The organism is Anaerotignum lactatifermentans DSM 14214 (assembly GCF_900142265.1).
Lineage (GTDB): Bacteria > Bacillota > Clostridia > Lachnospirales > Anaerotignaceae > Anaerotignum > Anaerotignum lactatifermentans.
On sequence record NZ_FRAH01000025.1, the window covers coordinates 1 to 45865 of the forward strand.

Consider the following 45865-nt stretch of genomic DNA (forward strand, 5'->3'; position numbering starts at 1 on the left):
ATATTACCGCCAAATGCTCAAACAAAAAGGAATCCGGCAAAGTATGAGCCGAAAGGGTAACTGTCTGGACAATGCTGTCATGGAAAATTTCTTTGGATTGCTCAAGAGCGAACTTCTCTATCTTCAACAGTTTCAATCTATGGAACATTTCAAGCAGGAACTGGTGGAATATTTAGATTATTATAATAACCATCGAATCAAAGCAAAGTTAAAGGGCTTGCCACCTGCAATTTACAGACAACAAGCCCTTCTGGCTTCTTAAACAATTTTAATTTGAAAATATTGTCTAACTTTTTGGGTTCAGTTCATGATACAAAGGTTTCCGGCTTATTTTATTTATCTGTATTTCATTAAATTTTTTGAAATGCGTTTCCTATTTCACACTTCATTCGGTACCAATTCCACCATGACCACTTCCGGCGGATTCCAGATACGGGGCAGATTGTTTTTACAAAGTCCCCGACTTACCACCATAGTAGTTTTCTCCAGCTGATACATACCACCAGCATACTCTGGGAACCATCCCTGATTAGGCGCAAACAACCCATTCAAAATGAAGGGTATCCGCACCTGTCCCCCATGGGCATGACCAGCCGCCACTAAATCAAAGCCGCTTTCTGCATACCACTGTACCAATTCCGGGCGATGAGAAAGGAGAATGGTAAAATCATCGTCATTTCTTTCTTCTTTCACCTGTTCCAATTGACTTTCCCATTCAGAAAAATCAGAAAACTTATCCGGGTCATTGACGCCAGCAATCTGGATGACGTTTCCATTCAAATCCAGCTTCGTTGTTTCTCCCTCCAAAACGGTAACGCCATAAGAAGCAATCATTTCCGCGATTTTCTCATATTCTCCAGACCAATGCTCATGATTGCCAGAAACATAGAAACAAGGATATGTATTTCCAATGGCATCCAGCAGCTGCTTTGTACCGTCATGGGGCACTTCGTCATCTGCAATGTCCCCTGACAGCAGTATAGCATCAGGTTCCTGTGCCTCTAATAATGCTACCAGTTTCTCCTGATTCTCACCGTAAATGGTGCTGTGCAGATCTGTAACCACTGCCAGACGGACTGGAGATGTAATTTTCGAAGATTCCAGCTTGTATATCTGGACTTTCAAATGGGTCTGCAATGCAGAAGCCAGTATGCCAATGACAAGCACACCTGCCAGCAGAAAAATCCCTTTCTTTTTCATACGAAACTCCTTTCACCGCCCCCATTTTACCCCTGTTTTTTATTCCGGTGCTGTTTCGTCCGCTTCCACTCGATCTCTCACTTCCTGCACCACGTTTTTCATGACAACGCCTTCTTTCAGGAAGGTTTCCGCATCCAACACCGTTGCGCCGATAAATGCCATATCCTCCATATTGGCTTTCTGTACCGCTTCACTTCTGGAAGAACAGCAATCCTCAATGATTGCCACATTATAGTCCAGAGATAACCCATCATAGCAGGTTGCACGGATACAGTTTGGTGTAGTAGTCCCTGTCAGAATCACCGTATCCACCCGCAGTCTGCGCAGAATCAAATCCAGTTCTGTCTGGAAAAATGCAGAGAATCTAGGCTTGATGATGGTATAATCCCCTGCCTGTGGTGTAAAAGCTTCCGGCACTTCAATGGAGCAGTCCCCGGTGCTGTTCGGTGCCAGACAGCGTCCCCCTGCCAGCCAGTTGTCATAACGGCATGCTTCCACATCGCTGCCGTCTTTCCGGTAAATGCGGTTCACAAAGAAAACGGGAATTTTTCTGTTTCTCGCTTCGGCGATGACCTTTGCCAATGCAGGCACCGTATCTGCCGCCTGTTTGATGTAAAGCGGAGAGTTTTCGTTCAAAAATCCTTCTTCCATATCAATAACAACCAATGCTGGTTTGATTTCCTGTGACATAAAATCCCTTCTTTCATTTTTTCAAAAGTATACCACAGTTTTTTACAGTAGGAAAGGCACCTTTTGTCCCTGCCTCCATAGTATAAACATATAATTTGCAAAGGAGGTCTTCCCATTGCGCCCCATGCTTTCTCTGCATGATGTCACCCTCAGTTATCACAGTCTCAGTGGCGAAACGAAGGCCGTTTCCCATCTGTCTTTTTCCGTGGAGGAAGGGGAATTTGTCACCATTGTTGGTCCCAGCGGCTGCGGTAAATCCTCCATATTATCCATGCTGGCTGGACTGATTCCCCCTTCATCCGGCAGTCTTTCCGTCAACGGCAACATCGGCTACATGCTGCAAAAAGACCATCTGCTGGAATGGCGTACCATCCGCCGCAATGCCCAATTGGGATTGGAACTGCAAGGCAAACTGACGCCGGAAAATATCGCTTTTGTGGATCACATGCTGGATCAATACGGCTTAGGCGATTTCAAAGACCGTTTTCCCTCTGAACTTTCCGGCGGCATGCGCCAACGGGCTGCCCTGATTCGTACCCTTGCTGTCCGCCCAGATATTCTGTTGCTGGATGAGCCTTTTTCCGCACTGGATTATCAGACCAGACTGTCTGTGGCAGACGAAATCGGCACCATCATCCGCAAAGAAGGAAAAACAGCCCTTCTGGTGAGCCACGACATTTCCGAAGCCATCAGCCTTTCCGACCGCGTCATCGTGTTATCTGGTCGTCCCGCGCGGCTGAAAAAAATCCACACCATTTCCCTTTCCGTGGAAAACCGTACCCCCATGAAAGCCCGGGAAGCCCCGGAATTCCGAGAATATTTCAATCAAATCTGGAAGGAGCTGGATGTCCATGTGGCGTGAAATCAAACGACCTCCCGTTTCTGCCCAGCAGACTGCCTTTCTGCGTCGTCTGAAACTGCGGCGTTATACCATCTACACCATACAGATTTTGCTGTTGGTTGGCTTTTTCCTCTTGTGGGAAGTGGCTGCCCGAAAAGGCTGGGTAGATGCCTTTCTGTTCAGCCAGCCCACAGAAATCTGGGCGACCGCTGTGGAAATGGCAGAAAACGGTATGCTTTGGAAACACATCGGCGTTACGTTGGCAGAAACTGTTGCCGGCTTTGTGCTGGGCACCATTCTCGGTACACTGACTGCCATACTGCTCTGGTGGAACCGGATGATTTCCGATGTAGCAGAGCCCTATCTGGTGGTTCTCAACGCTTTGCCCAAAACAGCCCTTGCCCCAATCATCATTGTCTGGCTTGGCAACGGCAAAACTTCCATCATCGTTGTGGCACTGCTCACATCTGTCATTGTTACCATCATGACTGTTCTCAACGGATTTTTACAGACCGACGAGGAAAAAATCAAACTCATCCGCATTTTTGGCGGCGGAAAATGGCAGATTCTGAAAAAAGTCGTATTTCCTGCCAATATTCCCTGTATGGTCAACGCTTTGAAAATCAACGTGGGTCTTTCCTTTGTGGGCGTGATCGTCGGGGAATTTCTGGTGGCACAGGCAGGTCTTGGCTTTCTCATTATCTACGGAAGCCAGGTTTTCAAACTCTCTTGGGTTCTCATGAGTGTTGTCATTCTCTCTATTTTGGCAGCACTTCTTTACGAAGCCATCAATCTGTTGGAAAAACGTATACTGAAAAAACGCCTTTGACAAAAAAAGACCGAACCTATAAAGATTCGGTCTTTTTATTTTTATTCGTCTTCCGCTACAATCCGCATCACAAAGCCTTCTTCATCGTCTTTGTGATCTTCTTCGAAATCTTCTTCAAAATCATCCTCAGACAGTTCCAATACAAACCGCACTGCTGTCAAGCATGCTGTCACCAGAAAAATCAGAGAACTGATGATCATAATGGGTTTTTTCCGTTCTTTTTTTACTGTCAGACCCAGCATCACCCCAAAAGCGCAAACACAGGTTTTGATCAGTGCCATGTCTTTCCAGTCGCATTCCAGCACATAATCATTCAAAAATGTTGCCAACTTTTTCATAACATACCCGCCTTTCTTTATCTTGTCACCGTTTCATATGTAAAATCATTGTCCTGTCCCTCAAAAGTGAACTGATCCGCAATCCCTTCTGTGGCAATGACTTTCCCATCTTCCGTTACAAAAATTGCTTCAAAATCATCACTCTGCCGCCATAATTCCACTGCGCGGTCATAGCCCATAACAAAAAGGGCTGTAGAAAGGGCATCGGCTTTTGTGCCGTTTTCCGAAATGATAGTCACAGAAAGCAGACCGCTGTCGGAAGGATATCCCATAGCAGGGTCGATGATGTGATGGTACCGTTTGCCGTCCTGATCGAAGTACCGCTGGTATCCGCCAGATGTAATGACAGAACAGTCAGATACTTCCACCAAGCCTACATAATCCTCTGTATTTAAGGGGTTTTCCACGGCTATTTTCCAAGGATTTCCGTCGGGTTTATTGCCGATGGCGGAAATATTGCCGCCAAGCCAGATCAAGGCGGATTCCACGCCTTCTTCTTTCATAAGTTTTGTGACTGCATCAGAAGTGTAGCCTTTGGCAATACCGCCCAAATCTACTGCCATACCTTCTTTTGCCAGATACGCCGTCTGGTCTTCTTCAGAAAGTATCACACTGTCGTTATCCACCAGAGGCATCAGTGCATCCAGTTCCGCCTGGGTAGGCACATGATGTTCTTCCTCTGTAAATCCCCACGCCTTCACCACAGGGGAAATGGTCATATCATAACATCCATTTGTCAACTCTTCCATTTCCTTAGCGGTTTTCAGCAGATACATGGTATCCTCAGAAACCGGCACCGCTTGTTTTCCTGCATTGGCATTGAGCTGTGCAATTTCGCTGTCCTCCATGGTCACAGAAAGCAAACGTTCCAGTCTGCGGATTTCCTGTTCCGCGTCTGTCATGATCTGTTCGCCATTCTCATGGTACACCGTAAATGTCATGATGGTATCCATGGCAAAAGTGGTGGCTTCGTGGCGATTTTCCTCTTTCGCCTGAGCAAGCATTTGCTGTGCCTGTTCTCGTTTTTCCGAGCAGCCTCCCAGTATAAATACAGATGCCAGCACAAGGGCTGCTGTTTTTTTCCAATTCATGTATGTTCGTTCTCCTTTTGTATGACTTGTTCTAATTTTATTTTACATAGCAAAAAGCTTCCTGTCAAATAACGAAAAAAAGATAGATGTCCCGAGAATCCCCCGTTTCATCTATCTTTTTTATTTAAATCAAAATATAAAGCATGGCAATGGCAAGACCGATACCAATCATCAGCAGGCTTCGTGCAAAGCCTTCCCGGTAAACGGTTTTGTCTGTTTCCCCATCGGTATAAGCAGAGAAATACTTATCTTCTGGAGGAATGACTCTTGCGTTGTCGCTGTTAAAGATTGCCATACGCAGCAGGGAAATAAACCCATCTGTCAAAGTACCTGCCAATCTTGCGAAGAAACCACCGATAAAAGGCAGTACCCCCAGCAGCAGCGGACGGTATACCTTTTCTTCCAGATTCAGCCATGCAGGCCAACGATCCAGATAAACGGTTTCGCCATCTTCGTTTTCCCGCATCAAAACGGTACGGACAAAAAGGAAGTACACAGCCGCGCCTACAATGAGGGAAATGACTGCGCCTTTCAAGTTCACCCAAGCGAAGTATTCCACTGCGTGATCTGGTGCATGGGCACCCAGGAATGTGACACCAACAGCGGAAATACGATCCTGTGTCAGATGCGGCAGCATGCCGCACACAGGCAGTGCCAATGCGCACAATGCCAAAATCACTTTATTCACAGGGTTCAAATAAGCCCCCTGTTTCTGTACCGGTAAGGGATGGCTGTTTTTCTCTACAAAAACAGCAACAAAAATCTTTGTCATGTACGCCAGTGTCAAACCGCCGGCAAAAAGGAACAGATATTCCACTGTTTTCATATAGAACACAGACTGTCCCGCTTCTTCCAGAATATGAATATACTCCACAATACTTTCATGAAGCAGTGTTTTGCTGACATAGCCATTCCAAAGAGGAATCCCGCCGATACCCAAAAGTGCCATAAGAAATACCACTTTCAGCAGCAGTTTATCCCGTCCAAAACCTTTGATTTTATTCAAATCCAATTCGTGCAGGTTCATAAATACCACGCCTGCGGACAGGAACAGCACCAGTTTCAGCATGGAATGGTTGATAAAGTGCAGCAATGTACCGGAAGCCGCAAGGGCGTTATGTTCGCCCAAAACACCCTGCATGGCAATACCCACCATCATAAAACCAATCTGGGACATGGAAGAACACGCCAATGTCCGTTTCAGGTTGATAGAGAACAGTGCCAGAATTGCACCCATGAGCATGGTAATCATACCAAGAATGAGCATGAAATTTCCCCAAGGGGCATCATGGAAAAAGATCTTCGCAGTAATCATCATGATGCCGAACACACCGGTCTTTGTCAGCAGACAGGACAGCAGTGCGCTGGCAGGAGCAGGCGCCAATGTATAGGCATTGGGCAGCCAGATATGCAGGGGGAATAACCCTGCTTTTGCCGCAAAGCCGAAGAACACCAGAACACCGATGCCATAGAAGGCAGATTTATCTGTCTGCTGCGCCATAAACTGCTGCAGCAGATCCATCTGCAAAGTACCTGTTTTCTGATAGAGCATGAACAGCCCCATAAGTGTCACCAAGCCCCCCAGCACTGCCACAGCCAGATAGGTGTGAGCAGCCCGGATAGCTTCTTTTGTTTCGTCGTGCATAACCATAACAAAAGAAGTAAAGGACATGATTTCGAAGAAAATAAATGTAGTAAAGAAATCGGCAGAGAGGAAAATCCCCATGGTTGCCCCTTCTGTCAGCAGCATAAACAGATAATACCGATTGCGATTTCTGTCCTGCTGGAAATATTCTTTGGAATAAATGGTGGTAATGAGCCAGATAGCCCCAGTCAGTACCGCCAGAATGACTTGCAGTCCGCCGCCGGCAAAGAGCAGCCCCAGACCACAGATACCTGCTTCCTGAAAGACTTCTTCTTTGCCAATAAGCAGCAGTGATGCGCCGAATGTCAGGAGGGTTACCAGCATTGCCCAGTAATCTCTGGCGTTTTTATTCTTTCTGCCAATGATATAGCCGATGATACCGCCCAGCATAGGGAAGAAAACCAAAAATGGCAATATGATTGAATGATTCATTTTTTCTCCCCTCCTTTAGTTCAAGTGCATAACAACACGCTGCAAAGCTTCCATCAAAGGTCCCGGTGTAAATGCCAGCACCAGAGATGCGATGGTCAGTATAATCAAGGGACCTTTCATATACCAGTTCGGGTCTTGGACATGGTCATAATATCCTTCTGGGTACTCCTTATTTCTAGGGAAGTACGCCCGCACCACAATATAAAACACATACAGAGCTGTCAACAATGCGGAAATAATCAGCGCCAAAATTCCCAGATAGGATACAGGATTTCCGCCCTGCACTGCCGCCGTTGCCAATGCCCATTTACTGTGGAATCCTGCAAAAGGCGGAATACCTACCAGCCCAATGCCCGTAATGGTCATGGCTGCAAATGTGACAGGCATCAGTCTGCCAAAGCCTTCCACTTCGTACAGGTATTCCCGATGGGTCTTATACAGCACCGCACCGGCTGTAAAGAACAGTGTAATTTTCAGTACCGCGTGGTAAATCATGTGCATCAATGCCGCCGCCAGTCCCAGAGGCGTCATCAGCGCAATACCGAAAATGATATAAGACAGATTAGATACTGTAGAATACGCAAATCTTCTCTTGATATGGGGCGTCCGCAGAGCAACTGTGGAACCAAATACAATGGTGATAGCTGCTGCTACCAGCATCACATTCTGTGCCACGGTACCCACCAGAAAATCTGTGCCAAAGCTGTAATACGTCAGACGGATGATGGCAAAGATACCGGATTTTACGACAGCTACCGCATGGAGCAGCGCTGTAACAGGTGTCGGTGCCACAGATGCTTTTGGCAGCCAACGATACAGCGGGAAAACTGCCGCTTTGACGCCAAAACCGAAGAATGCCGCAATGAATACCAGCTGCAATGTGGTTTCATGGCCTGCTACCAGAATGGGATTGAGCACCCCACCCGGTACAAAGTCGATGGATGTACCATAGCAGTACACAAATACAAAGCCGATGAACGCCAATGCCGCACCGAACATCATGTAAAGAATATACATCTTTCCGGCGTGTCTTGCCTTGTTGTCCATGGCGTGCATAACCAAAGGTAATGTAACCAGTGTCAAAAATTCATAGAATAAGTACATGGTCAGGAAGTTACCGGAAAAGGCAATCCCCAGTACCACGCCAAAGGTCATGGTGAAGAATGCAAAAAACCGGTCTTCGTGTCCTTCGTGGGTCATGTATTCAAACCCGTAAATGGTGGTCAGAATCCAAAGGATAGATACCATGGTGCCAAATACCTTGGACAGACCATCCATCCGCAGTTCCAAGGACAGCTTATCGCTGAAATGGAACAGTGTAAACGCATCTGCCTTTCCGCTCCAGATGGCGAACAGGGCAAAAATTGCGTTCAAAACCACAATGGTCAAAACCCATTGTTCTCGTTGTTTTCTTTCCTTGAATTTTACCGGCAGCAGACAAATTCCCGCAAGAATCGGAAAGAATACCGGTAAAACCGTAATCAATGCGCCCATATTGTTCCCACCTTTTCTTTAGAAAATGACGCCGCTAATGTTTGTGATCCAGTCTGTCAGGCACTGGGGGAATGCCCCGAATGCCACCGCTGCCAATGCCAAAAGAATCAGCGGAACCGTCATCAGGTAATTGGGCTCTTTCTTTTTCAGACTGCCGTAATCAAAATCTTTTCCCGGGAAAAATGCCGCCGATACGATGGGCAGCAGATACCCCGCCGTCAGCAATGCGCTGACCATAAGCACTGCAACACCAACAAGCCCTAAAGTGCCGAAGTCCGGCTGCAGACCACCCTGTGCCAGATACCATTTGCTGACAAAACCGGCTGTGGGCGGAATCCCGATAAGGGACAGAGAAGCAATGGCAAATGTCCACATAACGATGGGCATTTCCTTTCCCAGTCCTTTCAGTTCATATACGAATGTTTTACCTGTTTTGTAAATGATAGCGCCTGCTCCAAGGAACAGAATATTCTTTGCCACCGCATGGAATACCACCTGCATGAGTGCACCCAAGAATCCCAGTGGATGCAGCAGGAACAGCCCAAAGAGCACATAAGAAACCTGACTGACTGTGGAGTATGCCAGACGGCGTTTCAGCAATTTTTCTTTATATGCCAGCATGGAACCCATAAATACGGTGATGATGGCAAGGGTCAGCAGTGTATTCTGCACCCAAGTACCGCGGATAAAATCAGGTCCTACCAGATAATATGTCACACGGATGATGGCAATGACACCGCCTTTTGTGATGATACCGGAAAGGACGGCAGATGCCGGTGAAGGTGCCACAGGATGAGCTGTAGGCAGCCATGCGTGCAGCGGGAACATACCCGCTTTACAGCCAAAACCGATCATCATCAGGAAGTATACTGCCAGCAATACATTTTCATTGCCTGCCAACAGTTCCAGATTCAATGTACCGCCGGGCATGAATGTGGTGGTATCGCAATAGCTGTTCAGGAAGAAGAAGCCCATAAGCCCCAAACCTGCGCCAAATACGGAATACCCCAGATATTTCATACCAGCCCGTACCGCTTCTGGTGTTCCTGTATGGATAACCAGAGGCAATGTAAGAAGTGTCATGTATTCATAAGATAAATATAATGTCATCATGTTCGCAGAGAAACAAAGGCTCATAAGCGCTCCCAGCGACATGGTATAAAACATAAAGAACCGTGCCGGTTTCTGTTCATGTTTCATGTATTCAAAGGCATAAATCCCTGCCAGCAGCCAAATGATGCAAATCATGCAGGCAAAAAGCTTAGCAAGACCATCTGTGTGGTATGCCAGCGCAAGACGGTCTGTCATCTGCCACAGGGTGAAGGTATATTCCCCCATGGACAAATAGAGCACCGCCCCAAGTTCTATGACCAGTGTTGCAAACACTAGTAAATTCCGCTGTTTTTCCTGTTTCTGAAAGCCGATGACAATGCCGGCAATCACGGGAAACAATAAAGGAAACAGCAGGATTGCATTTCCGTTCATTTTTTATCACCTATCCCCTCATGCTCCCGTTGTTACTGCAGCAAAATGATGCCCCGTTCAATGACTTCGATAAATGGACGATAATATACGCCCAACGCGATATTGATCAGCACAAACAAAATGATACAAACGCCAAAAGCCGGCGAAACAGAAACACGTGTCTGTTCTTCTCCTTCTGTCTTGACAGGTGTCCAGATTGCGATAACGGAAGGCAGGAAATACATTGCGTTCAGGATCATGCTGATCCCCAGGACGATCAAAACCGCTGCCATTTTCCCCGGCGAGTATACAGATGCCGTTGCGAAATACAGCTTAGAGATAAAGCCTACAAACAGCGGCACACCGACCATGGACAATGCCCCGACCGTAAAGCCGATGCCTGCCAGAGGATTTCTTCTTGCAGCACCTCTCAGATAATAAATCTGTTCTTTGCCGCCGCTGTCCTGCACCATCTGACCGCAGCAAAGGAACAGCATGGATTTTGTCACCGCATGGGCAAGGATATGGAAGCAAGCCGCAACCATGGCAATTCTGGTAGACATGCCGATACCCATGTAGATATACCCAATCTGTGCCACGGAAGAATAAGCAAGCATACGTTTCATACGGGTTTCCCGCATGGCGTACACAGACCCCATGACCATACCAGCCAGACCAAATACAAACAGAATGTCAATGATTTTCAGCTGCAGCATAACATCTACGGAAAATACACTATAAATCAGTTTGATGGCAAGGAAGATGTAGCTTTTCAGCACCAGACCGGACAACACCCCACTGGATGTGGGAACTGCTGCCTGATAAGCGCCGGGCAGCATGGAATGGAAAGGGAAAAGCGCGCTTTTGATGGCAAGACCGATGAACACAAACCCTGTTACTACCAACAGGGGGAATGTATACTGTCCTGTTGCCACCAGTTCCACAATGGCTTCTTTCATCTGGGGGAACAGCAGGTGTCCTGTAATGCTGTACAGGATGCTGATCCCCAGCAAAATGGTACCGGAACCCAGCAAACTAATTACCAGATAGTGTGTGGTACCTACCATTGCCTGAGCAGTCCCCTTTGCCATAATCAGGGCACAGGAAGCAATGGTCAGAATTTCGATAAATACATAAGCTGTGAAAATATCGTTTGTATACGCCAATGCCAGCATGGAACCAAACAAGGCATTGAGCATAATGAAATAAAAGCTCTGTTTTTCAGGCACAATATCATGGAAAATAAATTCCTGACCGCCTGTAGTTGTCAGCAGCATAACCACACTGAAAATCAGTGCCATCATGGCTTCCAGCGGGCCTGCACGCAGTTCGTTGCCCCAAGGTGCGGGAAAATGCCCCATCATGAATGTGAAGGATTCCCCTGTGGTTGTCACATTGACCAGCAGGATTGCCGACATGATTGCAACAATAAGCACCATCAGCGCATGTACTTTATAGGCAGTCTTTCCGTTCTTAATCAGCGGTGTGATGATGCCGCAGAACATTGCCAGAAAAATGCTGAAGAAGGGAATGTTGTGTATCCAATTCACATGCTCCATCATTCACCCTCCCTTTCTCTGGACAACCGCATGATTTCGTCCATATTCAGTGTGCCGTAATGTTTATACAGCCGTTGTACCAGTGCCAGAGAAAAAGCCGTAATGCTGACAGAAACAACGATGCCTGTCAGCACCAGACCCGCTGGTACCGGATTGATGTAATAATCCGCATCAATGATGCCGTTTGACAAAATGGGGGCGACTCTGCCGTTGATGTAGCCTTTTGCTGCCAAGAACAGGTATACTGCCGTATCCATGATGTTCAAACCTATGAATTTTTTAATCAAGTTATTTTGCAGAAGCAAATTCATAAATCCAATACCAAACAGGATTACCGAAGCCGCTTCATAATAGTTAATCAGCAAATGACTCATATCAGATATCCCCTTTTGTAAACAGTGCGTAAAATCCGTACATGGTAGCGGCAACAATCAATCCAACACAGATATTCAGAGGCAGGATAAATCCGGCACTGAGAATATTGCCCGGTGTCCCCTTGGGAATGGCGTATCCCACATGGTTTGCCCCTGTGAAGAAGGAATAACTCTTGCATGCGCAGTACGTCAGCAGGCAGGCAACGCTGATGCCTGTAAATGTCTTGAATGTAAAGAATGTCTGCATTTTCTTATGTCCGTTGGCAGCTGCATACAGAATCAGACCTGCACCGATGATGGAGCCGCCGGAGAAGCCGCCGCCGGGAGAAAGATGCCCGTTGAGAATAACGTAAATGCCGTAAAGGATAATCAACGGAGAAAGATACTTCGCGCCGACCTTCAAAATGGATTTGTGGTCTGCCGCATCCAGCATTTCGTCTTCCGCAATTTCCTTATCCTCTGCTTCACTGATGTTTTTCTTATCCCGTTTCAGCAGCATCAGTACGCAGATAACAGCCAGGAACAATACATTAGATTCCCCAAAGGTATCGAATGCACGATAGTCCAGAATCATGCCTGCTACAAAGTTGATAGCCCCTGTTTCTTCAATGCCTTTTTCCAGATAACGTTCCATGACCTCATTATTGGCAGGGTCCATGGGATCGCCAAATGTTGGCAGATTGGATACCACCAGCAGCATGATGGTGATGAACACAATGGAGATCAATACACACAAAAACCAGTACAGCCCTTTATTGGACTTGATTTCCTGTATATTGGGACGTTTCAGCCATTGCCGTTTTTTCGGCTGTTCCCTTCTGGCGATGTATTCATCGGCATGAATCAGGGCTTCCTCTCCGTTGATCCAAGCATTCAGTTTTCGCCAGAACGATTTTTCTTCTTTCATATTAACCCTCTCTTGTACCTTTCAGCGCATGTACTTTTTTCAGCGTGAGGAAGAACAATACGCTGTCTACGCCTGCGCCAACTGCCGCTTCTGTAATGGCAAGGTCAGGCGACTGTAAAAATACCCAGATAATTGCCATGATGGAGCTGTACCCCATAAAAACAATTACCGCAATAAACAAATTTCTTGTAACCGATACCCCAATGGCACTGGCAATCAAAAATACCACCAGCAGCATTTGTATGATTGTACTGACTTCCATACTCATTTGCCATGCACCCTTTCATCGTAGTCCTTATTCGTCAGCATTTCCACCTTCCCGATCATATGAGAAGCGATGGGACTGGACATCCAGAAAAACAGGATCATCAGAATATATTTTGCAATGTGGAACACATCATGACCTAAAATGATAAGTCCAATGACTACCAATCCCAGCCCCATGGTGTCACCCATTGCTGCCGCATGCATACGGTTCATCACATATTTCAGGCGGTAGATTCCCAGCAGTGACAAGGCAAATACAATGGTGCCCATGCAAATAAAAATACCAGCTATGATCTCTCTCATTGCTTTTCCGCCTCCTGTTCTTTCCGTTTCAGATACAATTCGCGCCCCTTGTGGTGCAGTGTAACCACGTGGCAGATGATGACCACTGCCAAGAAGCTCAGCAGTGTATAAACCAGTGCCACATCCACCAACATGGATTCTTTCAGATATGCCGATAAAATACAAATGATTGCTGTTGTCATGGTGCCGATCATATTGATGGCAACGATACGGTCTGTGAATCTAGGTCCCCGTACCGCTCTTGCAAAGGCAAGAAAAATACCGATAATCAGCAGCACCATGCTGCCTTCCATAATTCTGTCCAATAGTACACTCATGGCTTATTCCTCCAACTTTCTCAGCTGCTTGACAAATACCGATTCTTCGATGCCTTCTGTAAAGGATTTGTCCAAAGCATGAATGGTGTATTTGTTATCCTCCAGTGCAACTGTATAGGTACCCGGCGTCAGTGTAATACAGTTTGCCAGTGTAACCCTTGCTACTTCTGTTTTCAAATCTGTTTCGAAGGTATAAAACGTCGGATCTGCTTCCAGCCCGGGAGAAAGAATGATGCGGATAACAGCCAGATTGGACTTAATCACTTCCCAAACCAGAATGATGCCATATTTGATGAAACGAGGGATTTTGGCAATCAGCTTCAAGTCATTCTGAATGCTGTAATCCATATGTTTGGTCATAAACCAGTACAACCAACCGCAGATTACCAGACCAAACAGGAAAATCTCCAGAGTCACCTTGCCGCTGAATATAAACCACAATATAAGCAAAATCAGGTACATTCCATCATCCCTCCGCAAAAGCTGCAAAAATCAAAACCATTGTTGCTGGCACCCATCGGTTCTAAAATATTAGCCGATAGTGTCCTTGTATTGTAATCCAATGTCTATATTATGATTTACATACAGGAAAATGTCAAGTGACATAGTGCTATATGACGGTTTATTTCCTAACATTTTCTTAACACGGCACTTTTTATTGTTTAATATGTATATTTTCTTTGGAAAATAACTATTTTTATATGCATTATATACAATTTCGTGGTATTTAAAACAACACAAAAACAAAGTAAAAATTGCCTCTTTTGCCTATTTTTCAAGCAGAACAGGCATTTTCTTATTTTGCATATGTTGTATGACAAGAATTCGATTTTTCTTGATTTTTTTACCTTTTTGAAGTGGAATCTCCCTTATCGTATCTTTGATTACAAAATGAATCCTTTTGTTTTTTGTCGTAGACACAATGCACATTGTAATTTTTTTACAAAATTGGGTATAAAATGTTTCTTCCCATATGAAATATAAATAAAAAACAGATACTCAAAGAGAGTATCTGTTTTAGAGGGAATTTTAATGAATACAAAAATTTGCAGTTTTTTGTTATTTTTTATCTTGCATTTTTACCTTTTGTTGTTGCCGCATATACGGGAATACCGATCAGTGTTACAACGATACTGATAGCGGAAAGAACTGTTGTCTGCAAACCAGACATAAACAGCTGGTTGATGATTACATACAGACCACTGATGATGGCAATAGCAGGAATTACAGGATACAGAGGAACTTTGTATGTTCTAACTGTATCAGGCTGTGTCTTACGCAGACGGATCACTGCCATAAATGTCAGTGTATAGAAAATCCAGCAAGAGAATACAGCCAGGTTTGTCAGCATGTTGAACTGACCACTGACAGCGTACAGAGCGCCCAGAATACTTACCAGCAGGATTGCATTGAAAGGTACCTGTGTTTTGCTCAGTTTTGCCAGAGATTTGCTGCCGGGCAGAGTGCCTTCTGCTGCCAGAGAGTAGCATACACGAGAACCAGACAGAACGAAACCGTTTGCTGCACCCAATACGGAGATCATGATACCAACGGAAATGATCTTACCGCCGAAATCGCCGAATACTGCAATGGCTACTGCAGATGCAGGCACCGCGATATTCATCATTTCATCTGCAGGCAGTACCCACAGGTATGCCAGGTTGATAACGAAGTAAACAGCCATGATGATGGATACACCACCAACGATTGCTACAGGCAGGTCTTTGCCGGGGTTTTTCATTTCCCCTGCGATAGCACCTACGTTTGTCCAGCCTTCAAATGCGAACAGTACCGCGATCATCAGCTGACCCAGAACAACTGCGGGGTTCAGATCGGGACCGATCATGGGGCTGAAAATGGGATTGTCGCCGGAACCTTTGATAAAGCCGAATACCATCAACAGAATCAAAGGAATCAGTTTACAAATCGTAAATACAACCTGTGCGCCGCCGCCTACTGCGGAGCCCAGACCGTTCAAAACAATAACGATAATAATTGCTACAATTGCTACAGGCAGGATCAAACCGTCCCCTACGAACAATGCTGCCTGCTGTGCAAATGCTACAGAAAGTGCTGCGATCATGGCGGGGTAGAACAGAATGGTCTGCATCCAACCAGCCAGGAAACCTACCTTTCTACCAAATGCTTCTTCCAGATATGCAACCATACCACCTGTTTTAGGAATCATGATTGCTACTTCCGCAAAGGTCATTGCCGCCGCAATACATACAAGACCAGTGATCAGCCATGCAATCATACCCAGACCTGGTGCGCCGCCTGTGGCTGTATAGATTGCCTGTGGCTTCAGAAATACCCCAGAACCAATTACACATCCGACTACTGTTGCCATTGCAGTAGAGATACCCAAATTCTTTTTCAGTTCCTGTTTGTTATTTTCCATAAATCATCCTCCTTCATCTTTTTTCGAAAATCACCGCTCTGGACAATAAAAGAGGATATGTAGGCACACTGCACCATGTTTGCCTGCATATCCTCTCTGTATCTTTGCCTGAAAGTTTTACTTCTACGGCGATTTCATCGTAAATGAAATACTTTCCAGAGCTCCATCCACAAAGGGTCTGTTTACCTGAAAGATTCTCCACAGTCGGCGGCTGCGGATTGCTTCATCGGTTTCGAACGTCCGAAGTCTCCCCTCTGCATCAACTGGCTTCCCTATGATTTTCTTATAGATAGTATATAAAAAAATACAGAATTTGTCAATATTATTGATTAACTTTTTTCGCCTAACTGAAATTTATTTCACTATTTATTACAAATGTACACAAAGAAAATACAATCATATTTTTTTGTTTTTCCTATAAAATATAAAAAGCCTTTTTTTGGAGGAACTTATGGGACGCAAACAACTGCTGGTAGGAACAGCCATACTTGCCGGCGCAAATATCCTGACAAAATGCATGGGATTTTTTTACCGAATCTTCATGTCCAACTATATCGGCGCAGAAGGCATGGGGCTGTATCAATTGATTTTGCCCTTATATACACTGGCATGGAGCATCACTGCTGGTGGATTCACCGTAACCGTTTCCCGCCTGACTGCCCGCGAACATGCCCGCGGAGAAAATGGTTCCATCGGCAGAATTGTCAAACAATCTGCTTCCTTGTGTCTGCTTTTGAGCATCCTTCTCAGCTGTGTTCTCTTTTGGGGTGCAGACTGGATTGCCCTGCATGTCTTACAAGAATCCAGGACGGCTCTTTCGCTGCGGCTGCTGGCATTTGCCATTCCTTTTATGTCCGTTGGTTCCTGCCTGCGGGGATTTTTCCAGGGACTCCAGCAAATGACAGTTCCTGCATTTTCACAAATTCTGGAGCAATTGCTTCGCATTGGCTCCATTTATCTGCTGGCAGGGATTTTTGTACCACGAGGATTGGAATATGCTTGCTTTGCTGCCGTCTGCGGCATCGTGCTGGGCGAAGCCGGCGCTTTTTGTTATACGTTCTTCCACTACCTGCACAAAAAACGCCGTTGGAAATTCATTCGTAAACCTGCCATCTCTTCCGGCGCATGTTTTTCCCTGATATTATCCATGGCAATTCCCTTAAGTGCCATCCGCATCACCGGTTCCCTCCTTTCCACGCTGGAAAATATCCTCATCCCCCAGCGTTTGGCATTATACGGAAGCAGTTCTCAAGAAGCACTGGCTTCCTATGGGGAACTGACAGGGATGGTAATGCCTTTGCTGATGTTGCCTTCTGCCTTTCTCATGGCATTTTCCGTTTCACTGGTGCCTGAAATTTCTGAAGCGTGTGCTGTCAGCCAGAACAACCGCATTCGCCGTACTGTTTCCGCTTCCCTTTTGCTGACCTCTATATTAGGTGCTGGTTCTGCCTGTCTATTCGCTGTTTTCCCTCGGGAAATCTGTTATGTTGTCTACGGCAGGAGCAATTTAGGGCAGCTTTTGTTTCCACTGGCATTTCTCTGTCCTCTTTTATATGGGCAAACCACCATCAACGGTCTGTTGAATGGCTTGGGAGAACATTTTTTCCTGTTCTGGAGCCATATTCTTTCTTCTCTCATTACCATTGCTTTTATTTGGTTCGCCATGCCTTATTGGGGATTAAGTGCCTTCTGTGCCGGATGGTTTTGCAGTCTACTAGCGGTCACCATTCTTTCTTTGCGGAAACTGAAAAAGCGCACAGGTGTATCGCCATCCCTCTTTGACTGTTTTGGACGTCCCATCCTTGCAGGCATTGCTGCGGCTCTTATTATCCGTCTGATCATCCAAACCAGTACCCCTTCCCCTCTGTTATTCTGCGGAACACTGTTGGGTATGGGCATACTGTATCTGGTCTTTCTGGGTGCATTGGGCTGTCTGAATGAAGATACCCTGCAATTGCTGAAAAGAAAGCGTACATAAAAAATAAGGGCTTGCTGTCGCAAAACAGCAAACCCTTTTTATTAATTGCTTTATTTATTTCTTTCTTTTTTTGTATTCTGCCTTTCTGGCTTTATCCGTCTGGGCTTTTTCTTTTTCTCTGGCTTCTTTTTCTGCCAACATATCATTGATGTCTTCCGGCAGTTCCAGTGTCAGGCGACCTAACTTGCCACCGCGGTATTCATCCATAAGGATTTTAGAAGCACGTTCCAAGTCAGGTTCATCCCCTTTGAGTTTAAAGCCTCTGGCTTCCGCAATCTGACGCAGTACATCATGGGGCTCCGCAATGGTATCAAATTCGATATTATACCGTTTGCGGATGCAGTCGGGATTTACCACCATCATATGATTGATGAACGCTGTTGCCAATGTCTGGGCATCCAGAATATCATCGTTGATGGCACCAGTAAATGCCAGTTTCAGACCTACCTGCTGATCTTCAAATTTGGGCCACAAAATCCCGGGTGTATCCAGAAGTTCAAAGTCTTTTTTCAGTTTTATCCACTGTTTGCCGCGGGTCACACCGGGTTTATCCCCTGTTTTTGCTGTGGTTTTCCCCACATATTTATTGATGAAAGTGGATTTTCCTACATTTGGAATACCGGCAATCATGGCGCGGATAGGCACATTAATTCTGCCTCTGGCGCGAAGTTTCTCGATTTTATCTTTCATTAATGCACGAGCTGCGTTTGTCACATCTGCCATGCCTGTACCTTTGACGGCATTCATTTCAATGACATGAAAGCCTTTTTCTTCAAAATATTTTGTCCAGATTTCCGTTGCCGCCGGGTCTGCCAGGTCACTCTTGTTCATAAGCAGAATGCGGTGTTTGTTTTTCGCCAGTTCATCCAGATCAGGGTTTTTGCTGCTATATGGAATTCTGGCGTCTACCAGTTCAATGACAATATCCACCAGAGAAATGGTTTCCTCCATCATACGGCGAGTTTTTGTCATATGCCCCGGATACCACTGTATATGCATAAAATTCCTCCTTATTTCACCATGCCAATATCACTGAAAGGATACAGACGCAGTACCACCCTGCCCATGATATCCTCTTTTTCTATGGCGCCAATGGACTGCCTGCGGCTATCCGTGCTGGCATTTCGATTATCCCCCATAACAAAATAACAGTCCTCAGGCACAACAAATGGATAGGTGATGTCCCCTTTATCCTGCATAGGTTCTGCAATATAAGGTTCCTCCACCAGCGTCCCATTTATGTATAAATGATAAATGCCGCTGCCATTGTTCCGCAGATCAATTTCATCTCCGGGCAAACCAATGACGCGTTTGATGATATTTTCCTGATATTCCACATTATCCAGCTTGCAGATAACAATATCATCTACCTGGGGTGAAGCCACTCTTGTTTCCAGTTTATTGATCACCAGAAAATCCCCATGGTGGAAGTTAGGCTCCATAGATGAGCCTTTCACATAGATGGTACCGATGACAAAGGTGCGCAAAAGCAAGACAATGACAACAATTGCCACCATCTGTATCAAAGTTGAAATCCATACTTTCTTGTCCTTCTCTGTTTTTTTCCTGGACATTGCCCCTGCGCCTCCTTTCCACTTCCCTATCTTTACCAATATACCATCTTACCCCTTTTTTCGTCAAATGCAAAATCACATTTGCCTTTCACGAAAAAAGCCTTGATGAGAAACTCACCAAGGCCTGTTTTTCTTATCTCAATACTTCTTTTACCTTTGCTGCTTTACCAACCTTATCTCTCAGGTAGAAGAGTTTCGCACGTCTTACGATACCGCGTCTTACTACTTCGATACGATCGATTCTAGGAGAATGCAAAGGCCATGTTCTTTCCACGCCAACGCCGGATGCAATACGTCTTACTGTGAAAGTTTCTCTGATGCCGCCGCCCTGTCTTTTGATAACAACGCCTTCGAACATCTGCAGTCTTTCTCTAGAGCCTTCGACTACTTTCGCATATACACGAATTGTATCACCTACGTTAAAAGGAGTTACTTCGCTTTTCAGCTGTTCCTGTTCCAGTTCTCTGATGATATCCATTTTGTTTCCTCCTTTCCCCAAAGACGTTCTTACCGCCATCCTCTTGATGCGCCATTGGACCGTCCGTAATCAACATGAAAGATTATACCACGCCTCCGGGTGTTTTGCAAGCACTTTTTATACTTTTTACTGCTTTTTTCTTAGTACAGAAAGTGCGCCAGCCATACGCAGGCAGGCAGTTCCACAACGGAAATCAAAGTGGTCAAAAGTACAATATCCGAGGACATTTTTTCACCATATCCATACTTTTCCACCATCATAGGCACAACAACTGCCGCAGGCAATGCTGCCGTTACCAGAAAAATGGATTTTGCCATGTCCCCCGCCGGAACAATCAGCATGACTGCCCACGCCAAAAACGGCATCGCCAGCATTTTTACAATACTCAATTCCAGCGCATCCTTTTCATGGAACAGCTGCTTGATGCCGCTGCTGCCAGCCAGTGCACCTATGTAAATGAGGGAAAGAGGTGTAGAAAGGTCCCCTAACCGTGTCAAAAAGTCCAGAAGCGCCTGTGGCACAAACTGCACCGTATGGCTCAATGTCAGCGCCAGACCAAGGAAAATAGCAATACAGTTAGGGTTCACAGCACCTTTGAGGAATGTTTTGCCCATCTGTCCGCCGCTGCCGCCCTGTTTGCCGCCAAGGACATAAACACCATAACTCCACAGATACAGATTCAGCCCCAAAACGCCGGCAGACATATACATAACGCCCACATCTCCAAAAAAGATTGCCGCAACAGGCAGACCAATAAATCCATTATTCAGGGAACCAGTGGTGATGTCCAGCATATCCAGCAAACGTCCATCCAGCTTTCTTGCCTTTCCGTAAAGACGCATCAGAAAACCGAATATCATCATGGCTGCCGCCTGAGCTGCCATCATCAGGAAAAAGCCAACCAGAATATCATTGGTGATTTCAATATTGGCAATGGTAGTCACCAGCATAGCCGGAATTGTTGCCTGCATAACCAGACCGCCCAGCCCTTTATTGACTTCACGGGTGAGCCATCCTTTTCGGTATCCATAATACCCCACCACTATCATGGCAAAGAGTATAAAAAACTGACCGTACATATTCTCTCCCCTTTCAAAGGAAAAGATACCTTCGCTGTGAAAACAACAAAGGTATCGTCTTTATCTTCTGTAATCAATAATGCAGTACGGAACTGATGTTATATCCTTCCAGCACGTCTCTGCCGTGGAGGAAATCCAGTTCGATGAGGAATGCCAAACCAACCACTTCCACACCAACGCTTTCTATCATTTCAATGATGGCTTTTGCAGTGCCGCCTGTAGCCAGCAGGTCATCCACGATGACAACTTTCTGTCCGGGCTGGATGGCGTCTTTATGCACTTCAATGACAGCTGTGCCATATTCCAGCGCATACTCCTTGCTGATAACTTCCGCAGGCAGTTTGCCTTTTTTGCGCACGGGAACAAAGCCTTTTTTCAGATTGTAAGCCAAAGGCATCCCGAAAATAAAGCCACGGGATTCGGGACCCAAAATCAGGTCAAAATCCACGCCGTCCAGATTTGCCTGAATCTGGTCAATGGCTTCCCGCAGGGCGTCCCCTTCTTTCAACAGTGTTGTAATGTCCCGAAAAATGACACCTTCTTCGGGGAAATTTTCAATTGATCTGATCTTTTCTTTCAAATCCATGGTTTTCGTCCTCCTATTTCGACACCCGGAAATCCCGAATCACAAGCTGTACGGACTGCCTGCCATTATAGGAATTGATGTCAATGCTGTATACAAAGTCTAATGCCATGGGAAGTTTCCCATACTGTATTATTTTATCACAATCCTCTGCCGGATACAATTCTTTTAGAATTCCCCGCAGATTTTCCAGTCCATTGAAATCCACCGCAGACAATACCATACGAGAAGCATCTTCCCGCAAAGTCAGCTGCATCATATCCTTATTTTTTCCAACCAGACGAATCCGTTCCACCCATACATGCTGTGTGGCAAAAAGGGGTGATGGATTTTCCTTGCCAAAAGGCGCCAGTCCTTTCAGTTCTTCCGCCAGCTTCATATGAATCTGGGAAAAGTCCAGTATTTTCTCAATACGCAGCACCGGTGTCATATCCTGTTCCGTCAATTTGCATTCCTCATTGAGCCGCTGCCGCAAAATGGGAATATTTTCGTGAGGCAGCGAAAGTCCTGCTGCCATGGCATGTCCACCAAAGCGTGTGAACAATTCCCGACAGTTATAAAGGGCTTCGAAAATATGATAGCCTTCGATACTGCGGGCAGAACCTTTTGCGCCTTCTTCCGCTTTTGTAATAAGGATGGTAGGATGATAATACTTGTCCTTGATGCGTCCAGCCACAATGCCGGCAATACTTTCATGGATTTCTCCGTCATAAAGTACCAGCACTTTTTCCAGAGGCGTTTCCTGCTGGTCCAGCTGTTCCGTCAGCCGTTCCACCGCCTGTGTGGTCATTTCTTTTCGTTCTTCGTTCAGCTGCATCAAGTGGCGGGCAATGGCACGGGCTTTATCCACATCTGTTTCCCGAAACAGTTCCACAGCGATTCTGCCGCTTTCCAGACGCCCTGTGGCATTGATGCATGGTCCTACCACAAATCCCAGATGGTATTCTGTAACCTGTTTATCCGCCAAACCTGTTTCTTCCAATAAAACACGCAACCCCACATTGGTGGTATGCTGTATTTCCTGCAATCCCAGCTTTACAATGGTGCGGTTTTCATCCAGCAGATCTACAATATCGCAAACGGTTGCCACTGCCGCAAAACACAGCAGTTCCTTTTCCAAGGGGTCGCCGCTATAGCCAAACCGTCCCAACAACAGCAGGGCAAATTTATAAGAAATTCCTGCGGCGCACAAGAAAGGAAAAGGATATTCACAATCCCGCCGTTTCGGGTCGATAACCGCATCCCCGCTGGGCAGAATATCCCGCCATGCGCCTTCTTTGCCTTCTGTGAAAGCTGGTTCGTGGTGATCCAGTATGACCACTTCCATACCAAGTTCCTTCGCCAGCGCCACTTCCCCCATGGCCGCAATGCCGTTATCACAGGTAAAAAGCACCCCAACGCCTTCAGCCGCCAGCTGTTCCACCGCTTTATTGTTCAGTCCGTATCCTTCCTGCTGGCGATGGGGCACATAATAAGTCACCTCACCGCCGCATTTCTCAATGGTACGGCTCAATATGGTGGTACTCATGACACCATCCACGTCATAATCCCCGTAAACGGCAATCTTCTTTCCTTTTTTGATAGCCATGGTAATCAGGTCCAGTCCTTTTTCCATATCCTGCATTTCCAGCCCATTGTGCAGACTAGATGCATCGGGATACAGAAAATCATGGGTCTGTTTTCGGGAAAGCAGTTTCCGATTGGCAAGAACTGCCGCCGTCGCCTGCTGGATGCCCATATCTGCTGCCATGGCACCAATATCTACTTTTGTACGTTTCAATTGCCAGCGTTTCATGGCAATCCTCCTTTTTTCTCTCATCATAAAAAAGGCTCTGCATCTCACTGGAAATGCAAAGCCTTTTCTTGATTTCCCATCAAACGGTATATGTAATGCCTTTCAGATCAATCTTTGGAAAAAGCGAAAATGGTCTGACTGCGGAACCATTCCCCCTGACGCAGTACTGCTGAAGGGAAATGTCCATATGCTGTTGCGTTAGGGAAGCCCTGTGTTTCAAAACAGAATCCACTACGGCGACCATAAACGGTGCCATTTTTCCCTTTCACAACGCCATCTAAGAAGTTGCCGGAATAGAACTGCACACCAGGCTGGTCAGAATATACTGCCATACGGATGCCTGTTTCTTCCCCAACTGCTTCGGCGCATTTGCGAACCATATCTTTCTGGTAACCATTGGGAATCCAGTTATGGTCATAGCCACTGCCGTTTTTCAGCTGTACAAAGTCCGCATCAATGCGTTCCATGATTTCATGGGGTTCTCTGAAATCCATGGGTGTGCCTTCTACTGTAGCAATCACACCTGTAGGCAGGCATTCGTTGTTATTTTCTGTATAAAAATCTGCGAGAATCTGTACTTTATGCTGTTCCAGTGTGCCTGCATCATGACCGTTCAGATTAAAATAGCTGTGGTTAGTCAGATTCAGCACCGTATCTGTATCACAGACTGCCTGATATTCCACACAGAAACGGTTTTCATCATCCAAACGATACCGCACTTCTGTGCAAAGGGTACCGGGATAGCCTTCTTCCCCGTTGGGGCTGGTGTAACGCATGCAAAGGGCATCGTCCTCCACATCTGCTGTCCAAACCTTTTTGTCAAAGCCTTCTTTGCCTCCATGAAGATGATTTGCACCGTCGTTGCAGTACAATTCATATTCCACACCATTGAGGACAAAACGACCTTTGCCAATACGGTTGGCGAATCTGCCTGCCACTGCGCCCATGAATTTGTCCTGTGCTTCATAATCCGGCATGGTGTCATAGCCCAGCACCACATCGGTTCCCGCAAATTTCAGGGACTGTACTGCCGCGCCATATGTGAGGATGGTAACTTCTGTCCCCACACTGTTTTTCAGGGTAAAGGCGAAAACCGCTTCCCCTGTCTTTGTCTGTCCGAAAAGACGTTTTTTGATTTCCATATCCTTCTCTCCTTAAAAAATATCAGTCATGTATCATCATTCTTGCCGCACCATAAATGCCAGCATCATTTCCCAATTCAGCCAGTTTGAATTTTGTATCTTTCTGGGTGTGGAAAGCAAATTTACGGAAGTACTCCTCGATGGGATCTGTCAAAAATCTCCCCGCTTTTGACACACCACCGCCAATGAGAATCAATTCCATATCTGCCAGCGCACAGCATCCAGCCAGTGCCATACCCATGGTCTTTGCCATAAAGTCAAACACTTCCATTGCCAGCGCGTCCCCTTCTTTTGCCGCATCAATGACATCTTTTGTGGTCAGGTCGGCTTTGTCACGCAGAATGGAAGGTGCATCGGTTTCTGCCAATTTTTTCTTTGCCAGACGCAGGATGCCTGTTGCGGAAGTATACTGTTCCAGACAGCCACAGTTTCCGCAGTTGCAGTGCTCTGTTTCTAAGGGATTCACGCAGATATGCCCCACTTCTGCCGCACTGCCGGTAACACCGCCATGAATCTTGCCATTGAGAATCAGACCGCCGCCGATACCAGTACCAATGGTAATCATCAGCACATCATCAAAGCCTCTGCCGCCGCCTTTCCATACTTCCCCCAGGGCTGCCACATTGGCATCATTCCCAGCTTTTACTTCAAATCCTGTCAGGGCTTTCAATTCTTCTGTCACATGCATGACACCCCAGCCCAGATTCACACAATGGTTTACCACACCATCATCTGTGACAGGTCCAGGAACACCAATGCCTGCCCCTTTGACAGATGCTTTGTCAATGCCACGTTTTTTCAATTTTTCTTCCAGACTTGCAGCAACATCCGGCAGGATGGCCTTGCCCCCGTTTGATGTATTGGTCGGGATTTCCCATTTTTCCACCAGTGTGCCTTCCGTTGTAAACAGACCGATTTTCACAGTGGTACCGCCTACATCAATGCCAAAAACATAATCCATTTCTACACCTCATGTATATCTGATTTTTGCAGTCCGCTATTTCACGGTGCAAATCAATTTTTCAGTCACTCGGAGACATTATACCATACTTTATAGGAAATGTCTTTGTGCAATCTCCATGAGTTCCTATCCCTTATGTTGCAACATTGATACAAATGCGCCCCAGCTTTTCCTTTTTCTTTACATGCTTATGCGGCGAAATTTTCGGACATGCCAAAAAAAGATGGTTCTTTCCATATTTTCCATCAAAAAAGCCCCGCAGACCATTTTGTCTACGAGGCTTTCTATTTGATAGCATTACAATTTCTGATGGATAAATTTCATTTCTTTCTTGCAGTCTTCCCGTTCTTCCAGTTCTGAATGCTCTGCCAGATACTTTCTTGCACCTGTGCGGTTGGCTTCAGAAACCATAGCCAGAACCTGCAAAATATGGTAATAGTGTGCGAATTCTGGATTCTGTCTTGCTCTTTCAAAGTCTGTTGCTTTCAGAACCAGCAGCTTTCTTGCCGCTTCATCCTTATCCAGATGGAACAGTGTCAAAGCCAGCATGATATAGTATTCCTGCGCCATAACGGTGTTCAATCCCTTTGGAGGTACTGTCAGAAGGCGATTTTTCGCTGTTTCGTAATCACCTTTTGCCATATAGCCTTTACCGATCTGTGTCAGCAGCATTGCCTGCATGGCGCGGCTTCTCTGTCCCTGCAATGCTTTTTCCATGGATTCGATATATTTATCGGGTTCCTGCTGCAGCAAAGGATTCATGGCTTTCACTTCTTTTTCCAGATCCTGCAGATACTGTTTATTCACAAATACGCCGCCTACAAAAAAGCCAGCAATGATGATGCCATAAAGACCCCAGAATGCTTCACCCAAAGCGCCTGTGGTCTGCAGCCAGATGGCAGCGATCAAAAACACCAGCAGAAGTGCCCAATAGATTTTTCTTGCTTTCATAGTAATTCTCCCAACCTCTTTCTTCCTTATAAGACAAGTAATCACGCAGAAGAATACCACAGCCAGCGCCTAAGTGCAAGGGTTTTTCCAAAAAACATGCCCCTTTATACATTTTTTTCCATAAAACCCGTTTTTGCAATGGTTTCTTCCAGCAATGCCCCAATATCTCTCATCAAATCTATGCAGTCCAGTTTTCCTGCCGAAAGGGTCGGACAATCCATAGCCTCAAACTTTTCCCGAAATGCCAGCAGGAAAAACAGCCGCTGTTTTTTCGCTTCTTCCGGCTCAAAGAGAATCCCCAGTATCATAATGGCAGCCACCAAGGCACTGCATATACCACCAATCCCAAAACCGCTGCAAACAGCCCCGCAGCTGTCTATCAATTCTTTTGACAAAGGAAAACCATATTGGTCTGATGCTGCCCGCAATAACGCCAAAGAGCAGTTTTCACCTGCTCTGCAATATGCCATTGTTTTCTCTTTCATGAATGATTCACCTCATTTTTCCTCCTGTCCTATGATATGAAGAAAATCAGGTTTTGTCCCCCTCTTGACAAAATTTCACGGAAGTTCTATACTTCGTTTAGTTTGATTTCCAACTATTTTCAAAAGGAAGTGTTTCCATGAATTACGGAGATTTACATTATTTATTGCTTCTGGCATTCAACCGCTCCAATAAAGCCATTGTGCGTCAGACAGCCAAAGGGGATCTGCTGCCCGGTCAGCCGAAAATACTGGAATTTCTCTGGGAACATCCCGACTGCACCCAAAAAGAAATTTCACTGGGATGCGTTCTGGATAAGTCCACCGTTACCAGTCTGGTCACCCGTATGAAACAGCAGAACTACCTTACCAAAGCACCCGACCCATCGGACCGGCGCAATTATCGCCTTTCCCTCACCGAAAAAGGGAAGGAAAAAGCTGTGGAGGTGCGAAAAGTCTGCGCTTTTGTGGATAAAATCGCATGGCAGGACATTCCGCCGGAGGAACAGAAACAATTTCTGAAAACATTCCAGAAAATCCTGCTGAATTTAGAAACTTTGGAGGCGACAATATGAAAAAACTCATTTTCCGCTACATCTGGTTTATATTGGGCATTCTCATCAACTCCTTCGGTATCGTTTTCATCACCAAAGCCAGTCTGGGAACTTCCCCCATTTCCAGTGTGCCTTATGTTTTAAGTTTTCGTTTTCCCCTTTCCTTTGGTGCATTCACCTTCCTGCTGAATATGCTTTTCATTCTGGGCGAAGTAATTCTGCTTCGCAGACAATTCCGTCCTTATCAATATCTGCAAATCGTGGTAAATATGATTTTCAGCAGCTTCATCGACATCAGCATGACACTGTTGGAAAGTTTCACTCCCACCCATTTTGCAAGCCAGATTCTTTCCCTGTTGGTAGGATGTACCATACTGGCATTGGGTATCTGCATCGAAGTTGCCCCTAACGTGCTAGTGGTTCCCGGCGAGGGCATCGTCAAAGCCATTTCTCAGGTCAGCCGCAAAAAATTCGGCAGTGTCAAAGTCATTTTTGATGTCACATTAATTTTAACCGCTGCCTGTCTTTCCCTGCTGTTTTTCCACCATTTGAACGGCTTGGGCATCGCTACCATCATTTCTGCACTTTTGGTGGGCAGAATCGTAAACATTATCCAGAAACATCTGCACATTTTACAACGTATCCCAACAGCCGCATAAATTCATACAAAAAAAGAAGGTATGCTTTAGAGGTATCTTCACAAGAAAACAAAAAAGCTGAAATCCTTATCATACAAAGGATTCCAGCTTTTTTTACTGAGATTATATTGGTTATGTTTTCTTCTGAAGGCAACCGTCGCAATTTTCCTTAAAGGGAAGTTGCTTTTCATACCTTCTTTTTTATGTTCTTATAAAATATTTGTCTCAGGCACCGCAAGCGCCTTCCACTTCGTCTTCTGCCACCAGTTTTGTAGCCAGAGGACGATATTTGCCGCTTTCCCAACGATGGTTCTGGCTATGAATCCACAGATAGCATACTGCTGTGAAGATAGCACCCACAATAAAGGATGTCAAACCTTCATTGATGATGGGCACAAGAGGTGCTACCACAAAGTAGCCAAGCACCAGACCCAGCACCAGACCCACAAGAGGAATGCCATACATAATCAAAATCGCGTGCATGAAAGCATTGTCCTGCAGTTCCAGTTCTACCCAGTCGCCCACTTCTGCTTCACACAGGTTCTGGGCTTCAATATCCATATCATTTTCCATCATACCGCTCAGGCATGCACGGCATTCGCCGCATGCTTCTTTACGCACGATATGAACTGTTACAAATCTGCCTTTGGTTTCTGTAACCAAACCTTTCATATCTATTCCACCTTTCTGTATCCAAACCCGTATCTACAGGTTATTTTGTTTTGTGACTCAAGATATTGTACCATAGGCACATCATAAAGAAAAGTGATTTTTGCACAGAAAAATTAATTTTCCCTTTGTTTTATGGCTTTTTGTTCGTACAATCTGAAAAAGAAATTTTTCAGCAGCGCGCCAAGGGGCACCGCGAATAAAAGCCCCCAAAATCCGAAAAATCCGCCAAAGACAGCCAAGGACAGCAGCACCAGAACAGGGTGCAGTTCCACACGGCTTCCCACTACTCGCGGCACAATGACAGCGCTGTCCAGCTGCTGCAAAAGCAAAATGGCAATGGCTGCATAGACTGCCCGCATGGGTTCTGAACTGAATAGTCCTGACAATACAGCCAGCAAAAACGCCACCGCCGCGCCGAAATAAGGAATGAGGTTGGAAAAACCAGAAAATATGCCAATGACCACACCATAAGGAATCCCGATGATCCAGAAAGTTCCGGCAAAAAGTGCACCCATAATAGCCGCATCCACCAATTGTCCACACAAATACCCCATGACTACTTCATAGACTTCTGTAAAAAATCCAGAAATTTTTCTTGTTCTGCCCTGTCCCAAAAACACATTGCCTACCTGTCCCAGAAAAAACTGTACATTTTCTTTTTCTGCCAGAAAATAAAAAGCTGCCGCAAAACCAATGGCTGCATTGAGAATCTGTCCACCTGCTTCCGGCAAAGCCCCTGCTGCCCGCAAGACACCATTCTCGATGGCTGCGCTGACTTCCGTAACTGCCGTTGTCAAAATGCCCTCGGCGTTTTGCAGCAAACCATATTCTGCAAGCTTCAGTTGGAGCAGTACCAGCCAATCCCCTGCTTGCCTAGTAAAATCTCCTGCCTGCTGTGCCAGACTTTCCAAATCTGCCGTACCCAGACTGCGCACAACACCGCAAATCAACAAAGCAATCACACCAAAGACAAGCAAATAAGTGATACCCGTCCCCACACGCCGATTTTTCACGCGGGCCTTTTGTTTTGCTGTCAGACGTTTTTCATAAAATCTTTGCCAGAATGCCACCAATGGTTCCAACACCACCGCAATGCCTACAGACCAGAAAAAGGGCGCAAAAACGGCGAGGACATGCCTCGCCGTTTCTAATATGACATTTTTCGCAGCGGAAAGATGAAAGACAACCGCTCCCAGCAGTACCAAAACACCTGCTGTCAGAATCACGTGAAATCCGATTTCCAGATATTTTCTGTTCCATGGCAGCCGCAATTGTCATTCTCCCTTTCCATCTTCATTTTTTATTTCATCTGTTTCAGTGCTTCTTTCAGGAAATCCCATGTACGTACAGTGGAAGAAATGGAAAGACGTTCTTCCGGTGTGTGTACATCAAACATGTTAGGTCCCAAAGATACCATATCCAGCCAAGGCATTTTTTCTGCAAACAGACCACATTCTACACCAGCGTGGATAGCTGTCAGTTTAGGTTCTCTGCCTGTTGCTTTGCGGTAAGCATCCTGCAGCAGTACCAGCAGTTTGGAATCATCGCTGTATACCCAACCGGGATAGTCGTTGCTGCTTTCTACGGAAGCGCCGCACAGCTGTGCAATGGCTTCAATCTTTCTGCAGATCACTTCTTTTCTGGATGCAACGGCACTGCGGACAGCACTGTCGAAGTGAACGCCTTTTTCATCTGTGCATACAACGCCGATGTTGCTGGAGCTTTCTACCAGACCTTCGATGTCCATGCTCATGGTTTCTACACCATAAGGAATCAGCAGCAGGATGGAGATAACATGGCTCTTTGTTGCTTCTGTCATCACTTCTGTCACTGCTTCATTTGCTTTTTCCCATGTGATCATCATATCCGTTTCGGTGCGGTGATATTCCTGTTTCAGTACTTTTTCCATTTCCGCAACGATTTTTTCTGCTTCTTTTGCGGCGTCTGCTGTCATGGTCAGAACAGCGTCTGCTTCTCTGCAGATGGCATTGTCCATTTTGCCGCCTTCTACGCGCACCAGAGCGTATGCCACTTTGCTCTGCAGTTCATCCAGCAGTCTGCCCATGAGCTTGTTTGCGCTTGCACGCTGCAGATTGATGTCGCTGCCGGAATGTCCGCCTTTCAGACCTCTGATTCGCAGTACATAAGCTTCTTCACCAGCTTTCACAGCTTCTTTTTCCACAGGCAGTGTTACCTGTACTCTTCTGCCGCCGCAGCAGCTTACCAGGAATTCACCTTCTTCTTCAGAGTCCATATTGATGAAATAAGTACCCTTTAGGTCAGAAACATCCAGTGCTTTTGCGCCGTCCATACCTGTTTCTTCGTTTGTGGTGAACACAGCTTCCACAAAGGGATGTTCCAGTGTTGTGCTGTCCAGCACTGCCAGCATGAATGCAACAGCAATACCGTTATCAGCACCCAGAGTTGTGCCTTTTGCGCGAATCATATCACCATCAATTTCCAGCTGCAAAGGGTCTTTTGTGAAATCATGTTCCACGCTGCCCAGTTTTTCACATACCATATCGATATGTCCCTGGAAAATTACGCCGGGAGCCTGTTCATAGCCAGGTGTCGCAGCTTTTTTCACTACTACGTTGTCCGCTGCATCTCTGCGGCATTCCAGTCCTCTTTCTTTGGCAAAGTCTACGATATACTGCGCCAGTGCAGCTTCGTTGCCGCTGCCGTGAGGGATTTTTGTGATTTCCTCAAAATAATAAAATACTTTGTCTGTTCCCAAAGCATCTAAAACGCCCATTGTTTGTGCCTCCTTCTTTTTTCTTTGTCAAACAACTCCTTTATGGTACCATTCTTTTGCCATTCTGTCCACCATTGCCGCCTTCCTTTTGCCTATAAAAAAAGAAAACCATAAAAGAAATTTCCCATTCAAGTAATTTTTATTTCCCTTTTCCTTGATTTCTCAATGGAAATTACAGCAGGTATTCAGAAAAAACACAGCTAAGAAATCCTGTAAAAAATAAGAAAGCCGGAATCCTCTGTATCATAAGGATTTCAGCTTGCTTTGCTTTCTTATGAAGAAGCTCCAAAAGAACCTCTGTTTTCGTAGTTTTCCAATTTCTGATTATTTTTCATCAGAAACATCATATTTTCTGATGAATGTTTCCAAGTCCTCAAAATCCGCCATACGCGCTTTGATTTCTTCATGAGACCAATCCCACCAGCGAATCCGTTCCAATGCGGCGATAATATCATCGGAAAAGCGCATACGGATTTTCTTTGCTGGTACACCTGCTACCACTGTATAAGGCGGTACATCGTGGGTCACAACGGCACCGCTGCCGACAACCGCACCATTGCCGATGGTCACCCCCGGCATGACTGTTACGCCATGTCCCAACCACACATCATTCCCGATGTGCACACGGGATTCCTTCCGCCATTCAAAAAATGCCTCATCATCTTTTCCGAAGCCAAACTGTTTCCGGCGATAGGTAAAATGATGCTGTGCTGGACGGGTATAGGTTGGATGATTGCCGGGATTGATGCGCACAAAACTTGCGATGGAGCAGAATTTGCCAATATCCGCCGCAAAAATCTGGTTATACCCCGCACAATAGGTATAATCCCCAAAAGTCACATCTTCCAGTTCACTGTGTGCCTGCACCTGTGTGTAACGTCCCAACTCGGTTTCAATGAGCACCACGTCATCTTCTATATTATCGTATTCTTTCAGCACAAAGCCTCTACCCCGCTTTCTTCTGCCAGATAGATTCCTAAATCCGGCGCTGCTTTTTCATATGTTCCATGAAAATCACTGCCGCCTGTCAAAAACAGACCGTACACATCCGCATATCTGCGAATCTTTTCATGTGCCTGCTCATCATTTGCAGGATGGTTCAGTTCCAGACCTTTCAAGCCAGCCTCCACCAATTTTGGAATCAAATCAAAATTCTGCTGCTGTCCGCTATGGGCAAGGACTGCCTTTCCGCCTGCCGCCGTAATCACTCGAACAGCTTCGTAAGGGTCCAGATACTTAATATCAAAATGGCAGATACCATTGTTTTTGAATATTTTCTGATAAAATTCTCCGAACATATCTGGTGCCTGACCTGTCTGCACCAAATATTCCATGATATGCTGTTTATAAATATATTTGCCATCTGCACGATGGATTTTATCCAAATCCACATGATAGCCATTTTCTTCCAAAATTCCAATCTGTTTCATGGAATTTTCATGTCTGGCTTCCAAAAGAGGATGCACAAAATCCTCTACCAATGCCACATCCTTTATGTCATATCCCAGAACATGCACCCGCTTATCTGCGGCATAGTCATAAGCGGAAATCTCAATGCCCGGAATCACTTTCACAGGCAGCCCTTCAGGAATCTGAGATACGTGAGAAAGGGTATCGTGGTCTGTCACCGCAATGACATCCAGCCCCTTTTTCGCTGCCAATTCTGCCAGTTCCCTAATGGTGTAACTGCCATCAGAAACACGGGAATGCATATGTAAATCCGCTTTTCTCATTGGAACGTCCCCTCCGAAATGTTAAACACCTTATCACACAATCCATCCATAAATTCCAAGTCATGGAAAATGCCAATCATGCTGGTGCCTTTTTCTTTCAGCTGCATGAGCATATCTTTTACCAGAATTTTTGTTTTATTGTCCAAAGACGCTGTGGGTTCGTCCAGCAGCATCAGTCTGGGCTGTTTTACCATGGTATGGGCAAGGTTCAGACGCAGGCGTTCCCCACCGGAGAATGTATTGGGATACAAATCCCACAAAGGTTCCGGCAGACGGAAGTACCGCAGCATAGCTTCCGCTTTTTCTTTTGCTTCCGCCGCATCCACGCCTCTTTCCAGCAGTGCGTTCATGACATGTTCTCTGGCTGTGGTACGGGGCATCACGTTCAGGAACTGGGAAACATAACCGATTTCATTTTTCCGCAGGAACAGAATCTGTCTTTCCGGCGCTGTGGTCAGCTCCACTTCCCCAAAGGCTTCACTCTGGTAAGTGATCTTGCCTGTGGATGCCAGATATGTACGATGAATACATTTTAATATGGTAGATTTTCCGGCACCGGACAGCCCTACGATACCGATAAACTGTCCCTGTTCCAAAGTAAAGTTAATATTCTGACAGGAATGGATTTCTTTCTTTGCGTTATGCAGATAAAAATTCTTTGCCAGATTTTCGATTTTCAGAATTTCCATAATTACCTCCTGTATTCCACCCGAGATGTGGTACGTCCATCTACCAGCACATGGGTGATGACGGGATAGCCGTCCAAAATATCAATGATGAGCAAATCCGCTTTTTTTCCGGGGGCGATAGAGCCATAATCCTCAGCCAGCCCCACTGCCTTTGCAGGATTGAGCGTTGCTTTCTGTACCATCTGGGGCAGGTCAATGCCTGCTTTTTCATGCATCTTAAATACCCCATGGAGAATTGCCGGCGGATAGTAATCCGAGCAAAGGACATCGGCACAGCCTGCCTCAATGGCTTCTGCCGCGGACATATTGCCGGAATGGCTGCCGCCCAGCAGGATATTGGGCGCACCTACAACGGTATAGAATCCAAGCTGACGGGCTTCTTTCGCTGTTTCAATATTGATGGGGAATTCGCTGATATCTACGCCGATCTTTTCATTGATATGTAATTTTTCTTTTGTATCATCGTCATGGGATGCCACAGCAATGCCATTGGCATGTGCCAGCTCACACAATTCCTTCATCTGAGCAAAAGACAGCATTTCTTTGTTCTGCTGTTCTTCCAGCATCTGTGCAAATTCTTCTTCCTTGATTTCACGATTCTGGTATTTTTCCAAAACCTGATAATACATACCAATATCCCGGTACTGTCCCTGTCCGGGAGAGTGATCCATAAAGGAAATCTCGTCAATCATTTTCTTTTCAATCATCTCTTTGGCAATGCCATAAGCACCAATATTATCGATTTCCAAACGCAGATGGAAACGATGGTGAATCAGGTGATTTCTTTCGTGGATATCCCGAATGAGGTCAGCAATCTTCCGCACATTTTCCTGTGTGCGCAGAGGAGATTTGCCAAACATTTCATCTTTATATAAAGAAAGGGAATGATAAATGGTGGTGATGCCCAAGTGGAGCAGTTCCCTTTCACATTCTTTCAACGCCAATTCAAAATCAAATTTTGCCGTAGGTCTGGGCAAAATAAACTGTTCAATCTTATCAGAATGAATATCGATAAAGCCAGGTGTCACATAACGCCCATGGGCATCAATGACACGTTCTGCCTCAGGCACTTCATCAGAAAAGCCCAAAATGCGGTCTCCTTCGATGAGCAGCACCTTTCCTTCCAAAATGGAATCTTCCAGCACAATTCTGCCGTTTTTAATTGCAATCACGATGTTTGTTACCTCCTTACAACAATGAGTGAACCAGCTGCTGTGTATAAGCATGCTGAGGGTCTTCCAGAATCTGGTCTGTCAGTCCGCTTTCAATGATTTTCCCATCCAGCATAACGATGGTGCGGTCTGCCAGCATACGAATGACTGCCAGGTCATGGGAAACCAGCAAAATAGAAATGCCATATTTTGCTTTGATTTTACGAATCAAATCCAGTACGCGCGCCTGAACAGATAAGTCCAGACCTGTAGTAACTTCGTCCAGCAGGAGCAAAGAAGGATTGTTTGCCAATGCTTTAGAAATCTGTACACGCTGCTGCATGCCGCCGGAGAAATTCTTTGGCGCTTCCTTCATACGGGAAGTCAGGATTTCCACTGCTTCCAGCAGTTCTTCCGCTCTGGCTGTCATCTGCCCTGCGTTTCTGCTGCCGGCAGCAATGATTTTTTCCGCGATGTTGGATGCGGCGGAATAGTCCATCCGCAGCCCTCTGACAGGATTCTGGTATACCATCCCCATAATGTTGTTGCGGATTTTTCTTTTTTCTAATGGACTTGCGTCCCAAATATTCTTTTTGCCTTCGCCGTAATTCTGCAAATATGCCTTGCCTTCTGTGGGAATCAGGTCAAAATACAGACTCTGCATCAATGTAGATTTGCCGGAGCCGCTTTCTCCAACGATGCCCAGCACTTCTCCAGGATAAACTTCCAGAGAAATATCATTTGCTGCCCAAACAGTGCCGCAAACGGTGCAGCGGTTTTTTTCCAGATGATCTTTGCAGTGAGGGCAGCCTTCGCCATAGCGCATAGTCAGGCGTTCCACCTGCAAAACGGGTGTTTCTGCCATTATCCTCGTACCTCCTTACAGTAAGATGTGTCGGAGCACTGATAATATCTTTCCCCCGTCACAGCGTCATAAATTTCGTCCAGATAGGTGTCTGTACTGCCGCACAGACGGCATTTTTTGCCTTTGAAGTTTTCTTTTTCAAAAGGCACATCGTCAAATGCCAGAGAAACCACTTTGGTATGAGGTGGAATGGCATAGATTTTCTTTTCACGTCCTGCCCCAAACAGATACAGACACTCTGCTTCATGGAGTTTGGGATTGTCGAACTTGGGAATGGGGCTTGGATTCATGATGTAGCGGTCTTCCACCATACAGGGATATTCTGTACTGATGGTGACTTTGCCGTATTTCACCAGACTTTCGTACAACTGGAGCCAGATGGGCGCATAGTCCAGTTCTGCGTGCATCCGTTTTGTCACTTCTTCTTTGGGTTCTACAATCCGCAGTGGTTCGGGAAGGGGCACCTGCAATACCAGAATCTGGTCATTGCGCATAGGTACTTCCGGTACACGGTGACGGGTCTGCACAATGGTGGCATCCTGTGTCCGAGTGGTACAAGGCACGTTGGTACACATCTTCACAAATTTTTTGATATTTACTGCGTTAACGCTTTCGTCACTGCCCTGGTCGATAACTTTCAAGGTGTCATCAGGGCCAATGAGTGATAATGTCAGCTGAATACCGCCGGTACCCCAACCTCTGCCAATGGGCAGTTCCCGGGAAGCAAAGGGTACCTGATAACCGGGAATGGCAACAGCTTTCAATATAGAACGGCGGATTTCCCGTTTAGAGCCTTCATCCAGAAAGGCGTAATTATAACTGTCAATCATGATTGTTTTCCCTCCGTGTTTTTCTGACTGCATCCAATTTGGACTGGAATGTGACATAATGAGGCAGTTTCAAGTGAGAAATGAAACCGTTCATTTCCAAGCTATCCCCATGCATCAGCACAAATTCTTCGTCCTGTGTGGGATAATCGCCGCCGGCATCCAGTTCTCTGTCGATGACTGCCATGGCAATGGCTTTGTTTTCGTTTCTGCCAAAAACAGCACCGTAGCCGCAAGCCAGCTTCAAAGCGTCTTTATCTTCCGCTTCATTGAATATTTCCACTTCTGTCAGCATCACTTCCCCAATCCACAAAGCTTCGCCTTCCTGCTGGAGATAAGGGATTTCCAGTTCTACATAACCAGTACGCAGTTCCCCAACAGTAGGATGTACCTGACCAAAACCACGAAGCGCAGAATAGGCCAAACCGGAAATGAAACCTGCATCGGCTCTTGTGAGTGTCTGCAATCTGGCACTGCGGCTGGCGGGAAATTCCAGCAGATTTTCCGTTACGTCATAGGGAGGTTCCTCATTGATAGGAAAACGCTCGATGAGTCCTTCTGTTTTCAATTCATCGGATACGCGTCCGCAGGGTTCCATGGGAACAGGTTCCTGTCCTTCCACCATTGCTTCCATACGTTCATGCAGTTTTGCCGCATCTTCATTTTTCAAATCGAAATGCATCAGGCGGTGGGTATAGTCATAAGTGGCACCCAGAATCTGACCGCCCTGTATATCTTTAAACGCGGCAGAGATCCGGCGCACAATGCGCATGTTTTTCGTATCTGCCACATAAGTGTCGTAAGAACGTTTCAGTGTGGAACGGTAAGCACGCAGCAGAAATACTGCTTCTTCCACAGAGCCTTCACACTGTTTCAGTGCCAATGCCGCATATTCTTTGGCATACAGACCGGCTTCACTCATAACGCGGTCTACCAGCAGGCTCATTTTTTCCTGAATCACTTCCAGTTCCACATCTTTTTCTGTTTTGCTGCGGTAAAAATCCAACAGCGCAATGCTGGCTGCGATGGCTTCCTCGCCGCCGGATACTGCTACATAAGCCATATTATTGTTCCTCCTTCTTGACCATTCTGGGAATGCAGAACAGTTCCCCTTCTGGGGATACAAAAATCATGTCTACCCCCTGCGGGTATTCATATGCCTGTTCTGTCCGCAAACGAAAGGCTTCTTCCAATACCGCCGGACTCTGGAATGTTGCCACTCCATCCACGCCGGGACCGGAAATACTGCAAGACACATTTCTTTCTCCGCTGCATCCAATGATGAGTGTTGCGGAAGTATGGGGATTTTCCAAAGTGCCTCTTTTCGCCTTTGCAAAGGCTTCCGGCAGATGTCCTTCTTCTGTTACGAAAACATAATCCGCTTCTTCCAGTGTCTTTTTTTCTGCGTGGGTCAGCAAAAGGATCTGTTCATCCAACTCTGTATGTCCAAAGGTATAAAAACCTGTGTTTTTATCCAAAAGTGTCATGGCAAGGGTCAGCATTTCTGGCTTGCTGCCGTAAAGTTTTTCTGCGCCTTCCTGAATAGAAACCACACGGGAAGGGTTTGCCATAGCATCCAGCAGCAAACGAAATGTTTTTTGTGTATCAAATATATCGTCAAATGTATGTAACTGTTTCATCATCAAGCCTCCGGTGTCATGGTTGTAAAGTTGACCATTGTCTGCATAAACATGGCATTTTCTTTTTCCGCTCTGATCTGCTGTGCTTTTTCCAGTTCTACCAGCAGCATTTCGTCTGTAAAGACGCCTTTGTTGCATGCCGCATCAATGATTGCCATATCCAGTACCTTTTCAAAATCATCCCCCATGATGACCGCCATGCCTTTTGTGCCATCCAGACACACAATGGCTTCGCAGACGATGACTTCCCCCAGAAAGAATAAGGTTTCTTTCACAGGGTCGCGCATCTTGATCATAGTCAGTGATTTTTCCGGTGCTTTGATCACAGTCACCTCATATTGTTTTCTGATTTTTTCTGCCATTTGCCGCACTTGGGCAGCATCGGCTTTTGCCAATATTTTGGATAATCTCCGTTTTTCCATTTTGATGTTTCCTTTCTTATTTCACATACGCTTTGATGCGTGTAGATACCATTTCCAGCAGGACAACAGCAATGACAACGATGTATGTCAGCATACCCATTTCCTGTAAGTCAAAGTAGAAGCTGCCTGCCATAAACAGATTGAAGCCAATGCCGCCTGCACCTGCAGCCGCGCCCATAGCAACAGCATTGGTAAAGTTGATTTCAAATCGCATGAATGTCCATGCTACCATAGAAGTGATGGTAGAAGGCACGATTGCCTGGAATACGATCTGCCAGTAACTAGCGCCGTTTGCTTTCAGGGCTTCGATGATACCCGGCTCAATTTCTTCAATGGATTCCGCATAAGCCTTTGTCAGATAGGCAAAGCTATGGAAAGTCAAACCTACTACTGCTGCCACAGAGCCAAGTCCGGCAGATACGGCAAAGATCAATACCCACAGAACTGTCGGCACCGCACGCACCACTGCAATGAAGCTTTTGATGCTATTTACCATACGGGAGCTTGCGATGTTTCTGGCACAAAGCAGTGAGCAGAAAAACGCAAAAAACGCGCCGATGATGGTCGAAAGAATCCCCAGACAAAATGTCACTAAGAGCTGGAACAAAACACTGGTGAGGGTATCTCTTGTCAGTTCCGGTTCCAGAAACACGGTCTGGATGTTCTGCAAAGTAGCCTGTACGGCTTCTGCAAAGTCAATATTCTGATAATCAAATGTCGCAAAAGCCACCACCGTCAGACCCAGCAGTGTAACCATAAGGGTCTGAAGGGCATAGCGGCTTTTATTTTTTGCCTTGATCTTGATTTTTCCTTTTCCGGTGCGTTCCATGATTTTTTCCAAATCCAAAGAAATGGTCGCGCCCGGCTGCAATACTTTTTCAGACATTACAAAATCACCTTCCTAATTTTGTTGGATACGCCTTCAATGACGAGTACCAGCACTACAATGGAAAGTACCACCAGACTGGCAGAAGAAAAATCCAACCGTTTATAATACAAATCAAAAAGATACCCAATCCCTGTGGCTGTCAAAATGCCGATGAGGGTGGAACTTCTGATATTGGTTTCGATCATATACAGTACCCAAGTGATGACACCGGGCAGAGAGGATGGCAAAATCCCCTGAAATACCACATGGATGAATCTGCCGCCGGTGGCTTCCAGCGCCTCCACACAATTGGAGCTGACCTCGTCAATGGTTTCGATGAACGCACGAGTCAACAGACCGAATGTAGTAAAGAATAACGCGAAAAATCCTGTCAGGATGTTCTGACCAAAGGAGAACATCAGCAGCATTGCCCATACAACGTCGGGTACATTTCGGAAAAACGCCGCTACAATACGTACCAGACGATTGATGCTCCAATGGATTTTGGTAATGCCTGAACCAAGCAGACTGAAGAAAAAGGCGCAGATGCCTGCCAAAACCGTTACAGCTACAGACAACAACGCTGTTTCCACCAGTTTATCCAGAATTTTCGGCAGACGTTCCATGGCCGTTTCATCGGGAATCAGATTGGAAAAAATCCAGTGCAGTGCCGCCGGAAAAGACTGAATGCCTTCTGCCAGATGAAACTGGGTCACCAGAGATGCCCCACAGAAGATCAATATCAGGCTCAAAAAAACAAGGGTATATGTAATTTTTCTTTTTTGGAAAATGTCCATGGTTTTTTCCATTATGCTCACCTCTGTAAATCCATAATCAAATCATTGGCAGAGGACTGATAAATCTGCTGAATGATTTCTTTTGTCAAATGTTCGGCAGGACCGTCATATACGATTTTCCCGCCGGAAACCCCGATGATTCTCTCGGAATACTTGATTGCCACATCCACCTGATGCAGGTTCACCAGACAGGTGATGCCTTTTGTCTGATTGATTTCCTTAAGCTGGTCCATAATGACTTTAGACGCCTTGGGGTCTAAAGATGCGATAGGTTCGTCACAAAGAATCATTTTGGGTTTCTGCATAATGGCTCTGGCGATACCTACGCGCTGTTTCTGTCCGCCAGAAAGTTCGTCGCAGCGCTTATATACCTGATCGGAAAGTCCCATTTCCTGAATGATACGAAATGCTTCCTTTTTTTCTTCTTCTGTATAGTGTCCTGCCATACCGCTGATGGCAGATTTTTTCCCCAGACAGCCATGGAGCACGTTTTCGATGACGCTCAGCCGTTCCACCAGATTATAATGCTGGAAAATCATACCGATTTTCGCCCGCATCTGACGCATTTCCGCTTTGCCTGCCTGCCGTACATCATGTCCATCAAAAATAATGGTCCCTTCGGATGCATCAACCAGACGGTTGATGCATCTGAGCAGTGTGGATTTCCCAGCGCCGGAAGGACCAATGATGGATACGAATTCGCCTTTTTCTATGGAAAACGTAATGTCACTCAATGCCTTTGTGACATTGTCATAAGATTTGCTTACGTTTTGAAATTCCAGTAATGCCATGCTCTTTCTCCTCCATCGTTTACCATTCTTATTTGCTCAGGTCACGAATGGGATCGAACCAGGAATCATCTACCAGGACAAATCTTTCATTTTCAGATTTTTCAAACATACCTACATTTTCAGAATCTTCAGGAACAAAGATTACTTCGTTGTTTGCCACTTCGTCAGAGGTGAACAGATCCTGAATTGCTTTTACATCAGCAGGGTCCAGTGCATCGGAGTTGTAAGCGAAAGGCCCATTCAGTACAGGTGTGGACTGGATGACTACGAATTCTTTGCCTGTTACCGTATCGAAAGGTGCGCTTGCGTCGCTGTTGATGGTATAAACAGAACCGGTTGTGTTTGCTTCGCCTTCTGTGCAGGATGCATAAGGTGCGATTTCTGTATCACAGAATACTGCTACATCAGCTTTGCCGGACAGCAGGTTGAATGCAGAGCCCTGATGAGAACCACCGAAAAGTACCTGAGAGAACAGTTTGCCTTCGCCGCCTTCGATCAGGTCGTCTTCTGTCAGATTCTGATCTGCGAAGTGAGAAATAATGGAGTTTGTGGGTACTTTGAAACCGGATGTGGAGCTATTGGAAACAAAAGACATGCGTTTGCCTGCGATATTGTCGATGCTGTAGCTGTCACCGTCTGCATATTCTCCTTCGTCCCCTTTGTTAACTGCCAGGAAGCTGTAGTATTTTGCATCATCCAATGTGCCAGAAGCACCGGAGTTTACAAACAGAGGCTCAATGGCATCATTGGCATTTTTGGCTTCGATGTAACCCTGTGCGCCCATGAAACAGATCTGTGCAGTACCGTTTGCCAGAGATTCAATGGCGATGGCATAGTCTGTTGTCAGTTTCTGTTCTACTTTCTTGCCAGTTGCTTCTTCGATCAGACGAGCATATTCGCTGCGGGCAACGTCATAATCTTCTGCAGATTCATTGGGATACCATACCAGTGTGATGGTGTCCGCATATTCGCCTGTGCTTTCCGCAGTCTGCGCAGTTTCTGTGCTTTCTTCCGCCTGTGCGCCGCAGCCTGCAAATGCAGATACTGCCAGAGCAGCAGCCATTGCTGTGGTCAAAAGTTTTTTAAATTTCATACTTCATTCTCCTTTTTGATCGTTTGCTTTTTTATGATGAGAGCTGATTTCTCATACACTGACAGTATAAAAACTCACAAAAAGCACTACCATCTAGCTCCTGTTATTTTTTCTTAAAGAAATGCCACAGAAATTCCGTTCTTTGTTAAAGATGATTTTTCAATTTCCCTACAGAAAAACATTTGTCCACTCTTGCGTTTTTCCCTGTTTCCGCCTGTTTTCGAAATCAAAAAGGCAACTTTCCATAATATTCATTCTTAAAATCTTTGTATAAACTAAAAAAAATCTATATAAAATTTGAAATTTTCTCTTGCGTAATTCCTATCAAAAGAAAAACCCCCTTTTGGAGAGATCATCTTTCCAAAAAGGGGTTCTTTTTCTGCGATTGCTTTATGCCGGAATGCTTAGCTGTTTTTCTTTTCAGCCATCATTTTTTCCTGTGCTTCGATCATTTTCTTAAACATGTGTCCCGAACGACTCACATTTTTTTCACTTGTTCTATGCCTTTCATAGGCTTTTGCTCTTGTTTCACCTGTATTGAGCACAATTTTCAACTTCATGGTTCTCTCGTCCACAGGTTCCGCATAAATTTTGTCGATAAATAAGTTAATCAAGCTTTGGTTAAAATCTTCAGGATAAACTTCTGAAAATCCTTTCATTTCTTTTTTCAATCCATAAATTTCTTCCAGATTGAGCTGATTCATATCTCTTTCTTTTTCTATTTCAGAAATCCTGTTTTCCCATTTGCGCAGTTCCTCATTGAATAAATCATTGCGTCGGATAAATTCTCGATCTTCGATCTTTCCATCCAGATTATACTCCAGCAGTTTATCTTTTTTTGCATTGATCTTGTCCATTTCTTCCCGACATTTTTTCAGCTCTCCGGAAAAATCTGAAGACTGACTGGACTTTTCATATATTTCAATGAACTTGTCTACAACATCATCGAAATTCCCACTGACCTCACGAAGAACCTCAGCTAGAATTTCTAACAACTCACGCTCCATAATACCAAAGGATTCACAGCTTTCGCTCCCCTCTTTGATTTTATGACTGCATACCCATCTGGAATTATTGTTTCCTTTCCTGTCTATGCGCGCCTTCAACCAATAAGGGCTTTGATCCAAAGAGCATATGATTTTTCCAGTAAACAGATTATCCGCTTTAAAAGAAGTCCGTCTGCTCTTGACGATATCCCCACGCATTTTGAAAATCCGGTTCGCTTCTTCCCAAAGCTCCTCACTCACAATGGCTGGGACAATTTCACCTGTTTCGTCTTTATACATGACCCATTCTTCTTCTGGCAAAAACAACTGTTTTTTTGTGAACAGATCTACAATTTTTACCTTGTTACCCACATAGTAGCCTTTATATTTCGGATTTGTGATGATATGCTGAATAACGCCTCTGTTGATCTTTCCACCCTTATAGTTACGATAACCCATATCAAACAGCGCTTTTTCTATCTTGGGTGTCGTCATCTTTCCGCTGGCATAATTTTCAAAGATGAAACGAACCATTTCTGCTTCTTCCTCACAGATTGTTAATCGTCCATTTTGCTTATGATATCCATACAAATGGGAATTACCAAGAACTACGCCATTTTTGATTGCCTGTTTATGCCCGAATTTTACACGACTTGATAGTTTACGAATTTCATCCTGTGCCACACCTGCCATAATAGTAAGTCGGAATTCACTGTCTTCATCCAAAGTATTGATATTGTCATTCTGAAAAAATACCGCCACGCCATTAGAGAGCAGTTTTCTCGTATAACCAATACTGTCCAGTGTATTTCTTGCAAAACGTGAAATTTCCTTTGTGACAATATAGTCAAATTTCCCTGCCATAGCATCTTCCACCATGCGATGGAAATTTTCTCTTTTCTGCGTTGAAATACCTGAAATACCTTCATCAATATATCCTTCTACAAAAGTCCATCTTGGATTAGATTTGATATATTCCTCATAGTACTGTGACTGGTTCTTCAGGGAATTCAGCTGTTCATCCCGTTCACTGCTGACTCGTGCGTAATAGGTAACTCTCAATGGAATTTCCCGAATGGGCTTCCATCTCATTTCCTCTCTAACACGAAAAATATCCATGTTATGACCTCCTCTTGGAGATCTGGTTTTGCATACATATTTATTATATTCTGCAAAAAACCCTTATGCAACAAAACTCAGCTTCCAAATTTATGCTTTCTGATTTTTTTGATAATCTATCTGGATTTCCATAGAAATCCTGTTGCGAAGTGATTCGGAAATCATGCCGCTTGTATACATTTTTTGATTTAAAATCAAAAGAGAAATATAGTTTCCCAATGTTTCTGCTTTTACATTTTGATTCATTTCCACACCTCCTTAACCAGAAGTATGCCAATTTTTTCAATTTTTATAATGGCAGCACTTTATGTATCCAAAGGATCAAGTCGAATTTCCCATTTTCTATATTCAGTTTTCAAGGTACAATGATTATTTTTTATGCTTGTTTTTTTTGAATACAAGGATCAAACTTTATAATTGCAGCAATTAAGCTGGTTTCCAATGTCTTTTTTACAGTTTCGTCTATCTGCTCCCTGTAATCTCCATCTTCTGTTGTAACCATCCGCAAAGATAATTTATTGATATAAGGTTCATATATTTTAACAATTCGCATAAGTGCCAATGGTTCTCCAGAAATGGCTTCCATAATCGTTTGTTCATCTAGCTTTTCTCTGCTATTGCTATATTTTCTTGACTGTTTTACTCGTGTCTCACTTCTCAATCGCTTTGTTTTTCTATGATTCATCCTTCATCCCCTCCATCAATTTTCGCATTCTTTTTAATGCTGCTATACGGTTATTGGATCTATATTAAAAAAGTGGACACATAAAGTAACTATCTATTACAATAAAGTAGACACCAAAAGGAGGTATTTACATGTCAACAAACAGCAAAGGTATTCGCTATGACGAAGACTTCAAAAGAACACTCGTAAATCTATATCAATCTGGTGGCAAAACACAAACTGCCCTTTGTAAAGAATACGGAGTTTCTCAAACTGCTCTCACTCGCTGGATCAAACAATACGCAACTGTTGAAACAGATGATGGTGAAGTCATGACTGCCAAACAAGTCAAAGAGCTTCAAAGACGCCTCGCTCAACTTGAAGAAGAAAACCTCATACTAAAAAAAGCGATTGCCATCTTCACGC

Annotated in this window: 50 protein-coding genes, 1 pseudogene and 2 riboswitches; of the genes and pseudogenes, 7 read left to right on the top strand and 44 right to left on the bottom strand. The window is 45.2% G+C overall.

Annotated elements, in window-relative coordinates; translation table 11 throughout:
* Positions 1-262, top strand: a 262-nt coding sequence (locus BUB35_RS08195) for an IS3 family transposase (RefSeq protein WP_143158961.1), incomplete at its 5' end; no start/stop codon positions are given.
* Positions 263-378: 116 nt separating this feature from the next.
* On the opposite strand, the gene BUB35_RS08200 is transcribed toward BUB35_RS08195, so the two are convergent.
* Both BUB35_RS08200 and BUB35_RS08205 read right to left on the bottom strand, forming a co-directional pair.
* On the bottom strand, positions 379-1200 hold the full coding sequence (locus BUB35_RS08200; RefSeq protein WP_084730615.1) for a metallophosphoesterase: 822 nt from the start codon (positions 1198-1200) through the stop codon (positions 379-381).
* Positions 1201-1239: 39 nt separating this feature from the next.
* Positions 1240-1890 carry a cysteine hydrolase family protein gene (locus tag BUB35_RS08205; RefSeq protein WP_072850762.1) on the bottom strand — a complete coding sequence of 217 codons (651 nt, stop codon included), beginning with the start codon at positions 1888-1890 and terminating at the stop codon, positions 1240-1242.
* 115 nt (positions 1891-2005) lie between these two features.
* Here BUB35_RS08205 and BUB35_RS08210 point away from each other — a divergent pair, with 115 nt between their 5' ends.
* Positions 2006-2752 (top strand): ABC transporter ATP-binding protein, encoded by a 747-nt coding sequence (locus tag BUB35_RS08210; protein WP_022364426.1) that lies wholly within the window; start codon positions 2006-2008, stop codon positions 2750-2752.
* The gene (locus BUB35_RS08215; protein ID WP_072850764.1) at positions 2742-3560 is read left to right on the top strand and encodes an ABC transporter permease; all 819 of its coding nucleotides are present in this window, start codon (positions 2742-2744) and stop codon (positions 3558-3560) included. The genes BUB35_RS08210 and BUB35_RS08215 overlap by 11 nt, the downstream gene beginning before the upstream one ends.
* A gap of 41 nt (positions 3561-3601) precedes the next feature.
* On the opposite strand, the gene BUB35_RS08220 is transcribed toward BUB35_RS08215, so the two are convergent.
* The 13 genes from BUB35_RS08220 to BUB35_RS08280 form a co-directional block, all read right to left on the bottom strand.
* Complete coding sequence (locus BUB35_RS08220) at positions 3602-3898, bottom strand: hypothetical protein (protein ID WP_072850766.1); 297 nt, start codon at positions 3896-3898, stop codon at positions 3602-3604.
* Positions 3899-3915: 17 nt separating this feature from the next.
* Positions 3916-4989, bottom strand: coding sequence for an FAD:protein FMN transferase (locus tag BUB35_RS08225; protein WP_072850768.1), 1074 nt, complete (start codon positions 4987-4989; stop codon positions 3916-3918).
* A 124-nt stretch (positions 4990-5113) separates the two neighbouring features.
* On the bottom strand, positions 5114-7066 hold the full coding sequence (locus tag BUB35_RS08230) for a complex I subunit 5 family protein (RefSeq protein ID WP_072850770.1): 1953 nt from the start codon (positions 7064-7066) through the stop codon (positions 5114-5116).
* Between the two features lie 15 nt (positions 7067-7081).
* Positions 7082-8560, bottom strand: a complete 1479-nt coding sequence (locus BUB35_RS08235; RefSeq protein ID WP_072850772.1) for a complex I subunit 5 family protein — start codon at positions 8558-8560, stop codon at positions 7082-7084.
* A gap of 18 nt (positions 8561-8578) precedes the next feature.
* On the bottom strand, positions 8579-10045 hold the full coding sequence (locus tag BUB35_RS08240; RefSeq protein WP_072850774.1) for a complex I subunit 5 family protein: 1467 nt from the start codon (positions 10043-10045) through the stop codon (positions 8579-8581).
* A gap of 32 nt (positions 10046-10077) precedes the next feature.
* A complete protein-coding gene (locus BUB35_RS08245; RefSeq protein ID WP_084730616.1) occupies positions 10078-11583 on the bottom strand; it encodes a complex I subunit 5 family protein in 1506 nt (501 codons plus the stop codon).
* Positions 11583-11957 (bottom strand): sodium:proton antiporter, encoded by a 375-nt coding sequence (locus tag BUB35_RS08250; protein ID WP_072850776.1) that lies wholly within the window; start codon positions 11955-11957, stop codon positions 11583-11585. The genes BUB35_RS08245 and BUB35_RS08250 overlap by 1 nt, the downstream gene beginning before the upstream one ends.
* A gap of 1 nt (position 11958) precedes the next feature.
* Complete coding sequence (gene mbhE, locus BUB35_RS08255) at positions 11959-12864, bottom strand: hydrogen gas-evolving membrane-bound hydrogenase subunit E (protein ID WP_072850778.1); 906 nt, start codon at positions 12862-12864, stop codon at positions 11959-11961.
* Between the two features lies 1 nt (position 12865).
* The gene (locus BUB35_RS08260; RefSeq protein WP_022254818.1) at positions 12866-13132 is read right to left on the bottom strand and encodes a hydrogenase subunit MbhD domain-containing protein; all 267 of its coding nucleotides are present in this window, start codon (positions 13130-13132) and stop codon (positions 12866-12868) included.
* On the bottom strand, positions 13129-13434 hold the full coding sequence (locus BUB35_RS08265; RefSeq protein WP_072850780.1) for a cation:proton antiporter: 306 nt from the start codon (positions 13432-13434) through the stop codon (positions 13129-13131). Before BUB35_RS08265 ends, BUB35_RS08260 begins: the two co-directional genes overlap by 4 nt.
* On the bottom strand, positions 13431-13751 hold the full coding sequence (locus BUB35_RS08270; RefSeq protein WP_072850782.1) for an MrpF/PhaF family protein: 321 nt from the start codon (positions 13749-13751) through the stop codon (positions 13431-13433). Before BUB35_RS08270 ends, BUB35_RS08265 begins: the two co-directional genes overlap by 4 nt.
* Positions 13752-13754: 3 nt before the next feature.
* Positions 13755-14213, bottom strand: a complete 459-nt coding sequence (locus BUB35_RS08275) for a Na+/H+ antiporter subunit E (protein WP_072850785.1) — start codon at positions 14211-14213, stop codon at positions 13755-13757.
* A gap of 604 nt (positions 14214-14817) precedes the next feature.
* Positions 14818-16152, bottom strand: a complete 1335-nt coding sequence (locus BUB35_RS08280; protein WP_072850787.1) for an APC family permease — start codon at positions 16150-16152, stop codon at positions 14818-14820.
* 94 nt (positions 16153-16246) lie between these two features.
* Positions 16247-16313: riboswitch (glycine riboswitch) on the bottom strand.
* 3 nt (positions 16314-16316) lie between these two features.
* Positions 16317-16415: riboswitch (glycine riboswitch) on the bottom strand.
* 188 nt (positions 16416-16603) lie between these two features.
* On the opposite strand from BUB35_RS08280, the gene BUB35_RS08285 reads away from it, so the two are divergent.
* A complete protein-coding gene (locus tag BUB35_RS08285) occupies positions 16604-18130 on the top strand; it encodes a putative polysaccharide biosynthesis protein (protein WP_072850789.1) in 1527 nt (508 codons plus the stop codon).
* A 54-nt stretch (positions 18131-18184) separates the two neighbouring features.
* Here BUB35_RS08285 and ylqF read toward each other — a convergent pair whose 3' ends face one another.
* From ylqF to BUB35_RS08335, 10 genes are all read right to left on the bottom strand, one after another.
* Positions 18185-19129: a ribosome biogenesis GTPase YlqF gene (gene ylqF / locus BUB35_RS08290; protein ID WP_084730617.1), complete on the bottom strand. Its 945-nt coding sequence runs from the start codon at positions 19127-19129 to the stop codon at positions 18185-18187.
* Positions 19130-19140: 11 nt separating this feature from the next.
* Complete coding sequence (lepB, locus tag BUB35_RS08295; protein ID WP_072850791.1) at positions 19141-19704, bottom strand: signal peptidase I; 564 nt, start codon at positions 19702-19704, stop codon at positions 19141-19143.
* A 133-nt stretch (positions 19705-19837) separates the two neighbouring features.
* Positions 19838-20182: a 50S ribosomal protein L19 gene (rplS, locus tag BUB35_RS08300; RefSeq protein WP_022254826.1), complete on the bottom strand. Its 345-nt coding sequence runs from the start codon at positions 20180-20182 to the stop codon at positions 19838-19840.
* Positions 20183-20322: 140 nt separating this feature from the next.
* The gene (locus BUB35_RS08305; RefSeq protein WP_072850793.1) at positions 20323-21261 is read right to left on the bottom strand and encodes an AEC family transporter; all 939 of its coding nucleotides are present in this window, start codon (positions 21259-21261) and stop codon (positions 20323-20325) included.
* 73 nt (positions 21262-21334) lie between these two features.
* Positions 21335-21847 (bottom strand): adenine phosphoribosyltransferase, encoded by a 513-nt coding sequence (locus BUB35_RS08310; RefSeq protein ID WP_072850795.1) that lies wholly within the window; start codon positions 21845-21847, stop codon positions 21335-21337.
* Positions 21848-21860: 13 nt separating this feature from the next.
* Positions 21861-23639, bottom strand: coding sequence for a single-stranded-DNA-specific exonuclease RecJ (gene recJ / locus BUB35_RS08315; protein ID WP_072850797.1), 1779 nt, complete (start codon positions 23637-23639; stop codon positions 21861-21863).
* A gap of 107 nt (positions 23640-23746) precedes the next feature.
* Complete coding sequence (locus BUB35_RS08320; protein ID WP_072850798.1) at positions 23747-24781, bottom strand: aldose epimerase family protein; 1035 nt, start codon at positions 24779-24781, stop codon at positions 23747-23749.
* A gap of 22 nt (positions 24782-24803) precedes the next feature.
* Positions 24804-25742 carry an ROK family glucokinase gene (locus BUB35_RS08325; protein WP_072850799.1) on the bottom strand — a complete coding sequence of 313 codons (939 nt, stop codon included), beginning with the start codon at positions 25740-25742 and terminating at the stop codon, positions 24804-24806.
* A 297-nt stretch (positions 25743-26039) separates the two neighbouring features.
* Positions 26040-26693: a hypothetical protein gene (locus BUB35_RS08330; protein WP_072850801.1), complete on the bottom strand. Its 654-nt coding sequence runs from the start codon at positions 26691-26693 to the stop codon at positions 26040-26042.
* Positions 26694-26797: 104 nt separating this feature from the next.
* Positions 26798-27178, bottom strand: a complete 381-nt coding sequence (locus BUB35_RS08335; protein ID WP_072850803.1) for a C-GCAxxG-C-C family protein — start codon at positions 27176-27178, stop codon at positions 26798-26800.
* 137 nt (positions 27179-27315) lie between these two features.
* Between BUB35_RS08335 and BUB35_RS08340 the strand changes: the two genes are divergently transcribed.
* Both BUB35_RS08340 and BUB35_RS08345 read left to right on the top strand, forming a co-directional pair.
* Entirely contained in the window at positions 27316-27750 is a 435-nt protein-coding gene (locus BUB35_RS08340; RefSeq protein WP_072850805.1) for a MarR family winged helix-turn-helix transcriptional regulator, read from the top strand.
* Entirely contained in the window at positions 27747-28388 is a 642-nt protein-coding gene (locus BUB35_RS08345) for a YczE/YyaS/YitT family protein (protein WP_072850807.1), read from the top strand. The genes BUB35_RS08340 and BUB35_RS08345 overlap by 4 nt, the downstream gene beginning before the upstream one ends.
* Positions 28389-28592: 204 nt before the next feature.
* On the opposite strand, the gene BUB35_RS08350 is transcribed toward BUB35_RS08345, so the two are convergent.
* From BUB35_RS08350 to BUB35_RS08435, 19 genes are all read right to left on the bottom strand, one after another.
* Positions 28593-29039, bottom strand: coding sequence for a SoxR reducing system RseC family protein (locus BUB35_RS08350; RefSeq protein WP_072850809.1), 447 nt, complete (start codon positions 29037-29039; stop codon positions 28593-28595).
* A 113-nt stretch (positions 29040-29152) separates the two neighbouring features.
* A complete protein-coding gene (locus tag BUB35_RS08355) occupies positions 29153-30310 on the bottom strand; it encodes an AI-2E family transporter (RefSeq protein WP_072850811.1) in 1158 nt (385 codons plus the stop codon).
* A gap of 29 nt (positions 30311-30339) precedes the next feature.
* Entirely contained in the window at positions 30340-31794 is a 1455-nt protein-coding gene (locus tag BUB35_RS08360) for an aminoacyl-histidine dipeptidase (RefSeq protein WP_072850813.1), read from the bottom strand.
* Positions 31795-32118: 324 nt separating this feature from the next.
* Positions 32119-32733: a DapH/DapD/GlmU-related protein gene (locus BUB35_RS08365; protein ID WP_072850815.1), complete on the bottom strand. Its 615-nt coding sequence runs from the start codon at positions 32731-32733 to the stop codon at positions 32119-32121.
* A complete protein-coding gene (locus BUB35_RS08370) occupies positions 32727-33527 on the bottom strand; it encodes a PHP domain-containing protein (RefSeq protein WP_072850817.1) in 801 nt (266 codons plus the stop codon). The genes BUB35_RS08365 and BUB35_RS08370 overlap by 7 nt, the downstream gene beginning before the upstream one ends.
* Positions 33524-34216 carry a phosphonate C-P lyase system protein PhnL gene (locus BUB35_RS08375; RefSeq protein WP_022364400.1) on the bottom strand — a complete coding sequence of 231 codons (693 nt, stop codon included), beginning with the start codon at positions 34214-34216 and terminating at the stop codon, positions 33524-33526. The genes BUB35_RS08370 and BUB35_RS08375 overlap by 4 nt, the downstream gene beginning before the upstream one ends.
* Positions 34217-34218: 2 nt before the next feature.
* The gene (gene phnM, locus BUB35_RS08380) at positions 34219-35388 is read right to left on the bottom strand and encodes a phosphonate metabolism protein PhnM (protein WP_072850819.1); all 1170 of its coding nucleotides are present in this window, start codon (positions 35386-35388) and stop codon (positions 34219-34221) included.
* A 16-nt stretch (positions 35389-35404) separates the two neighbouring features.
* Complete coding sequence (locus BUB35_RS08385) at positions 35405-36232, bottom strand: ATP-binding cassette domain-containing protein (protein ID WP_072850821.1); 828 nt, start codon at positions 36230-36232, stop codon at positions 35405-35407.
* A complete protein-coding gene (locus tag BUB35_RS08390) occupies positions 36232-37062 on the bottom strand; it encodes an alpha-D-ribose 1-methylphosphonate 5-phosphate C-P-lyase PhnJ (RefSeq protein WP_072850823.1) in 831 nt (276 codons plus the stop codon). Before BUB35_RS08390 ends, BUB35_RS08385 begins: the two co-directional genes overlap by 1 nt.
* Positions 37055-38122 (bottom strand): carbon-phosphorus lyase complex subunit PhnI, encoded by a 1068-nt coding sequence (locus BUB35_RS08395; RefSeq protein ID WP_072850825.1) that lies wholly within the window; start codon positions 38120-38122, stop codon positions 37055-37057. Before BUB35_RS08395 ends, BUB35_RS08390 begins: the two co-directional genes overlap by 8 nt.
* Before the next feature lies 1 nt (position 38123).
* Positions 38124-38699, bottom strand: coding sequence for a phosphonate C-P lyase system protein PhnH (gene phnH / locus BUB35_RS08400; protein ID WP_072850827.1), 576 nt, complete (start codon positions 38697-38699; stop codon positions 38124-38126).
* Between the two features lie 2 nt (positions 38700-38701).
* Positions 38702-39121, bottom strand: coding sequence for a phosphonate C-P lyase system protein PhnG (gene phnG / locus BUB35_RS08405; RefSeq protein WP_072850829.1), 420 nt, complete (start codon positions 39119-39121; stop codon positions 38702-38704).
* 16 nt (positions 39122-39137) lie between these two features.
* Positions 39138-40007, bottom strand: coding sequence for a PhnE/PtxC family ABC transporter permease (locus BUB35_RS08410; RefSeq protein WP_072850831.1), 870 nt, complete (start codon positions 40005-40007; stop codon positions 39138-39140).
* Complete coding sequence (locus BUB35_RS08415; protein WP_022253844.1) at positions 40007-40798, bottom strand: ABC transporter permease subunit; 792 nt, start codon at positions 40796-40798, stop codon at positions 40007-40009. The genes BUB35_RS08410 and BUB35_RS08415 overlap by 1 nt, the downstream gene beginning before the upstream one ends.
* 5 nt (positions 40799-40803) lie before the next feature.
* Positions 40804-41577: a phosphonate ABC transporter ATP-binding protein gene (phnC, locus tag BUB35_RS08420; protein ID WP_072850833.1), complete on the bottom strand. Its 774-nt coding sequence runs from the start codon at positions 41575-41577 to the stop codon at positions 40804-40806.
* A gap of 28 nt (positions 41578-41605) precedes the next feature.
* Positions 41606-42670 carry a PhnD/SsuA/transferrin family substrate-binding protein gene (locus BUB35_RS08425; protein WP_072850835.1) on the bottom strand — a complete coding sequence of 355 codons (1065 nt, stop codon included), beginning with the start codon at positions 42668-42670 and terminating at the stop codon, positions 41606-41608.
* 404 nt (positions 42671-43074) lie between these two features.
* Positions 43075-44775: a recombinase family protein gene (locus tag BUB35_RS08430; protein WP_072850837.1), complete on the bottom strand. Its 1701-nt coding sequence runs from the start codon at positions 44773-44775 to the stop codon at positions 43075-43077.
* Between the two features lie 90 nt (positions 44776-44865).
* A complete protein-coding gene (locus BUB35_RS19040; RefSeq protein WP_159432876.1) occupies positions 44866-45021 on the bottom strand; it encodes a hypothetical protein in 156 nt (51 codons plus the stop codon).
* A 130-nt stretch (positions 45022-45151) separates the two neighbouring features.
* Positions 45152-45460 carry a helix-turn-helix domain-containing protein gene (locus BUB35_RS08435; RefSeq protein WP_084730621.1) on the bottom strand — a complete coding sequence of 103 codons (309 nt, stop codon included), beginning with the start codon at positions 45458-45460 and terminating at the stop codon, positions 45152-45154.
* Positions 45461-45591: 131 nt separating this feature from the next.
* On the opposite strand from BUB35_RS08435, the pseudogene BUB35_RS08440 reads away from it, so the two are divergent.
* Positions 45592-45865: pseudogene (locus BUB35_RS08440) on the top strand (transposase); the annotation flags it as partial.

Bases quoted from the DNA above. Each gene is read 5' to 3' on its own strand.
- BUB35_RS08200 (WP_084730615.1), bottom strand. From the start codon at position 1,200: ATGAAAAAGAAAGGGATTTTTCTGCTGGCAGGTGTGCTTGTCATTGGC.
- BUB35_RS08205 (WP_072850762.1), bottom strand. From the start codon at position 1,890: ATGTCACAGGAAATCAAACCAGCATTGGTTGTTATTGATATGGAAGAA.
- BUB35_RS08215 (WP_072850764.1), top strand. From the start codon at position 2,742: ATGTGGCGTGAAATCAAACGACCTCCCGTTTCTGCCCAGCAGACTGCC.
- BUB35_RS08220 (WP_072850766.1), bottom strand. From the start codon at position 3,898: ATGAAAAAGTTGGCAACATTTTTGAATGATTATGTGCTGGAATGCGAC.
- BUB35_RS08225 (WP_072850768.1), bottom strand. From the start codon at position 4,989: ATGAATTGGAAAAAAACAGCAGCCCTTGTGCTGGCATCTGTATTTATA.
- BUB35_RS08230 (WP_072850770.1), bottom strand. From the start codon at position 7,066: ATGAATCATTCAATCATATTGCCATTTTTGGTTTTCTTCCCTATGCTG.
- BUB35_RS08235 (WP_072850772.1), bottom strand. From the start codon at position 8,560: ATGGGCGCATTGATTACGGTTTTACCGGTATTCTTTCCGATTCTTGCG.
- BUB35_RS08240 (WP_072850774.1), bottom strand. From the start codon at position 10,045: ATGAACGGAAATGCAATCCTGCTGTTTCCTTTATTGTTTCCCGTGATT.
- BUB35_RS08245 (WP_084730616.1), bottom strand. From the start codon at position 11,583: ATGGAGCATGTGAATTGGATACACAACATTCCCTTCTTCAGCATTTTT.
- BUB35_RS08250 (WP_072850776.1), bottom strand. From the start codon at position 11,957: ATGAGTCATTTGCTGATTAACTATTATGAAGCGGCTTCGGTAATCCTG.
- mbhE (WP_072850778.1), bottom strand. From the start codon at position 12,864: ATGAAAGAAGAAAAATCGTTCTGGCGAAAACTGAATGCTTGGATCAAC.
- BUB35_RS08260 (WP_022254818.1), bottom strand. From the start codon at position 13,132: ATGAGTATGGAAGTCAGTACAATCATACAAATGCTGCTGGTGGTATTT.
- BUB35_RS08265 (WP_072850780.1), bottom strand. From the start codon at position 13,434: ATGAGAGAGATCATAGCTGGTATTTTTATTTGCATGGGCACCATTGTA.
- BUB35_RS08270 (WP_072850782.1), bottom strand. From the start codon at position 13,751: ATGAGTGTACTATTGGACAGAATTATGGAAGGCAGCATGGTGCTGCTG.
- BUB35_RS08275 (WP_072850785.1), bottom strand. From the start codon at position 14,213: ATGTACCTGATTTTGCTTATATTGTGGTTTATATTCAGCGGCAAGGTG.
- BUB35_RS08280 (WP_072850787.1), bottom strand. From the start codon at position 16,152: ATGGAAAATAACAAACAGGAACTGAAAAAGAATTTGGGTATCTCTACT.
- BUB35_RS08285 (WP_072850789.1), top strand. From the start codon at position 16,604: ATGGGACGCAAACAACTGCTGGTAGGAACAGCCATACTTGCCGGCGCA.
- ylqF (WP_084730617.1), bottom strand. From the start codon at position 19,129: ATGCATATACAGTGGTATCCGGGGCATATGACAAAAACTCGCCGTATG.
- lepB (WP_072850791.1), bottom strand. From the start codon at position 19,704: ATGTCCAGGAAAAAAACAGAGAAGGACAAGAAAGTATGGATTTCAACT.
- rplS (WP_022254826.1), bottom strand. From the start codon at position 20,182: ATGGATATCATCAGAGAACTGGAACAGGAACAGCTGAAAAGCGAAGTA.
- BUB35_RS08305 (WP_072850793.1), bottom strand. From the start codon at position 21,261: ATGTACGGTCAGTTTTTTATACTCTTTGCCATGATAGTGGTGGGGTAT.
- BUB35_RS08310 (WP_072850795.1), bottom strand. From the start codon at position 21,847: ATGGATTTGAAAGAAAAGATCAGATCAATTGAAAATTTCCCCGAAGAA.
- recJ (WP_072850797.1), bottom strand. From the start codon at position 23,639: ATGAAACGCTGGCAATTGAAACGTACAAAAGTAGATATTGGTGCCATG.
- BUB35_RS08320 (WP_072850798.1), bottom strand. From the start codon at position 24,781: ATGGAAATCAAAAAACGTCTTTTCGGACAGACAAAGACAGGGGAAGCG.
- BUB35_RS08325 (WP_072850799.1), bottom strand. From the start codon at position 25,742: ATGGATTATGTTTTTGGCATTGATGTAGGCGGTACCACTGTGAAAATC.
- BUB35_RS08330 (WP_072850801.1), bottom strand. From the start codon at position 26,693: ATGAAAGCAAGAAAAATCTATTGGGCACTTCTGCTGGTGTTTTTGATC.
- BUB35_RS08335 (WP_072850803.1), bottom strand. From the start codon at position 27,178: ATGAAAGAGAAAACAATGGCATATTGCAGAGCAGGTGAAAACTGCTCT.
- BUB35_RS08340 (WP_072850805.1), top strand. From the start codon at position 27,316: ATGAATTACGGAGATTTACATTATTTATTGCTTCTGGCATTCAACCGC.
- BUB35_RS08345 (WP_072850807.1), top strand. From the start codon at position 27,747: ATGAAAAAACTCATTTTCCGCTACATCTGGTTTATATTGGGCATTCTC.
- BUB35_RS08350 (WP_072850809.1), bottom strand. From the start codon at position 29,039: ATGAAAGGTTTGGTTACAGAAACCAAAGGCAGATTTGTAACAGTTCAT.
- BUB35_RS08360 (WP_072850813.1), bottom strand. From the start codon at position 31,794: ATGGGCGTTTTAGATGCTTTGGGAACAGACAAAGTATTTTATTATTTT.
- BUB35_RS08370 (WP_072850817.1), bottom strand. From the start codon at position 33,527: ATGAGAAAAGCGGATTTACATATGCATTCCCGTGTTTCTGATGGCAGT.
- BUB35_RS08375 (WP_022364400.1), bottom strand. From the start codon at position 34,216: ATGGAAATTCTGAAAATCGAAAATCTGGCAAAGAATTTTTATCTGCAT.
- BUB35_RS08385 (WP_072850821.1), bottom strand. From the start codon at position 36,232: ATGGCAGAAACACCCGTTTTGCAGGTGGAACGCCTGACTATGCGCTAT.
- BUB35_RS08390 (WP_072850823.1), bottom strand. From the start codon at position 37,062: ATGATTGACAGTTATAATTACGCCTTTCTGGATGAAGGCTCTAAACGG.
- BUB35_RS08395 (WP_072850825.1), bottom strand. From the start codon at position 38,122: ATGGCTTATGTAGCAGTATCCGGCGGCGAGGAAGCCATCGCAGCCAGC.
- phnH (WP_072850827.1), bottom strand. From the start codon at position 38,699: ATGAAACAGTTACATACATTTGACGATATATTTGATACACAAAAAACA.
- phnG (WP_072850829.1), bottom strand. From the start codon at position 39,121: ATGGAAAAACGGAGATTATCCAAAATATTGGCAAAAGCCGATGCTGCC.
- BUB35_RS08410 (WP_072850831.1), bottom strand. From the start codon at position 40,007: ATGTCTGAAAAAGTATTGCAGCCGGGCGCGACCATTTCTTTGGATTTG.
- BUB35_RS08415 (WP_022253844.1), bottom strand. From the start codon at position 40,798: ATGGAAAAAACCATGGACATTTTCCAAAAAAGAAAAATTACATATACC.
- phnC (WP_072850833.1), bottom strand. From the start codon at position 41,577: ATGGCATTACTGGAATTTCAAAACGTAAGCAAATCTTATGACAATGTC.
- BUB35_RS08425 (WP_072850835.1), bottom strand. From the start codon at position 42,670: ATGAAATTTAAAAAACTTTTGACCACAGCAATGGCTGCTGCTCTGGCA.
- BUB35_RS08430 (WP_072850837.1), bottom strand. From the start codon at position 44,775: ATGGATATTTTTCGTGTTAGAGAGGAAATGAGATGGAAGCCCATTCGG.
- BUB35_RS19040 (WP_159432876.1), bottom strand. From the start codon at position 45,021: ATGAATCAAAATGTAAAAGCAGAAACATTGGGAAACTATATTTCTCTT.
- BUB35_RS08435 (WP_084730621.1), bottom strand. From the start codon at position 45,460: ATGAATCATAGAAAAACAAAGCGATTGAGAAGTGAGACACGAGTAAAA.